Genomic DNA, 57,171 nt, shown 5'->3' on the forward strand with positions numbered 1-57,171 from the left:
CCGCCCAGCAGATGAGCCACGTGTACCACTTTCCTAAAAGGTGTTGCGAATGAATTATTGAATGATTGCTGCCCCGTGAACGGGGCCTTCCACGGCCCAGGCCTGGTGCCCGGCGTCCTCCAGTGCCGCGGCAAGCGCCCGCGCATGCCCGGCGTCCGCGGCCAGGAAGGCCAGTGTGGGCCCGGATCCTGAGACCAGCGACGCCAGCGCCCCCAGTCCCTCCCCTTCGGCCAGCACTGCCGCCAGCTCCGGGGCCAGTTCCAGGGCCGCCGGCTGCAGGTCGTTGTGGAGCCACGGCGCCAGCGACTGCGGATCGGCCGCGCGCAGCGCCGTCAGCACCCCGGCCGCCACCTGTTCCGGTTCCGGCGCCTCGTATCCGGCCGCTGCACGCAACCGGTCCAGCGTGCCGTACACCTGGGGCGTGGACAGGCCGAAGTTGGCCGGCACCAGGACCCAGTGCAGCGGGACGGGCGCCAGCGCCGCGGTGAGTTCGTCGCCAATGCCAAGTCCGACGGCGGCGCCCCCCAAAAGTGCGAACGGCACGTCCGCGCCGAGTTCCGCGCCGAGGTGGGAGAGCTCCTCCCGCGACAGGCCGGTGTGCCAGAGCGAGTCGGCGGCCACGAGCGCTGCCGCGGCATCGGCCGAGCCGCCGCCCATGCCACCGGCGATGGGGACGTGCTTGGTGATCTCGATGTGGACGCCGCACGGCTTCTCCGCCAGGTCCGCCACGAGCAGTGCCGCCTTGACGGCGAGGTTGCCGTCGTCGAGCGGGATGCCGGCGAGGGCCTCCGGCGGGAGCGTGCTGGCGGGGCTGATGGAGACTGTGATGTCCGTGGCCGGTGTGCCGGGCCGCGAGGTGACGGCGACCTCCTCATAGCGGGAAACCGCCAGGTAGGTACTGGCCACGGCGTGGTAGCCGTCCGGGCGCAGCGGCCCGGCCTGGAAGTAGGCGTTGATCTTGCCGGGGGCGCGCACCTTCACGGTGCGCGGCGAGGGCGCCCAGAGGGCATCGCTGTCCGGATTGTCCACGGCTGTCCTTTTGGTGTGGTCCATCTCAGGCCGTCATGGGAATCTTGGCTTCGGCGATCCTGGCAAAGGCGGCCACGTCGATGACCTCGCCGCGGGCGCTCGGGTCCACGCCGGCCTGTCGCAGGTACGTCTCGGCCTGGGCGGCGCCGCCGGCCCACCCGGCCAGGGCGGCGCGCAGGGTCTTGCGGCGCTGGGCGAACGCACCGTCGATGACGGCGAAAACCTCTTCCCGCGAGGCCCTCGTCGCCGGCGGTTCGTGGCGGGTGAAGCCCACCAGGCCCGAGTTGATCTTGGGCGCCGGCCAGAAGACGTTCATGCCGATCACGCCTGCCTTGCGCATGTGCGAATACCAGGCCCCCTTGACCGACGGCACGCCGTACGTCTTGGATCCGGGGCCGGCCACCATGCGGTCCGCCACCTCGTCCTGGACCATGACGAGCCCGTGCTGCAGGGACGGGAAGTGCTCCAGCAGGTGCAGGACCACCGGGACGGCCACGTTGTACGGCAGGTTTGCCACGAGCGCTGTGGGCTGTGCGGGCAGTTCCGTCACGCGCATCGCATCCGAGAGCACGACGTCGATGCTTCCCACCTTTTCGGGGCGGAAGGCCGCTATCGTCTCGGGGAGCTTGGCTGCCAGGACGGGGTCGATCTCCACTGCCACCACGTGCTTGGCTGCGTCCAGCAGGCCCAGCGTCAGTGAGCCCAATCCGGGGCCAACCTCCAGCACCGTTTCTTCGGGGTCAATGTTGGCGGCGGTGACAATGCGGCGGATGGTGTTGCCGTCGATGACAAAGTTCTGCCCCAGCGTCTTTGTGGGGCGGACACCGATTTCCTCCGCAAGCCGGCGGATTTCGGTGGCGCCCAGCAGGGGCTGGGTCGCGGGGCTCTGTTCGGGGCTAGTCACGGATCAATCGTATCTGCTGAACGGAAATCCATCGCCCACACCGCGGCCGGATCCCTGCGCGGCAGCAGGCAACACCGGCTTTTCCCGACGCCGCGGCACGTGATGTTGGCTATATCCAGATGCCCCGCACTTTCGCGGCCCTGCATTGAGTTGACGCCCGGGCGCTGCGCAGGCGTTGCGGGAAAGGCCGTCATCGCTGCGCTGGCGTTGGGGGAAAAGCCGCCATTGCTGCGCTGGCGTTGGTGGGAGGGCGGGAACGCAGAACGCCCCTGCTCCGTATGCATAACATACGGTGCAGGGGCGTTCATGCCGGAGGCGGGTGCTGCTAGCCGGCGGCGCCTGCGCAGCCCCACGGGCTCAGGCCGCGCTGGGCGTAGACGCGGTTCGCGATGTCGATCTGCTGTGCCTTCGTGGCGAGGCTGGCGTTGGGGGCGTAGTCGCCGCCGCCGGCACCGAGCCAGGTCTGCACATCAAACTGCAGGCCGCCGTAGTAGCCGTTGCCGGTGTTGATGGACCAGTTGCCGGTGGACTCGCACTGGGCGATGGCATCCCACATGGCTTCATTGCCCATGGCCGGGGCAGCTGCGCCGGTGTTCGCTGCAGCAGCGGCCGGGGCCGGCTCGGGTGCCGGGCGGTCCTTGCCGCCGACGGAAACCTTGGCGGCAACGGGGGCCTTGACGACGGCCGTGCCGGTTTCGGTGCGGCTCTCTTCCACGCCGTCGACCACCACGGTGCTGAAGGTGGTTTCAAGGGTGCCTGCCACACCTTCGCTGATGACCTTCTTTTCATCCTTGAAAAGGTTGGCATCGACGCTCTGCTCGGTCTCAAACGGGACAGCTGAGGTTTCGGTAGCGGTGCCGTTGACGACGCGGTTCACGGTGACAACCAGGTCGTCCTTGACCGCAGTGGTGACGGGGACGGAGACGCGGTCGGCAGCGGACAGCTTCACGCCGGCCTGGGCCAGGAGGTCCTTGACGGTCTCGGCGGTGGTGGTTTCCTGGTTCTTCTTGCCGTCGGCCACCACGGTCACCTTCTTGGGCGTGATGATGGTGATCTCGCTGGCGCTGCTCAGCAGGGAGCTGGCGGGAGCTGAAAGCTTGGCGTTCGCGGCGACACCCAGCTGGTTGACCAGGTCGCGGAGGTTGCTGGAGGTGGTGGTGACCGTGCGCTGTGCGCCATCCAGGCTGACTGTGATTTTCTTGGACTTGTTGACGGTGATGGTTTCGCCGTCCTTCACCGGGGTGTCCAGGGCCGGGCTGACGTGGTCTGCCGCGTTGACGGTGACTTCCTCATGCTTGAGGATGCTGGCCACATTCCCGCCGTACGTGGTGACGGTGCTGCTTTGGCCATCGACCACGAGGGTCAGGGATTTGCTTGAGGTGGCAAAGGCCATCAAGCCGGCAACGAGTGCCATGAGGACTGCAACCTGGCAGGCAAGCTTCAAATAGCTGAATTTGCCATTAATTGAGAGGAATGAAAACACGGGTTCCCGTAACTACTAGAGCACCCGGGCACGGAGAAGCAGGGAACGCCGCGCAGCCGATTTCGGCCACAGGAATACTGCGTCGAAATCAACCCACATTGTTCTTGCGAACGGTTGTGCCGGTGCAAAAGTGAACGGTGCATCCAGCAGCATTAAGTCCGTTGGCCTTCCCCGACCACGGCTAATAGTCACCCAGCGTAACCTAACCGTAACCTTGGGGACAAGGCATTATTTGTCCAAAGTGACGAGCCCAACACATTTAATCGTGCCAGGAACCGTAAACGGCGCGCGTGTTTTTCGACAATTGCAGGCACATTTCCGACAGTTCAATTTCCTTCATTTGTGCCATGTATTGCACCGTATACGGCAGCATATAGCTGGCATTCACGCGTCCCCGGAAGGGATGTGGCGTGAGGAACGGGGCGTCGGTCTCGGCGAGCACCAGGGCCGGGTCCGCGACGGCGAGCGCGTCGCGGAGATTCTGCGCATTTTTGAACGTCGTGGTGCCCGCAAAGGACATGTACCAGCCGTTTTCGTTACAGATTTGTGCCAATTCGGCGTCCCCGGAGAAGCAGTGGAACACGAGCCTCGACGGCGCCCCCACCTCTGCGAGAACCGCCAGCACGTCTTCGTGGGCGTCGCGGCAGTGGATCTGCAGCGCCAGGTCCCGGGCCTTGGCCATCTCAAGGTGGCTGCGGAAGGAATGGTGCTGGGCGGCGCGCCCTTCCTCCCCCGTCCGGAAGTAATCCAGCCCGGTCTCGCCAATGGCCCGGATCCGGGGGTGGGCGGCCATGGAATCAATCTCGGCCAGGGCGTCCTCGAGCGCACCGGCGGCGGCCAGTTCCGGGGCGTCGTTGGGGTGGATGGCGACGGCGCCCAGCACGCGCGGGTCGGCGTCGACGGCGGCCACCGTGAAGCGGGAGGACGGCAGGTCGCACCCCACCTGGACGGCCCCGGCCACGCCCACGGCCTCCGCCGCATCCAGCGCCGCCGCCAGGTCCACCGGGGAATCGCCAAAGTCAAAGTGCGTGTGGTTGTCGTACACCGGCACCGGCAGCGGCTCCGGTGCGGGGGCGAAGGCAACCGGGCGGCCGCCGCCGTCGTGCTTCAACGCCAGCGAATCGGGACGGTACGGGAACGGGACCTCGGGAGTGCTCATGGTTTTTTACCTTACCGTTTCCGCATTTTCCCCGCCCCGATGGCACAAAAAGGACGCAGGGATAGTAGCGTGGATCACAGGAGTCCGCGCCTGTCCGGGCCGGCGGTGAGTGGTGAAAGGTGGGGCATGCACCCCCGAGAGACATTGTTGGCCGGCAGCGCTGCACAACCGCAGGCTCCGAGCCACCGGCCCCGTTCGGCTCCGGAGGCACCTGCCGCCCCGGAGGGGTCCATGGCGCCGGAGGCATTTACCGCCCTGACCCAGCGGATCATGGCCGTCATGAACACCGTCATTGACGGCAAGGAGGAGTCGGTCCGGCTGGCGCTGACCGTGCTGCTGGCCGGTGGGCACCTGCTGCTGGAAGACGTGCCGGGCGTGGGCAAGACGCTGCTGGCCAAGACCCTCGCCCGCACCCTGGACTGCTCGGTCAACAGGATCCAGTTCACCCCGGACCTGCTGCCCAGCGACATCACGGGCGTGTCCATCTTCAACCAGTCCTCGCAGTCCTTCGAGTTCCGCCCGGGCGCCATTTTCGCCAACATCGTCATCGGCGACGAGATCAACCGCGCCTCTGCCAAGACCCAGTCGGCGCTGCTGGAGTCCATGGCCGAGCACCAGGTCAGCGTGGACGGCACCACCTACACGCTGCACGAGCCGTTCATGGTGGTGGCCACCCAGAACCCCATCGAGATGGCCGGCACCTACCCTCTCCCCGAGGCCCAGCGCGACCGCTTCATGGCCCGGATTTCCATGGGCTACCCGGACCCGGAGGCGGAGCTGGCCATGCTGGAGTCGCACCAGTCCGCCAGCCCGCTCGACGCCGTTTCCCCCGTTGCCTCTGTCGACCAGGTCAAGGCGATGGTCGCCACGGTCTCCGGCATTCACGTGGCCCCGGCCGTGCGTTCCTACATTGTGGCGCTGGGGCAGGCCACCCGGACCAGCCCCGAGCTGCGCCTGGGTGCCAGCCCCCGCGCCCTCCTGCAGCTCATGCGCGCCGCCAAGGCCGCTGCCGCCCTGGCGGGTCGCGGCTTTGTGCTGCCGGACGACATCCGCACCCTCGCCGAGCCGGTCCTCGCCCACCGGCTGCTGGTGGAGCGCAGCGCGGCCAGCCGCGGGGCGACACCTGCCTCCGTGGTGGAGGACATCCTGGCCGAGGTGGCCGTCCCCGGCCAGCCCGACCGCCGCGCGGGAGCCTTCGGCCTCGGAGGCCGCGGCGCCGGCGGCACAGGCAGCAACGCCGGAGCAGGCGCTGCGGGAATGGGCGCCAGCAGCAGCAACGGCGTCCCCGCCGGCACCCCAGGCAGCAACGGATCCCGCCGCCTGGGGCGGGACGGGCAGCCCGGGAAGGAAGCCCGGAGCGTCTAGCATGGCCACCCCACGACCCTTCCGGCCCCGGGGCTGGCTGCTGCTGGGCTGCGGGCTCGCGGCCTTCCTCCTCGCCTGGCTGCTGGGCCGGCGCGACCTCCTCACCGTCGCCATGTTCTGCTTCGCCCTGCTCGCCGCAGCCTACGGGGCCCTGCACCTGTTCAAGACCGGCTTCACGCTCAAGCGCACGGTCTCCCCGATGCTGGGCCAGGTGGGCCAACCGCTCGAGGTCACCCTCGAGGTCCACGGCCGCAACCCCGGCGGCACGCAGAGCCGGCTCGTGGAGACGCTGCCGTTCAGCTTCCGGGACATGCCGGCCTTCACCCATCCCAACCCGGTGGCGCCGCGGAGCCTGCGCAGCGACTACCACTACACCCTCCACCCGTCCCACCGCGGCGTCTTCACGATCGGACCGCTGCGGGGAAACTTCACCGATCCCTTCGACGTCGCCTTCCTCCACCGCCGCATTGACGACGGCGACCGGCTCACCATTGCCCCTGCCGCCGTTCCCCTGCCCGCCATCTCCCTGACCGAGGGCCGCGGCCCGGACGGCACCCACAGCACGCGCGAGCTGGCCCACGCCCGCCAGGACGACGTCATGACACGCGACTACCGGCACGGCGACCCCATGCGCCGCGTCCACTGGCCCGTTACCGCCCGCCAGGGCAAGCTCATGGTGCGCGCCGAGGAATCCGTCACCACCCCCGAGGCGCAGCTGCTCCTTGACCGCCGCCACCTGGCCTACGGTGAACCAGGCCGGTCCACCGAACGGTTCCAGGCGGCGGGACGCACCAACGCGGCCCTGCCGGACCTGGCCACCACGGCAGCCTTTGAAGCCGCCATCGTCGCCGCCGTCTCCATCGCCACCCACCTGATGGAACAGGGATACACGCTCGGCGTCGTGGACCACCGCGGCGAGCCGGCCTTTCTCACCTCCGCCTCCGCCCCGGACCCCTCCCGCGAGGAATTCTCCGGCCACCACGGCATCTTCGACGTCGCCGCCGGGCTCGCCGCCCTGGAACTCTCCGGCCCCGGCGAGACCGCCCTGCCCGCCGCACTGGCCCAAAAACTGCACGGCGGCACCAGCCTGGGCCCGCTCGTGGCCGTGACCGGGTTGCTCAGCGAACCAGAGGCCCAGCTGCTCGCCGGCAACTCCGAAACCATCCACAGCTCCTACGCGCTCCTGCTGTGCGAGGACCCGGCCCAGGCCGAACCCGCCGTGCGCATCCTGCACCGCGCCGGCTGGCATGCCGTCGCACTGACGCCGCGCACCCCGCTCCTGGCGGCCTGGCACGCCCTCGACGGGAGCACCCCATGACCGGCACACTGCACGCCCCTCCCGCGCACGACGGCGGCGCCCCGGCCCCGCACAAACCGGTCCGCAGGCTTTTGGGCACCCCGGCAACGGGCCCCGCCCGGTGGGTCATGGCCATGGCCATCTTTGCCGCGGTCATGGCCGCCTCGTTCGGGCTGGGCGGGGTGGTGCGCAACATGACCTGGCTGCCGCAGGCCGCCGTGGTGGTGGGCGGCACGCTGCTGGTACCGGCGCTGCTGCGGCGCTGGCCGGCACTTTCGCCGTTCGCCCCGGTGGGCGCCCTGGCCGGCTGGTTCATGTCGCTGACCCTGGTGTTCTTCCCCGGCACCGCCATCCTGGGCGTGATCCCCACCCCGGGCACGGTGTCGGCGGCCATGGACCTGGCCGCCAAGGCCTCCAGCGTGGTCATGTCCAATGTGGCGCCGGTGCCCGCCGATGTGTCCATGCACTTCATGTTCAGTGCCGGGCTGGGCTTTGCCGCCCTGCTGATCGACACCCTGGCCATCACCGTCTCCATGCCCGCGGCCAGTGCGCTGGGGCTGGTCCTGATCCTGCTGCCCGCCGCACTGACCACCAGCACGGGGGTTGGCACGGCCGCGTTTGTGGGCACTGCCGCCGGCTACCTGCTTATCCTCGGGTGCGCCCGCTGGTACGCGCCCAACGGCAAGCTGCGCACGGACACGCCCAAAGTGGCCAGCGGCATACTGGCCAAGGGCGCGGCGCTGGGGGCCGCCGTCGTGCTTCTCATGGCGCTGGCCACCCAGGCCGTGCCCGGCTTCACGGAGGGCCTCTACCCGCAAGGCTCGCAGCTGTCCGGCACGGGCGAGGGCGGGACGCTGGACCCGATGTTGTCGCTGGGCGATGACCTGCGGTCGCAGTCGAGCCGGGTGACCATGCGGTACCAGAGCACTGCCCGGGAGACCCCGTACATGCGCATGACCACGCTGGAAGACTTCACGGGGAAGGTGTGGGAGCCGTCGGAGCTGCCGAAGGGGCTCTCGCAGGACCTGACCTCGCTGTCGCCCGCCGCGGGGCCGGCGCCGGGCGTGCCGCTGGAGACGGTGCAGACCAAGGTCACGGTGCCCGGCGTGGGCGACCCATGGCTGGCGGCGCCGCTGTCCGCGACGTCGGTGGACCAGCTGCCGGGGCAGTGGTGGTGGAATCCGGTAACGCAGACCATCAAGAGCACCAACGCCACCTCGGCAGGGAAGAGCTACCTCGTCACGAGCGCGATGCCTGTGCTGACGCAGGAGGCGCTGAACGCGGCCACCGCACCGCCGCGCAGCGGGCTGGACCCCGTGTTCTCTGAACTGCCCAAGGATGTGCCGGCGGTGGTGGGCAAGACTGCCGGCACAGTCACGGCCGGCGCCGCCACACCGTACGAAAAGGCCATGGCCATCCAGGACTACCTGCGCTCGGACGAGTTCAGTTACAGCCTCAGCACGCCCGTGGTGGAAGGCTACGACGGCTCCGGGATGGCCGTGCTGGCCGACTTCCTGAAGCAGAAGAGCGGCTACTGCGTGCACTTCTCCGCCGCCATGGCCGTCATGGCGCGGGAGGTGGGGATCCCGTCGCGCATTGCCGTGGGGTACACGCAGGGCGTGCGGGAAGCCGGGGAGGATGTCCAGGGGGCCGACGGCGAACTGTGGCGCGGCTACGAGGTCACCGGCCGCGACGCGCACGCCTGGCCTGAACTGTACTTTGAGGGGCTTGGCTGGGTGCCGTTCGAGCCCACGCCGTCCCGCGGCGCCGTCCCCGACTATGCACTGGATGCCGGAGCCTCCGCCCCGATCCCGGAGCCGAACCCCACGGGAAACTCCGCAGCACCCACGGATTCGGCCACGAGCGCCGCTGCCACCACGGCGGCCGCCGCCGCAGCCGGGGAGGAACTGGGCATCGACATCGTGCTTGGGCTGCAGCGGGCCGGTCTGGTGCTGCTGGCCCTGTGCGTGCTGTTGATTCCGGCCCTTGTGCGGTGGATGGCCCGGCGGATGCGGCTGGCGGCCATCCGTGGCGTGTGGCGCCCCCTGGGCCGGCGGCAGCCCTCCACCACCCCCGCCTGGCAGGAGTTGACGGACACGGCCATCGACTACGGCGTGCCGTACAGCCCGGCCCTGACGCCTTCCATGCAGGCCGACGCGGTGGCCGCCCACCTGGGCAGCACCCGGCCTCCGGGGCTGGACGTGATCCTGCAGGCCACCGAGCGGACTCTGTACGGCGGGGAGCTGCTGGATCCGGGCGGCCGCGAGGACCTGGCCGAGGCCGTGGAGCAAATGGTGGCCCGTTTCCGCTCCTCCGCCACGCCCTGGCGCCGGTTCTGCGCGCGGTACGTTCCGGCGTCGCTGTTCACGTTCCTGCGCCGCTGAGGCCGCTGGAACGCAGGCCAAGTTCCACCCCCCTTGTGGTTCTGCCGTGGGTCCGGGCCGCCGACCCGGGGTCCAACCCGACGCACCTCCCCGCCGTGAACGCCGGACCACGAAACCTGCGCCACCGCTCCCGGAGAAAGGCCCCAGGAGCCTGAGATGCAGGACCAGCACGGCGGGACCCAAAGACAGGTCCGGCCCCGCACCTGAAGTGTGGGGCCGGGCTTGTTGCGGCGGGTGGGTGCCGTTACGGGGCGGGCATGCCGATGTACTGGGTGTACTGGTATTCCTCAATGCCCTCGACGCTGCCCTCGCGGCCCAGGCCGGACTGCTTGACCCCGCCGAAGGGTGCCGCGGCGTTGGAGATGACGCCGGCGTTCAGGCCCATCATGCCGGTTTCGATGCGGTTGGCCATGCGGATGCCGCGGTTGTGGTCCTTGGTGAAGACGTAGGCGACCAGGCCGTACTCGGTGTCGTTGGCCAGGGCGACGGCCTCGTCCTCGTTCTTGAACGTGACGATCGGGGCGACCGGGCCGAAGATTTCCTCGCTCAGGATGCGGGCACCGGGCTCAACGCCCTGCAGGACGGTGGGCTGGTAGAAGTAGCCGGCACCCTCGGCGGGTGCGCCGCCGGTGATGGCGGTGGCGCCGTCGGCCACGGCGTCGGAGACGAGTGAGTGGACCTTGTCGCGGCTCTTGGCGTCGATCAGCGGGCCCACCTTGGTGTCAGGGTCGGTGCCGCGGCCCAAGGTCATGGGGGCCATCTTCGCGGCGAACTTTTGGGCGAACTCTGCGGCGACGGATTCGTGCACCAGGAAGCGGTTGGCGGCCGTGCAGGCCTCGCCCATGTTGCGCAGCTTGGCGGCCATGGCGCCCTCGACGGCGGCGTCCAGGTCGGCATCCTCAAAGACCAGGAACGGGGCGTTGCCGCCGAGCTCCATGGAGGTGCGCAGGACATTGGTGGAGGCGTCGGCCAGCAGGCGCTTGCCCACCGGGGTGGATCCGGTGAAGGAGAGCTTGCGCAGGCGCGAGTCCTGGATCAGCGGGCCGGTGACGCCGCCGGCGTCGGTGGTGGCGACGACGTTCAGCACGCCTGCGGGCAGGCCGGCCTCGATGAGGACCTGGGCGAAGAGCTGGCTGGTGAGCGGGGTCAGGTTGGCGGGCTTGAGCACCATGGTGCAGCCGGCGGCGATGGCGGGCGCGATCTTGCGGGTGGCCATGGCGAGCGGGAAGTTCCAGGGGGTGATCAGCAGGCACGGGCCAACCGGCTTCTTCTGCACCAGGATCTGCTGGGTGCCCTCGGGGTTGGAGGAGTAGCGGCCGAAGGAGCGTGAGGCTTCCTCAGAGAACCAGCGCAGGAATTCGGCGCCGTACTTGACCTCGCCCATGGCCTCCGCGAGGGGCTTGCCCATTTCCAGGGTCATGAGGAGGGCAAAGTCGTCGGCGCGGGCCATGACCATGTCAAAGGCGCGGCGAAGGATCTCGGCGCGGAAGCGGGGCGCGGTTGCCCCCCATGATTCCTGGGCGGCAACGGCGGCGTCGAGGGCGTCGGCACCGTCCTTGGCTCCGGCATCGGCAATGGTGACAAGGACGGCTCCCGTGGCGGGATCCTCGACGGCGAACGTCTTGCCTGAGGCGGCGGGGCGCCATGCGCCGTTGATGAGCAGGCCCGTGGGCACACTGGCCAGCAGGGCGGTTTCGCGCTCGGTCAGTTCGGTGGGGAGTGCGGCGGCTGGGCTCGCTGTCATGATGACTCCTTTGTCTTGCGCCCCTGCCCGGGCGTGGGCGGCGGCAGCGTGGGCGGTGCATTGTGCGTCTAGTTCACGGTAGTTCCCGTGCTTCCGGGGTGTCTACACATGGGCGCACTGCTGTGGGCTGTTTCACTGTGCATTTGTCCAATGGCGTTGTGCCGGGTGGCTACGGGTGCCGGTGCCGCCGTGCCGGTGGCAGGATGGGGGCATGGACAGCGAAACAGACAGGCACCTCGACGCCGTGCTGATCGGCGGCCGGGAGCAGCGCCCCATCGTGATAGTGGATTACGACCCGGCCTGGCCCGGCATCTATGGTGCGCTGGCGCAGGCCGTCTCGGCGGCGTTGGGGCCGGCCGCCGTCTCGGTGGACCACATCGGCTCGACGTCGGTGCCCGGGCTGGCCGCCAAGGCCATCATCGACGTGCTGGTGACCGTCGCCGATGTTGGGGAGGAGGCCGCATACCTGAAGCAGCTGGAGTCGGCCGGATTTGTGCTGCGCGTCAGGGAGCCGGGGCACCGCATGTTCCGGACGCCGGCGCGGGACGTGCACATCCATGTGTTTTCCGCCGGCGACGCGGCCGTGCCCAACTACCTTGACCTGCGCGACTGGCTGCGTCTCGATGCCGGGGACCGGGCACTCTACGCCCGGACCAAGAGGGAGCTGGCGCGCCGCCAGTGGACCGACATGAACTACTACGCGGACGCCAAGTCGGACGTCATCGCCGCGGTCCTCTCCCGGGCCCGCGCCTGGCGTGCCGGGCAGCAGGTTGACCGGGACTGAGCCGGGCCCGGACCAGGCTGCACTCCGGGCCCTACCCCCGGGCGGCGGGCATGACTGGCCCTACCCCCGGGCGGCGAGGACGGCGCTGTAGAGTTCGCGCTTGCTGACGTGGACGTCGTGGGCAATGACGGCCACGGCCTCCTTCATGCGCATGCCCTGGGACATCAGCTCGTTGACGGCGGCCACATGGTCCTCGGGGGTGCCGGGGTCGGCCTCCGGGGCGCCGCCCACCACGATGGCGATCTCGCCGCGGATCTGCGCGGCCTCGGCCCATTCCAGCAGGCCGGACAACGGCTTGCGAATGACCTCTTCATACGTCTTGGTCAGCTCGCGGCAGACGGCGGCCGGCCGGGTGGGGCCAAATTCGTGGTGCAGTGCGCGCAGCATGGCTTCGAGCCGGTGCGGCGCCTCAAAAAACACCATGGTGCGCTTCTCCAGCGCCAGCTCGTGCAGCCGCGCCGCCCGCTCCCCCGACTTGCGCGGCAGGAACCCCTCAAAGCAGAAGCGGTCGGTGGGCAGACCGGACAGTGCCAGTGCGGTCAGCACGGCGGACGGGCCGGGGGCCGCCGTCACCACCACGCCGGCCTCGACGGCGGCGGTCACCAGCCGGAAGCCGGGGTCGGAGACGGACGGCATGCCGGCGTCGGTGACCATGACCAGCGTCTTGCCGGCCTGGACCTGTGCCAGCAGCTCGGCGGTCTTCACAGCCTCGTTGTGTTCGTGGTAGCTGATGACCTGCCCGCCCACCTTGATGCCCAGGCCCGTCACGAGCCGGTGCAGCCGGCGGGTGTCCTCGGCGGCCACGATGTCCGCAGCCTCCAGCCAGGCGATGAGCCGCGTGGTGGCGTCGCCCCTGTTGCCGATGGGCGTTGCGGCCAGCACAATCAGCCCCTCACCCGGCCGGGCAGCCGGCGCAAGGCTTGCATCCAGCGGTTCGCGGCCCTCGCCGTCGTCCATCAAAGCAGTGTCCGGTGCGGCGCCAAAGTCATCTTCCATGACACCAGCGTAGTGGGCCGCGGCCCGGGCGCCCCACTTGGGTAGCATGGACTCCGTGCAACCCACCGCAACGGATACCGTCCCGGCAGAGCCCGGCCCCTCCCCCGAGCCCCCCGCCGGCTTCAGCCTGAAACCACGCCGCACGCGGTGGGTGGCGGAACCTGCGAGGGTGTTTACGCGCAGCGCCCTGGAAGCGCGGCTGATCGGGGGCCCCGCACCGGCGAGCCTGCGCCTGTGGTTCTGGCTGGCGCCGTCCCTGACCGCGCTCATTGGCGGGCTGTTGCGGTTCGTGCGCCTCGGCCAGCCGCCGTCGCTGATATTCGACGAAACCTACTACGTCAAGGACGCCTACAGCTACCTGCAGAGCGGCTACGAGCGCAACTGGGCCGACAAGGCCAACGACCTCTTCAACCAGGGCGTCTTCACGAGCCTTGAAAACACGCCCGAATACGTGGTCCACCCGCCCATGGGCAAGTGGCTGATCGCGTTCGGCATGTGCCTCTTCGGCCCCGACAGCACGTTCGGCTGGCGCTTCTCCTCGGCCCTGCTGGGCACCATCGCAATCTTCGTGCTGGCCCTGGTCGCGCAAAAGTTGTTCCGCTCCACGATCCTAGGCGCCGCGGCCGGCCTGCTTTTCGCCGTGGACGGGCACGCCATTGTGCAGTCGCGGACCTCGCTGCTGGACAACTTTGTCATGTTCTTTGCGCTGCTGGCCTTTGGTGCGCTGCTCATGGACCGTGATGACGGCCGACGGCGGCTGGCGGCGAGGCTGTCATCGCTCGCCGGGGCGGATGGCCGGGTCCGCGCCAAGGACCTGCTGTACGGGCCGTGGCTGGGCATCCGGTGGTGGCGGCTGGCCGCGGGCGTGGCCCTGGGACTGTGCATCGGCACCAAGTGGTCGGGCCTGTTCTTCCTCGCCGCCTTCGGCGTGCTGAGCGTGCTGTGGGACATGAACGCCCGGCGCACCGCCGGCATCCGCTATTGGATGGCCGGCGCCGTCTGGAAGGACGGCCTGCTGGCATTTGCCAGCATGGTGCCGGTGGCCGCGGCCACCTACCTGGCCACCTGGACCGGCTGGTTCGCCGCCAAGGACTCCTACGACAGGCACTGGGCCGAATCGAACCCCTCCACTGCCTGGGGCTGGATCCCGGATTCCCTGCGCTCCCTCTGGCACTACCACTCCACGGCCTACAGCTTCCACACCGGGCTGGGCTCCGACCACCCGTACAAGGCCAACGCCTGGTCCTGGTTTGTCATGGGCCGGCCCACCTCCTTCTACGTGAAGAACTTTGAAAACGGCGACGCCGGATGCACCGCAGACAAGTGCATCTCCGCCATCACCAGCGTGGGCAACCCGCTCATCTGGTGGGGCGGCTCCCTGGCCGTGCTGTTCCTGGTCGGCGTGTGGATCGCCAAGCGCGACTGGCGGGCCGGCGCCATCCTGGCCGGCTGGGCCGCCGGTTTCGTGCCCTGGCTGTTCTACCCCGAGCGCACCATCTTCTTCTTCTACGCCATCGCCTACGAGCCCTTCATGATCCTGGCCATTGTCATGGTGCTGGGCATGGTCATGGGCAAGGTTGGCGACCCGCCGTGGCGGCGCCAGCAGGGTGCCGTGATCATTGGCCTCTTCCTCACCCTTGCCGTGGCACTGAGCGCCTACTTCTACCCGGTCTGGGCCGCCGAAATGATCTCCTACGACTATTGGCGCCTCCACATGTGGCTGCCGAGCTGGATCTAGCCCAACTTTTTACACCGATGAGGACTGTTCATGCCTGAGACTGCCCCCGCGCCCGCCGCACTGCCCGAACCCGCCCCTGCCGCCGGGGCCGCCGGCGTGCCCGTCACGGTGACCGCCCTGGGCGTGCCCATTGCGGTGGACGGCCTGAGCGCCGCCGAGGCCGGGCAGTTCCGCACCGCATGGAGCCGCTGCCTGCCCGCACAGCCGGGACCCGCCGTCGCGCGCGTCCAGCGCATCCCCGGCAGCTTCGACCGGGCCAGCGAGGCGCTGACCTCCCACATCACGCTCGCCGCGATCGACGAACTGGCCGGCCGGCTCATGATGTTCCACGCCTGTGGGCTGGCGGCCCCGGACGGCTCCGTGACGGCGTTCATTGCGCCGTCGGGCACGGGCAAGACCACCGTGGCGCGCACGCTGGGGCCTGCACTGGGCTACGTCAGCGACGAGACCATCGCCGTCGACGCGCAGCTGCGCATCACCCCCTACCCGAAGCCGCTGTCCGTCAAGCAGGCGGAGCCGGGCATGCCCAAGCAGCAGGAGGGGCCGGAACAGCACGGCCTCGGCCCCACCCCGGCCGCCCCGGTGCTGCGCAGCATCGCCCTGCTGAGCCGCTCCGATTCCGGGCCCGGCACCGCAGCCGCCTCCGTGGAGCCCGTTCCGCTGGGTGCGGCCCTGCTGGAACTGACCCCGCAGCTGTCGGCCCTGGCCCGGCTGGACCGCGGCCTGGTGCAGCTGTGCACCATGATCGATGCCTGTGGCGGCGTCAAGCGGATCCGCTACTCGGAGGCCCGGGACATCGCGGCCCTCCTGCCGCAGCTTGCCGCGCCCGACGCCGGGTCCCCGTCCGGGTGGGCACCGCTCGCCACCGGTCCTGCCGCGGACGGGGGCGGCGGCGGTGACGCCGCGGCTCCGTCGGGCGGCAGGCCCGCAGCCGGGAGCATCCGGCGCGCCACGGTGCAGGACGCCGTGGAGGTCGAAGGCACTGTATATGTGCTGGCGGATTCCCAGGTCCTGGAGCTGGGGCCGCTGGGCGGGATCGTCTGGGAGCTGGCGGGCGGCTGGACCGGCCGGGAGAAACTGCTGGCCGGGGTGGTTGCCGCGGTCGGGCCCCATCCCTCGGCCGGCGAGCTCCTCGAGGACGCGCTGGCGGAGCTCCTGGGGCGCGGGGTGCTGGAAGCGGCCTGAGTCCGCGGGGGCCTTACCTTACGGTGCCGATCCGGTTGAGCGGAAGCACCGTGGCAAAGGTGTGCCCAATGACGTTCTCCAGCGGCACGAACTTCAGGCAGGCAGCGTCGGCCTCCCCCGTGCCGCCACGGCACGCGTAGACGGAGTCGTTGGAGTTGCCCCGGTTGTCGCCCAGCACCAGCAGCTGGCCGTCGGGGACCGTGACCGGGCCAAAGCAGCGGCTGCTGCGCGGGGTGGCCGCACAGTCGGCCGCGCCTGCGCTGAAGGGCGGGTTGTTCTTGATGTAGGGCTCGTCCAGGGCCTCGCCGTTGACGGCCAGGGCGCCCCCGGCCGTGCAGCACTCCACCAGGTCCCCGGGGACGCCGATGACGCGCTTCACCAGGAACTTCTCGTGGGAGGGGCCGATTCCTGTGGCGTCGCCAAAGTAGCGGGCCAGCTCCTTGACCGGGCCGCCCTTGGCCTGCCCGCCCTCATTCCACGCCTCATTGGCCGAGAAGACCACCACGTCGCCGCGCGGCGGGACGCCGCCGGCGTAGGCGGTGCGGTTGACCAGGATCCTGTCCCCCACCGCCAGCGTGTCCTGCATGGACCCGGAGGGCACAACGTACATCTTGACCAGGAAGGCCTGGACCAGGGCAATGACCACCACGGCCGCCACGAGGTTGATCAGCAGGGTGCCTGCGGTGCTGCGGCGGAAGGCCTGCCACCGCCCCCCGGCTCCGGTGCGGGGGCGTGCCTGGGATTGTCCAGCCATGGGTGGGCGTTCCTTTGTGCAGAGGGGCCGGCCGCGGGCATGCAGGCCGCGGCGGAATTGCCATTCATTTGATCCACGTCACAATTACTTTCCATGACGAATTCACAACTCAATGATTATAGCCGTGGCGGCTATGATCAATTCATGATTCATTTGTTGACAGTTTGCACGGGAAATATCTGCCGCTCGCCGTTCGCCGAGCGGATGCTGCAGGGTGAGATGGAGGCCGTGCACCCGGGCCAGTTCGCGGTGTCCAGCGCCGGAACGGCCGCCCTGGCCGGCGACGGCATGGAAGAGGAATCGGCGGAGCTCCTGGCCTCCTTTGGCGGCAGCAGCTCGCAGTTCGTCTCCCGGCAGCTGAGCCCTGCGATGCTGGCCGAGACCAACCTGGTCCTGGCCATGACCGTTGAGCACCGCGACTCCGTCATCCGCATGAGCCCGCGCATGTTGAAGCGCGCCTTCACACTCGTCGAGTTTGCCCGGATCCTGCGCACCATCCGCAAGGACAACAGCCCGGAAGTCATCCGCGGCTCCGCCCCCGCCGCCGTGCAGGCGCGCTGGGAGGCCCTGCCGGCCCTGGCGGCCAGCTACCGTTCCGCCAGCCAGCCGTCGGAGGCGGGAGACGACGTCGTGGATCCCTACCGCCGCAGCCCTGAAACCCACCGCCGCATGGTGGAGGAAATCCTGCCGGCCGTGGAAGAGATCATGGCGTTCGAGACCTGGGGCGCCCGCCAGCCGTAGCGCGGCCCAAGCAGAAGGACCCGCCAGCCCCTGGGGCTGGCGGGTCCTTCTGGTTCAAGCATTGATGCGGTGCTGCAGGAGCCCCTACCGGCTGCGCGTTACGCGCCGGGTGGGTGCCTCGCCGGTGTTCGGGTTCAGCAGTTCGTCGAAGGCGGCCTCACGGTCCAGGCCCTCGTCGGTGTAGCTCTCCACGCGTTCCGCCGCCGCCCTGGCCGGACGCGCCGGCTTGGGCCGGGCAGCCTTCTTGCCCTTGGCGGCGTCCTGGTGGTAGTAGTAGCCCTTGCCGTAGTAGCCGTAGCCTGCGGCCTGGCTGCCGGTGGTGGGCACCCGGTTCAGCACGGCGCCCAGGAGGGGTGCGCTGACCTTTTCCAGTGACGCAACGGCCTTGACGAGTTCATCGATGGAGGTCTTGCCGGCACCTGCCACCACCAGTGCGCCGTCGGTGGAGCGGGCCAGGATGGCGGCATCCGTGACGGGCAGCAGCGGTGGGGCGTCAATCAGCACCACGGCATCCTCGGACAAACGCTCCAGCAGCCGCTTCATGGCCATGGAGCCAAGCAGTTCGCTGGGGTTCGGCGGGATGCGCCCGGCACCGAGCACGGCCAGCGTGGGCACGGGACGGTACACCTGCAGGACGTCGTTCAGGGTGGCCTGGCCGCTGAGGATGTCGGTGAGCCCGCCTCCCCCGGCCAGGCCGAAGAATTCCGCCACAACGGGGCGGCGCAGGTCGCCGTCGATCAGGATGACGCGCTGGCCGGTGGCCGCGATGGTGACGGCGAGGTTGGCTGCAATGGTGGACTTGCCCTCACCCGGCACCGAACTGGTGATGACGATGACGCGCGGGGGGTTGTCCACATTCATGTAGTGCAGGTTGGTGCGCAGTTCACGCAGGGCCTCGCTCATGGCGTAGCCCTCCGTGGAGGAGTGGTCAATGACACCGCTTTCCACCACGTGGCGGCTGCCGCGGAGGCGCTCATCCACTGGGATGGTGCCCACCACGGAGGCTCCGGTGGCCTTTTCAACCATCTCAACCGAGCGGATCCGCCGGTCCAGGTGGTTGCGGATCAGGGCGTAGGCGACGCCGGCAATCAGGCCGGCAAGTGCACCAATGACCAGCGTCATCTTCTTGTTCGGCGAGGACGGCGCGGACGGCAGCGGGGCGTCGCCCAGCGGCACCACCTTGATGATGGAATCCAGGGGAACCGCGTTGGGGTCCGCCGGGTTCGGCGCCGATTCAAGGATCTTGACCTGTTCGGCGAGCGAGACCACCCAGGCGTTGGCCAGTGCCTGCGCCTGCTGGGCCGTGTCTGCGGAGGCCTCAATCTTGATTTGTGCGGTGTCCTTGGCCGCGGTGACCGTGACCTGGGTCAGCAGTTCGTCCGGGGCAATGTCCAGTTTCAGGGCGCCGATCACGGATTCCGCCACGGGCCTGGAGCTGGCGAAGCTGGCGTAGCTCGTGGCCTTCGACTTTGCCAGGTTGTCACCTGCCAGGGCCGAACCCATGTTGTCGCCGCCGGGGACGGAAACGTACCCCACGGACGTCGCGGAGTAGACAGGTTGCTGGAACAGCAGCCACCCCGCACTGCACAATATGCCGATGAGCGTTAGCGCAACAACCCCCAACCAATGCTGCCGGAAAACCCGTACATAGTCCCTCATGTCGAGGGACTTTTCCGGGCCACCTAGTTGCTCGTCTTCCAAGTCAATCCAAACTTTCGGCAATAGAATACTAAAAAAGTCTAACAGAAACAGCCATTCACGCTGCCGTCAAATTTTAATGAAGTGTGCGTCACATTACTTTTATTCCCGGAACTACGCGGCGCGGCGGCCGCTCGGTGCGCCGATTCCGGCCGATTTCCCGGTTTTTCCGGCGGCGTGGCGGCGCTCCTTTGTGGGCCAGGTAAAGGCCAGTGTCAGTGAGGAAACCACCAGCACAAACACCCCGATAAAGATCCCCGCGTCCATCCAGAACTGGCTCGGAAACAGCCGGATCAAGGTGTCGTCAGTGTAGAAAGTCCAGGTGCCGTCGGCAAAAAAGATCTTGTGGAATTCAGTGAAGAACGCCTCCCACCCGGTCACGGCAAAGACGCCCAGCCCGACAATCACGGCCAGGGTGGCGATGGATCCGGCGAACAGTCCGCGGCGGATGCCGCCGCGGGTCCGGCGGGCCAGGTAGACCATGGCCACCACCATGACCGCGGCCAGCACCAGGCCCACAATGAACGCCATGACAATGACCGATTTCACGTCCGCCATGTGCCCCACCTCGCGGTCCAGGAACAGCGGGTTGCCGATCTTGTCCACCAGGCCGCCCAGGAAGCGCGGAGGGGCGAAGTTCAGCAGGTAGTCCACGGTGTAGGAGCCGTAGGTGACCCGGTCCTCGGTGCTGAAGCCGAAGGAGTCGGCAGGGAAGCCGGGGCGGTGGTATTCCACCCACAGGAACACGTTGGAGGTGACGACCCTGATGGCCAGCACCAGCAGCACCACGGGGTAGAACACGGCGAGCAGCACCTGGAACACCCGCGTCAGCACGGGCTTGGTGTTGGCGGCCTTCTCCATCGCCGCCTGGCGCCTGGCGACCTCCTCGGCGGGCGGGCGCATGGAGAGCATCGACGTGTCGGCCGGCTTCTCCGGGGCCGTTGCGGGGGCCGGCTGCTGCTGCGGGGCCACGCCGGCAAGCGGCTGCGTCCACTTGTCGCCCGGCCCGGCCGGTGCGGGGATGGCAGTGGTGGGCGCCTCGTCATCCCCGGGCAGCTTCGGCAGCCTGGCTGCGGGGCGCATCGGCTGGGAGGCGGAGGCGCCGTCGAGCTTGATCTTTGGCGCTGCAGGCGCCGGGGCCGCATCCTTTCCGGGCACGACGGCGGCACCGGCCACCGTGGGCGTCTCGCTGTCGGCGTTCCGGGCTGGGTCCTGGGGCATTGAATTCTCGCTCACAAGTCGAAACGATACCGCCAGCGCGCCGTGCGCGGACACTGCCACCCCGTGGGGATGCCAAACTGTCACCACATGACGGGTCCTGTCTGTCCCGTCAACCGCCTGTTGCCTCCCCCGGCGCGCCACTGTCCGGTGCCGGTGCCTGGCCGTCGCTTGCCGGTGCCTGGCCGCTGGCGGGCAGCGGGACGGGCGAGGCGACGGGGCGTTTGGGGCCGAAGCCGCCGGTGGGAGATTCCCGGCGGATTCCACGCAGCACCCAGGGCATGAAGTAGTCGCGGGCCCAGACGAGGTCGCCCACCCGTGCCTGCCGCCAGCTGCGCCCGGGCAGTTCTTTCGGGGCCAGCGGCAGCAGCGAGTGCGGCACGTTGAGCGTCTCCAGGAACATGGCGGCGATGGCGTGGTGGCCCAGCGGGGAGGGGTGGAGGCGGTCGGGGCCCCACATGCGCCGGTCGTGCAGCTCCGTCATGGCCCAGAGGTCCGCGACAACGGCGTCGTGGTGCTCGGCGATGCTGCGCATGTTCTCGTTGAACACGGCAATCTTGCTGCGGAACTGTCCCATGATGGTTGACCGCCCGGCATCTGGGCCCACAAACACCACCACCGTGATGTCCTGCAGGCGCAGGCGCACGACGGCCTCCTCCAGGATCCCGGCCAGCTTGTCGGGGTCCGCACCGGGATGCAGGAGGTCGTTGCCGCCGGCCTGGACGGACACCAGGTCCGGTTTCAGCGCCAGGGCAGGGCCCATCTGGGTTTCCACCACCTCGTGCAGCAGCAGGCCCCGGACGGCGAGATTCGCATAGGAGAACTCGGGCACGCCCACACTCAGTTCCTCCGCCGCGCGGTCGGCCCAGCCGCGGTATCCGCCGGGGTTGCGCGGCTCGGGGTCGTCCAGGCCTTCGGTGAAGGAATCGCCCAGCGCCACAAAGCGCCGCCACGGATGGGGCGGGCGGGGCAACTGCCCGCTGTCCGCTCCCGTGCCCGCGTCGAATCCCATAACCCCATGGTGCACCCAATCCGGGGCTTTGTCAGGGCTTGGGCGGTCCGGGACCGGCTTCGCCAGTTGAAACAGCAGCACCCGCGATCCCCGGCGCTGCTGTCTCACTCCCGGGCGGATCATGAAATTGGCATCTGCTGCTGTTTCGAAGCACCCAGACGGCACGATGGCCTGATGAGAAACAACCGGTACGGCATCCCACGCCCCTGGCGGCCGGGGCGAAGCCCCAGGGAAGAATCACGGCAGCGGGCTCTCCTCGACGGGCTGCCATGGCGACAGCCTGACCTCGCTGCCGTCAATGATGTTCGTCGTGATGAACAGCTCCGAAGCCGCCGTGAACCCCGTGCCGGACACCGCCTCCACCGCCATCGAGGACGGCAGCCGCGAATAGCCGTCCACCTGGTTGGTCCGCCACTGGACAGGTGCCAGCGCCTGCCCGCCGGGACCGATCACAACCGGCGACGGCACAACGTTCCCCCCTGCCTCAAGAAAGCCGTGGGCCAGGTCCACGGGAATGGCATCACCGTCGGCATCGGCAAACGCCAGCGCCGGGTATCCATTCACCGAGCAGGGGTGCGTTCCGACATTGGAGAGAAACAGGGACATTCCCATGAATCCCATGCTGGGTGCCGGCATCTGCTGGGCCGTCCACTCAAGCTGGCCCGGCCCACACAGGGGGTCATCCACCGCTGCGGCCGGTTTCCGTTCCGGGGCCGGGGGCACGTCGTCCGTCGCAGGAAGCGGCGTTGCGTAGCGCAGTTCTCCGGAGAGGGAGTCCCTGCGCGGTTCGCCATACTCGCTGTCCACCGGTTCACCATAGGGAATTCGGTAGTGGCGCACTGCCGCATCCCCCGCCGCGTATTCCAGGTCCGCGGCCAGGATTGCCCGCTCCAGGTCCTGCGCCTCCTCCATGGTGCCGGCGGAGACTTCAAGAAGAAAGTTCGACGGCGCACGGCCGCCACCGGATTCCGGGCCCGAATTCCCGACGGGCAGCACGGCCATGGATTCCAGGGGGAGGTTGGTGCCCAGCCGTTCCATGAGCCCCAGCACTCCGGCACCTGCACTGTAGCTGCCGGTCTTGAGTTCGACCGTCTGGAATTTCGCGCTGCCGTCCGGCAGCTTCAACACAGGATTGGCGAAGCCGCCCTCATGCAACGCCGTGGCCACGGACGGCACATGTGCATAGCCGTCGACCCCCGCCGCCACCTGTCCGGCGGTGCCCACGGAGACGCCGGCCACCCCGTCAACTGCGGCCAGCAACCGCGCATCCGCGAAGGTCCGGACCGTTCCTGCCCGGAGAATCCCGGCTTCCTCGGATGGCCGGGACTCGTACACTCTCGCAGAGACGGCCTTCGTGCAGCATTCCTGCAGTTCGACGGCCCAGCCGAATCCTGTTTCCCACTGGGAGACGTGATTGGCCACCCGGCGCGCCGCGACCATGGCCGTTGCCGTATCGGTCCCCGGCTTCACGGTCAGGCGCAGGGTGGCGGCCCAGCGCGGGGTCCCGTATGGCATGGCGTCAACTGGACGTTGGCCGCCGGCCGGTGCGGCGTACAGGACGTCAATAGCGGCGACGCCGTCAACGGTGAGGGCAAATGCGGAGGCCGAGCGGCCGGCCTCGGAGAGCGTGGGCGGCACCTTGCCTTCCGCCCCCGGCTGCGCGGCGGTGCACGCGGACAGCACAACTGCCAGCAGCAGGGCCAGGCACGCCGCCGTGCATGTCCGCCAGCGCGCCACAGCGCCAGTCTCAGGCAGAGCGGACGGAGGAACCGGCGTCGTCCTCGCCGAGGTCACCGCCCTCGCCGGCAAGAACGGCACGGCGGCCCAGGACCAGCGTGTACGTCCAGTAGCCGGCCAGGACCAGGGCACCAATGGTGATCTTGGCCCACACGGGCAGCGCGCTGGGCGTGACGTAGGCCTCGACCAGGCCGGAGACGAACAGGACCAGGACCAGCCCGGCGGCGACCGTGATGAGCGAGCGGCCCTCGCGCGCCAGGGAGTCGAGGCGGGTGCGCGGGCCCGGGCTCACCCACGACCAGAAGATGCGCAGGCCGGCCGCGGCGGCGATGAAGATGGCCGTCAGTTCCATGAGCCCGTGCGGGAGGATGTAGCTGAAGAAGACGTCGCCACGGTCGTGGGCGAACATGACGCCGGCGGTCATGCCGATGCCCTGGGCGTTGGAGAACACCGCGTACGGGACGAAGACGCCGGTGATGCCGAATGCCACGCACTGGGCGGCGATCCAGGCGTTGTTGGTCCAGACCGCGCCGGCGAAGGAGGCGGCAGGGTTCTCGGAGTAATAGTTGACGAAGTCGTGCTCCACGAGCTGCTGCAGCTCGGCGTCACTGCCCATGGCCGCCAGCACTTGCGGGTTCCCTGCGGTCCACACGGCAAACAGGGTGCCAAGGACCACGAAAACGGCGCCCACGATGACTGTCAGCCAGCGGATCCGGTAGAACGCGGCCGGGAGCGAAATCGTAAAGAAGCGTGCCACGTCCACAAAGAAGTTGGACCTTGCGCCTGTGAACCGGGTCCGGGCATTGGCCAGCGTGGCCGACAGCGACGCCGAAAGCGTGCTCTCGCCCTCGACCGAACGGATCAGGGACAGCTGCGCCGAGACGCGCTGGTACAGGTCCAGAAGTTCGTCGGATTCCCTGCCGGTCAGGCGGCGACGGCGGGCCAGGACGGCCAGCCGCGACCACTCGGGGGCGTGCACTGAGGTAAAGGCGTCCATGTCCATCGCCACTTAGCATAGCCGTCCGCGCACGCCGGCGTGGATAGACTGAAACAATGTCCGCGATCATTACCGGCGAAGCCGTCGTCCTGGAGCTCCGCCCCGCCTCTTTTGCCGCCCGCTCGCTCGGCACGGCCATCGACGTGTTCGCCACCGTGGCCGTGGCCATTGGCCTGCTGTTCCTGCTGGGCGCCGCACCCCTGGCGCTGGATTCGGCCGCCATGGGTGCCATCATGATCGCCGCACTGGTGGTGCTGCTGGTGGTGGTGCCCATCACGGTGGAGACGCTCAGCCGAGGCAAGTCCCTGGGCAAGCTGGTCATGGGCCTGCGGGTTGTGAGGGACGACGGCGGTTCCATCCGCTTCCGGCACGCAACAGTCCGCGCGCTGCTGGGTGTGCTGGAGATTTACATGACGCTGGGTTCGCTGGCCTGCCTGGTGTCGCTGTTCAATGAGAAGTCCAAGCGGCTTGGCGACATGATGGCCGGCACCTATGCCATCCGCGAGCGGGCGCCGAAGATCGCACCGCTGCAGGTGGCGGTCGCACCGCAGCTGGCGGCGTGGGCTGCCCTGGCCGACATCGGCCGGCTGCCCGACGGCCTGGCCCGCCGCATTTCCATGCTGCTGCGCCAAGGCCACGCGATGGCTCCGGCGTCCCGGCATGCGCTCGGGGTGGAGCTGGCGAACGAGGCCAGCCGTTACGTTGCTCCCCTGCCGCCGGCCGGCACCGATCCGGCCGTGTTCCTGTCCTCGCTGATTGCCGGGCGCAGGCAGCGCGAGTTCAACCGGATGCACCGTTCGCAGGAACAGGCCGCACGTCTCCGTGACCGGCTCGAAAGCCACGGCGTCACGGGCATGTAGCACGCCCCGCCCAGCCCAAAGAACCGCTGCCCGCCGGGCCCACCGCAGCGGCAGGCATGGAGCGCAAGGAGGCTCCGCCGTCGTGCATCAGAAAAGCGGGGGTCTGCGGCCGGAATGCAGCCGGCTGCGGCCCGCAGGTCCCGGGCAGGGCGGCATGCGCCGGCGGCTGCCCCGGCATGGAGGAGCCGCCCGCGGCAGTGGTGCGGCAGGTTACCGCGAGGCGTATTCCTCGAAGGTGAAGTTCCAGTCGCCGAAGCCGTCCGTGGGGGCGATGGTCTCGTTGGGCGTGCCAACCGTGTGGACGATGTCGCCCGGGCCCATGTTGGAGAACACCCAGGAGGCGGCGTCGGGGCCAAGGCCGATGCAGCCGTGGGACAGGTTGGCGACGCCGAGGTACGGCTGGGCCGACTCGGTGGCCTGGTGGATGAAGATGCCGCTGTTGGAGAGGCGGATGGCGTACTCGACGTCGACGGAGCCGTAGTCGCCGGGATCGCCCGGGTTCAGGCCAATGCTGGAGGCCTTGAACGTGGCGTGGCGCTGGAAGTCGCTGGTGAGCACCATGTAGCCGGAGGCCGACGGGAAGTTCTCGTCGCCCAGGGTGGCCGGGTAGCTCTGCACCACCTGGTCGTTGACCAGGATGTTGACGGTGTGGGCGGCGGCGTCGGCTTCCATGACCACCTTGTTGCCGATGTTTACGTTGTAGTTCTTGTTGAAGTTGCCGATCATGCCGTTGCCGAAGTCGAGGCCGAACAGCTGCATGTCCACGTTGACCTGCGTGTTGGCGGGCCAGTAGTCGGCGGCGCGGTAGCGCAGGAGGGTGTCCGAGTACCAGCGGAAGGCGCCGACCTGGCCGGTGGCGGTGGTGACCTTTATGGCGTTCTCCACAGCTTCCTTATTAAGGACCGGTTCGCTGAACGACCACTGCAGCGGCTGCGCCACGCCGACCTGGGCGTCGGCGTTGGGGTACAGCACGGCGTTGGCCTCGTGCGAGGGCGGCACCGTGGTGAAGGTGGTGACCTTGCTGCTCTCGGTTCCGCCGGCATCGACGGCCGTGACCTTGAAGGTGTACTTCATGTCGAACTTCAGCGGCGAGCCGGCAACCCACTTGGTGTCGCTGACGGACAGTTCGCCGTCGGTGACGACTCCGCTGTCGGTTTCGGACAGGATCGCGGAGACGACGGTGCCGTCGGTGACCTCGGCTGAAATCTCGCTGACGGGGTTGACGAAGTCGGCACCGTCTTCCGGGCTGACACTGACGGAGGCCGGCTTGGCGGCGGGCTTGGTGGTGGCGGGGGCCTGGGAGGGCGCGTCCGCCGAGGCTGCAGGATCACCGGGGCCGGCGGGTGCCTGGCCGACGACGGAACACGCGGCGATCGTGGCCGCCATGCCGATGGTGAGCAACGACATCAAGGTGTTCCGCCAGCCCTTGCGGGCCCCGCCGGTCACATTACCCACAGCCATGCAATCTCCCCATTCGGTGGATTTTCTCCACAAAGCTCAACAGTGGCGAATGTTACGCCAACTAGACATTTTACGCCATGATTGTTGTGCCATGTCCCGGTGTGAGTTATTGCAGCGTCACGTTTCCGTAACCAAAATGCGCCTCGCCGGGCCGCGCGGTGGGCGCCGCCCAGGGCCCTAACGCTGTGCGTACTGCTCGAAGGGAATGTTCCAGTCGCCGAAGCCGTCCGTGGGTGCGATGGTCTCGTTGGGGCTGCCCACCACGCGGACGAGGTCGCCGGTGTTCATGTTGGCGAACACCCAGCTTGCCCCTTCGGCCGACATGCCGATGCAGCCGTGCGACAGGTTGACCTGGCCCAGGTACGGGGCGGCGCTGTCTGTGGCCTGGTGGATGAACTCGCCGCTGGGTGTGAGCCGGGTGGCGTATTCGACGTCGACCTCGCCGTAGTTGGCCGGGTCGCCGGGCTTGAGGCCGATGGTGGAGGCAACGAAGTGGGCGTATCGCTGCTTGTCCGACAGCACCACGAGGTAGCCGGAGGCGGAGGGGAAGCGCTCATCACCCATGGTCACCGGGTACTGCTTCACGAGCGCGCCGTTGATGTAGATGCTGGCCTGCAGGTTGGCGGCGTCGGCCACCATCTCCACACGGTTTCCAATCTGGACGACGTTCGTCTTGTTGAAGTTGCCGATCATGCCGTTGCCGAAGTCGACGCCGAAGAGCTTCATGTCCACGGTCAGCTTGGTGTTTGCCGCCCAGAAATCCTCCGCCCGGTAGCGCAGCAGCGTGTCCGAGTACCAGCGGAAGGCGCCCTTCTGCCCGGAGGAGGCCGTGATGGAGATGGCCTTCTCCACGGCTTCCTTGTTGGCCACCGGCTCGCTGAACGTGAACTGCAGCGGCTGCGCCACCCCAACTGTGGAGTCGGCGGCCGGGAACATGGCCAGGTCGGCCTCATTCGACGCCGGCACCGTGCTGAAGGTGCTGACAGTGGTGTCGAGTTTTCCGGCCTCGTCCTGGGTGGTGACGGAGAAGGTGTAGTCGGTGGCGAACTTGAGGGGCCCGCCGCTGACCCATTTGCGTCCGCTGACGAACAGCTCGCCGTCGGTGGACTCCCCCGAGGCAGTCTCCTTCAGCACGGCGCTGTAGACGGTGGCGTTTTCAGCGAGGGCAGTCACCTCGGCCGCCGGATTGACGAAGGTGGCCCCGGTTTCCGGGACCATGGCCAGCGTCACCGGCTTCGCCGCAGGGGTGGTTGGCGGGGCCGACGCGGGTTGTGCAGCCGTGGATGAAGCCGGAGGCAGCCAGGAGTGTGCAGTTGCCGCGCCGACGCCGCCGGTGGCAATTGCCACGGCAACGACCGCGAACAACGCGATCTTCAGGCCCCGGCGGGGCTTCCTGTTCTGGTCGGGCTGGGTCATCAATTACTCCCGTAAGGTGCACTGGTCTACAAGATCGGCACGTGCGCCAAGCTGCGTTAACGTACAAATCCTACGCCCGTGACAGCCTCCGCCAGCGCATTTTTTCAGCCTCGCAGATATTGCAACTGTGCTGTTACCGAGGGTTGCGCCGCGGCCTGCTGCTTCGCAGGGACATCGCCCACGGTGCTGGAACCCAGCCTGGTCCTGCTCCTGACCGGAGACGTACTGGCCGGCGTTGTGGAACGGCGCCGAAACTGTGCACGGCAAACCGCACCCGGCAACGACCGCCGTAATCCAGCAAGAATGCCCACCATCCCCGGGGCTCACAGCCGAGCTGCTTCAGACTGCCACCATCAACCAGACTGCAAGCCCGGTTCTCCGGACTGGGGATGCGCCCCAAACTCTCGTGCCAACGGGTTCCACGCGTTCTTCTGTCCGTGGGTGACCTTCCGCATCCCAAGTCCCGAATCCCGGCTGGGCGCATCAGTGCGAAAGCATTGCCAGCGAAGGTTCAAAGAAATGTCAGTCTGACTGGATGCGGCAGGTCACTGGGTAGTCTGCAATGCGGTGCCGGCCGCCGCCCACGTGCGCCTGGTTCTGGCCAGGTGCCTGGCCACGAGCCCGTGTCGCGGACTGAGCAGATACACCACAGCGAAGGCACTGCCCTGGGCAAGCACCACCATGCCGCCCGACGCTGCATCAAGGTAGTAGCTGGCGTAGAGCCCGGCGACGGCGCACGCAGCGGAAATCGCCGGAGCAAGCAGGAGCATCATGCCAAAGCGGTCCGTGAGCAGATACGCCGTCGCCCCGGGAATGATGAGCATCGCAACCACAAGAACCACACCCACGGCCTGCAGCGCCACCACCGAAGTCAGCGCCAGCAGGCCCAGCAGGACCGCGCCAAGCAGGCGTGGGTTCAGGCCGATTGCATGGGCGTGGGTGGGGTCGAAGGCAACCAGGGTGAAGTCACGGCGCTTGAGAAGCAGGATTCCCAGCGTGAAGGCGCCAAGCACCAGGACCTGGACAAGATCTGGATCGCTGAGCCCCAGCAGGTTCCCGAAGATGATGTGGGACAGGTCTGTCTGACTGGGTGTGACCGAGATCAGGACCAGGCCCAGCGCAAAAAGGGTTGTGAACACAATGCCGATTGCTGCGTCCTCCTTGACTCGGCTTGTGTCCCGCACTGCCCCTATCAAGCCCACCGCAAGGAAGCCGAACAGCACAGCGCCGACGGCGAAGGGGATGCCCACGATGTAGGCCAGGACCACGCCCGGCAGCACGGCGTGCGAGACGGCGTCGCCCATGAGCGACCAGCCGATCAGGACGAGCCAGCAGGACAGCACCGCGCATACAACGGAGGCGACCACAGTGACGGCAAGGGCTCGCTGCATGAACACAAAGCCGAAGGGCTCCAGCAGGAATTCGAAGATGCTCACAACTGGGATCCTTTTCGGTTCATGACGTCGAGGCCGAAGGCCAGGGCAAGGTTTTCCGGCTGCAATACCTCGGCCGGCACTCCATGCATGAGGACCCGGCGCATGAGCAGCACTGCTTCGTCGGCCAGATCAGGCAGGGCATGCAGGTCGTGCGTGGAGACGAGTATGGTCGCCCCGTCCCCCGCCAATTCACTCAGTAAAGTACAAATGGTGGCTTCGGACCGTTTGTCGACGCCGGCAAATGGCTCATCCAGCAGCAGTGTGGTTGCATTCTGGGCGATGCCGCGAGCCACGAAGGCCCGCTTTCGCTGGCCTCCTGAGAGCTGGCCGATCTGCCGCTGGGCGAAGTTCGCCAGCCCCACTCGTTCCAGGGCATCGGCTACTGCTGCCCGGTCAACCCGGCGGGGACGGCGGGTAAGTCCCATATGGCCGTAGCGGCCCATCATGACAACGTCGTGGACGGAGACCGGGAACTGCCAATCCACGTCTTCACTTTGCGGGACATAGCTCACGACGCCGGACTTCCGGGCCTTGGCTGGCGACCCGCCCGCTATGGTGACCGTGCCAGTGTCCGGCTTCACCAAGCCCATGATCACCTTGAACAGTGTGGACTTCCCCGAGCCGTTCATGCCCACCAGGCCACAGATCCTGCCCTTTTCAAGCCGCAGCGTGGCTTGGTCAAGGGCCAAGACGTCTCCGTAGTGGACGCTGACGGAGTCAACCTCGATGGCTGCGGTCATGGTTTCACTTCCTTGCTCGTGCCGGTCAGGCCCTCGGCAATGACCTTGGCGTCGTGACGGATCAAATCCAGGTAGGTGGGTACGGGACCGCCGGGTTCCGACAGGGAGTCCACGTAGAGAGTCCCTCCGAATACGGCATCGGTGGCCTCGACGACGCGCTCCATGGGCGCGGCAGAGACGGTGGACTCACAGAAAACGGCCGGAACATCATTGGCGCGGACAAAGTCAATAGCCCCGGCGATCTGCTGCGGAGTGGCCTGCTGCTCAGCATTGACGGCCCAAATGTACTTCTCGGTCAGCCCGGCGTCCCGGGCCAGGTAGGAGAACGCACCCTCACAGCTCACCAAGGCACGCTGGTTGGAGGGAAGCACGGACAAGTCATTCACGAGCTCATCCTGCACAGCCTGCAGCTTTCCCTTGTAGGCGGCACCGTTGGCCTCGAAATGGGCAGCATTGGCGGGGTCTAGCTCCTTGAAGGCGTCCACCATGTTGTCAACGTAGATGTGAACGTTGGACGGTGACATCCATGCGTGCGGATTGGGCAGGTCCTTGTACTTGTCCTCTGCAATGTCAACCACCTCGATGCCGTCGGATACCACTACGTGTGGTGCGTCGAGGTCCTGCACGAATTTCTCAAACCAGGCCTCCAGCCCCAGGCCGTTGTCAAGGATCAAGTCAGCCTTGCCGGCCCGCCGGATATCCCCCGGTGTGGGCTCATAGCCGTGGATCTCAGCCCCCGCCTTGGTGACGGATTCGACCACCAACCTGTCCCCGGCCACATTTTGGGCGATATCAGCCAACACCGTGAAGGTTGTCAGCACCACCGGACGGTCTTCACCCACGGCCTTCATGGTGTCGCTGGCAGGGCTGCACGCCGGTATAACCAAAGCGATCGCGGCAATCCCGGCTGCCAGGGATGACCGAAGGAGAAACGCAGGACGGAGACGGTGAATGAACATGCCCCCCAGCGTAATTGAGGCATACCGAAATATCAAAATACGGCGGCCCTAAACCGCATATGGTGGGGGTATGGCTTTGTGAGGCTTGGGGCTGGATGAAGAACTTGAGGCCCCCTTGCCCCGTAGAGCTGTGGGTGCCGGGCCTTGAACGGGCCAAGGATGGGTGGGTTTGGATTCTGACTCGCAGAAAGATGGCGGCTTCATCAAGGATTGCTTTTCATCCTTCGAACAAGCCGGTCGGTTTCCCTTGCCGCGGTGACGGGCACCGGTTGCATGAGCGGATATCTCAGGACGTCGCGCACTCTGCCGCTTACGTCCAGCAGTGCGATTGATATTGGCCTGGTGGGCTCGGGCTGTGCGTGGGCGACCGTAGTATTTCGATACTTGCGGATCGTGTCATGAATCGACTGCAATTCGGCTGGGTTGCCTTGAAACTCGGGCGTCTTGTCCTGCCCCTGCCACGCGATTGCCAGTGCAGTGCGAACAGCGGATCCTTCGACCAATTGCCCGCCAGACGTGGCAGAATCCAGGGACGTCAGCATTCGATTCAAGTGGCTAATCTCGGAATCGCGTCTTCCTTTGGACGCCGCACCAGCCCAACCTCCACGTTGGTGCGTCGAAGGCCAACTTTTGGGCTGTGTCAGCCCCGCAGGTAGTCCAGCTGTGCCTGGACGGAAAGCCGCGCCGCGCCCTGCAAGTTTGCTGGCACGTCGCCGTAAACAACGGCGGTGACCGCCTCCACCGTGGGGAACTCCGTGGCATCCCCCTGGAGTTGTTCGACGGCGGCCTTCACCTGGGCGATCCGCTCGGCCCTGTGGGCCTGGTAGCCTTCCGCCGCCGCGGCCAGGTCTGCGAGCACGGGGCCGTGACCGGGCAGTGCCGAGGTCGGGGCCGCGCTCCCCCGCCGGCGCAACAGTTCAAGGGAATCCAGATAATCGCCAAGGGTTCCGTCCGGGTAGTCGAGCACAGTGCTGCCTGCGCCAAGTATGGTGTCGCCGGTAAGGACGATCTGTTTCGCGCCGGGGCCCGCCACCGCAAAGCACAGGGAGTCGGACGTGTGTCCCGGTGTGGCGAGCACCTCGACGGCGAGCCCGCCCGCATGGATGAGTTCGCCGTCGTGCAGGGAATTTCCGGCGTGGCAGAACTCCGGCAGCGCGGCACGCACGGGGGCGCCGGTGAGCTCGTGCAGGCGGGCGCTGCCGTCGGTGTGGTCGCCGTGCCGGTGGGTGACGAGGATGAGCTCCACTGTTCCGGCTGCGGCCAGTTCGGCGAGGTGGTCCTCCAGGAGCGGGCCGGGGTCAACCACCACCACGCCGGCGGCGCCCGGGGCGGAGAGGACGTAGCTGTTGGTGCCGTCGAGCGTCATGGGGCCGGGGTTGTCCGCCCGCCGCCGACGCACCAGGGTGCCGATGTTTTCCCATGCCGTGTTCACTGTGTTCCCCTTTGCGGACGTCTAGTAGCGGTAGTGGCCGGGCTTGTAGGGCCCGGCAGTGTCGAGTCCGAGGTATGCGGCCTGCTGTGCGCTCAGCTCGGTGAGTTCGACGCCGAGGGCGGGCAGGTGGAGCCGCGCCACCTTCTCGTCGAGGATCTTGGGCAGCACGTGCACACCGGTGCCGTACTCCCCCGTGCCTGCCTTGGCGAAGAGCTCCATCTGGGCGATGACCTGGTTGGTGAAGGAGTTGGACATGACAAATGAAGGGTGGCCGGTGGCGTTGCCCAGGTTCAGCAGGCGGCCCTCCGACAGGACGATGACGGAGCGCTCCTGGGCGGTGCCGCGGTCAAACACCCATTCGTGGACCTGCGGCTTGATCTCCACCTGGGTGGCGTTGCCCAGACGGGAGAGCCCGGCCATGTCGATCTCGTTGTCGAAGTGGCCGATGTTGCCCACGATCGCCTTGTCCTTCATCGCCAGCATGTTGGCGGCGGTGATGATGCCCGTGCCGCCGGTGGCGGTGATGAAGATGTCGCCCTGGCCGATGATCGATTCCAGCCGCGCCACCTGGTGGCCGTCCATGGCGGCCTGCAGCGCGCAGATGGGGTCGATTTCGGTGACGATGACGCGGGCGCCCTGGCCGCGCAGCGCCTCGGCCGCACCCTTGCCGACGTCGCCGTAGCCGCAGACGACGGCGACCTTCCCGCCGATGAGCACGTCCGTGGCCCGCATGATGCCGTCCGGGAGGGAGTGGCGGATGCCGTACCTGTTGTCGAACTTGGACTTCGTGACGGAGTCGTTGACGTTGATGGCCGGGAACAGCAGCCTGCCCCCGGCGGCCAGCTGGTACAGGCGGTGGACGCCGGTGGTGGTTTCCTCCGTGACGCCGCGTATCTGGGCGGCGGTGCGCGTCCACTTCCGGGGGTCCTGGTTGAGGGAGTCGCGCAGGGCTGCGAGGAACACGGCGCCCTCCGCGGAGTCCTGCTCCGTGGTGTCGGGAACGCGTCCGGCAGCCTCAAACTCGGCGCCCCTGTGGACCAGCATGGTGGCGTCGCCGCCGTCGTCCAGGATCATGTTGGCCCCCTTGGCCGGGTCCCTTGCCGAGCCGGGCCAGGAGAAGATCTGTTGCGCCGTCCACCAGTATTCCTCCAGGGTCTCGCCCTTCCACGCGAACACCGGGACGCCGGAGGGGTGTTCGGGGGTGCCGTCGCCGACCACGACGGCGGCCGCGGCTTCGTCCTGTGTGGAGAAGATGTTGCAGGAGGCCCAGCGGACCTCGGCGCCCAGCGCGGTGAGCGTTTCAATAAGCACTGCCGTCTGGACCGTCATGTGGAGCGAGCCGGCAATGCGGGCGCCCTTCAGCGGCAGGCTGTCCCCGAATTCGGCGCGCAGGCTCATGAGCCCGGGCATTTCAAACTCTGCCAGGCGGATCTGGTGCCGGCCCGCCTCAGCCAGGCCGATGTCGGCCACCTTGTATCCTGCCGGGACCTGGGGTGCTGCTGCGTGGCTCATGAAACGTCCTTCGAATGCGAATAAGAGGAGGTTGCGTATTGAGTTGTGCGGCGGGGCCCGGCGGGTGGGGCCGGGTTCGGCCGGGTGCAGCCGGCTCAGGCCGTGATTTGCTCCGGGCGCAGCAAAAGGGCGATGCCCTCATCAATGGTGTAGCGCAATGGCGTGCCTTCAGGCCCGTTGGCGGTGCTCAGCAGGCTTTGTCCGTCCTGGACCAGTGTGGATCCGGTGACGGGGCACCGCAGGATTGCCAGCAATTCTTCGCTGATGTTCGCCATGGTCTTCTTCCTTCAGGGATGTCCCGCCGCAGTCCGGTGGCGCGGGGCTTTTCAGTCTAGTCGCGCAGGACCCTTTTGTTCAGGACCGCACGTTGTGGTGGATGCCGGGCCGCACGGCGGCCGGCCATTCCTAGTCACGCAAAATGCGAAGGTGGCCACGCCGCCCGGGTTCGCCCGCCGCAGCGCCTTCGGGCGGCTCCAGGGTGGTGCGGGGCTGGCGCATGGCGGCGGGAGCACCGGCGTCGCCCGGGGAGGCATTGGCGGCTTCGCGCACCGCGTCCGCCAGTGCCAAAAGGTCGTCGGGGCCGGGTGCCGGGGGCTTGTCCGACCGCGCCAGGTGGATGACTTCCCAGCCCAGCGGGGCGGTCAGCCGGGCCGAATGCTTGGCACAAAGGTCGTAACAATGCGGCTCGGCAAAGGTGGCCAGGGGGCCAAGCACCGCCGTAGAATCCGCATACACGTACGTCAAAGTTGCCACGGCCGGTTCACGGCAGGCGGATCTGGTGCATTGACGAAGGGTTCCCACGGTTCCCCACACTACCCTTACCGCGCCAATATTTCCCCCTTGTGCCGCCATTTCCCCTTAGCTGGCGAGGGGGCCTAGAGTGAATTGATGGAGTCCACGGAGATTTGATGCAGTTCAACACCAGCCGCGGCGATGATTCGCTGCGCATATCGCTTGTTCCGGACGCTCCCGACGGCGGGCCGGCCGCCTCTGCTGCGCCCCGGCCGTTCGCCAGGCGCCGCCGCGACCGCCACGGCCGTGGGCTGCGCGGACCGCTGCTGCCGCAGGACCTGCCGGGCGCGCGCACCCGGGCCGAAAAGTTTGAGGACCTGGTGGTGGACTCCGCCGAGAGGCTGCGTGAGCTGTGGCCTGCGGCCCTGGGGAACGTGGGCTGGCTCGTGGAAGAGATTCCAAGCGACCTGGAGTCGCTCGTGGCATCCGGGGAATCGGCGCCGCTGGGCAAGTACACCCGGGAGATGCCTGCCGCGGCAGGCCAGCCCGAGCAGCTGGCGGTCATTGCCATCTACCGCCACCCGGTGGAGGCCCTCTGCGACACCCCCGGACAGGTCCGGGAGCTGATCCACGAGGTCATGATTGAGCAGGTGGCCGGGCTGCTCAACATTGATCCGGACACCGTGGACCCGTTGTTCCGCCGATACCGGGGGCACTGACCCGCCGGGCCCTTGGACCATGATCCGCGCGCCAGCACCCCAGGCAGGCGCATGCGCCAGTCCGGGAGGGCTACCAGCCGGTGATGATCTTGATGGCTCCGCCGCCGGAGGTGGCGCCCGGAATGGGAAGCACGGCGATGTCGGCCGAATCCTCCGTGGACAGCAACTGCGAACCAAACGTTGGTGCACCCGCCACGGACACCAGCACGGCCGCTGTCTGCCCGCCCAGGGTTTCCCGCGGATCCACGGACAGTGTGGTGCCGGCCTTCAGGTCAAGGTCCTTGGCCTTGCCCAGCGTCCCGTCTTCGGCAATGGGCACCAGCCGCAGTGTCGCGGCGCCGGAGGGCGCAGTGAACACCAGCGACGACGCAACATCCGCCGGCACGGCCATCAGCTGGGAGCTTCCCAGCCGGTCGGTCGAGGGCGCGAAGGCCACGTCCACGGCATCGCCGGGCTTCGTGGAGTTGACCATGCGCACCGTGGCCGCCACGGACTCGTCCGAGGAGATGCTGACTGAGTAGTCGCCCTCGGGAAGGCCCTTCAGCTCCAGCGGGGTGACGGAACCGGCAAGGGCAGTGAACACGCCGCCGTCCGGCAGCGCAACCTGGCCCTTGGGGCCGTACGCCTTGACCTCCACGACGGCGTCGCGGGCGCCGGGGACGGTGACCAGCAGGGCCGTGGACGCGTCGGCGTAGCCGTCCTGCTCGTAAATCTTGGTTGCCGCGGCCGGGTCCTGCACCCGCACGCCGGCAATGCCCAGCTCAGTGGCAGGCGCCTGCACGGGGGCGATGTAGTCCACGCCGCCGGGCGTGAGCCCGCGCAGGACCGACTGCTGGATGGCGGCACCCACGGCGCCGCCGGTGCTCTTGACCTGCACGCTCAGCAGGTCCTGGTCGGGCGCCAGCCCGGCAAGGACCACCTGCCGCACAGTGCCCGGCGCCACGACAAGCCCCTTGCCGCCCGCCGTCTGCACCGGGCCCTGGCTGGAGAACAGCTCCAGGGAAACCGTGGCGGGGCTCGGGGAGGAGTTGGACAGCGACAGCACGGCCGTGCGGCCGATCGCCGTGCTGGCGCCCGTGAGCCACAACTCGTTGGACGGGGTCTGGCAGGTGGCGGCGGCAAGCCCGGTAAGGTCGCCGTCGCCGGCCTGGACCACCACGGCGCCGGCGCCCTGCGGCACCTCGCCGCCCAGCGGTGTGATGCGCAGCGCGGACGGCGCCCCGGCGTCCTGCCCGCGCAGCACCTTGGCGCGCATCTTCGGCTCGCCCGTCACCGTCTTCGCACCGGCATCGGCCACAGCCTCCTCCGACAGCGTGAACAGCGGTGAGAATGCCCCGTCGAGCGACTGCACGCTCGCTGCGGGGAGCCCGCCGTCGGCCTTGCTCAGGACCACTGTGCTCAGTTTCGTGGTGGTGGTGGAGGAGCCGGCGGCAAATTCCGGGTCAGCGCCTTCGGCCGCACCGGCCAGCAGCTGCGTGGGACCCAGGCAGTTGGAGGTGGCGTCACCCACCGGCAGCTGGTGGGGCAGGATTTCCGTCTGCGCCGTGGCGTTGACGCCCGGATACAGCGTCCCGGCCGCCACCGCCGCGGCCACCACGGCGAGGGTTGTGGTTCCAGCCACTACTGCAGGCCACCGACGGCGAATCTTGGTTTTGCTCCCGTCCCGCCTTTTCCCCTGCCCGGCCAGGGCAGGCTCGGGCGCCGCCGGGCGGGCCCTGCGCCGCCGGGACTGGGGCTGCACGGGTTCTCCTGCCGTGGCCGCAGCGTCCGGTGTGGCATCCGGCTTGGTGCCCGATTTGGTGCCAGGTGTGGCCTTGTCGGCGCCAGGCTTGGCGTTCTCGGCGGCAGCCTTCGGTGTGGCGTTGTCAGGCACGGTGTCGGGTGCGTGCTTTCCGGCCGGGGATTGACCTGCCGTGGCGCCCAGCATGGCGTACGCGGCGTCGGCGGTGGTGGCGCCGCCGGATGCGGTGGGCGGCACCACGGTGGCGGGCGCGGCATCACCGGGTGCAGGCGCGGCGGCGGGTGTGGCGCTGCCGGTTGCAGGGTCGGCTGCGGGAGCCTCCTTCGCGGCGGGCCGTTCAGGGAGCCTTTGCACTTCGCCGGGAACGCTCGGCTTGCGGATGTTGTCCATGTCAGGCACCTCGACCAACCCTTTGCAATGATGCTTCATCCCGGTACGCACCGGTGCGGCCGCGGCGTGCCCGGACGGGCAGCGCCAACAGCAGTGTCAGGCCAAACAGCACCAGCTGCACGGCGCGGATCGCCAGGTTCATGGGCTCGACGTAGCGGATCTCCAGCTGCCCGGCGCCGGCCGGCAGTTCAAAGGCCTGCGCCCAGCCGGCCGCGACCGCCTTCAGGGGTGCACCGTCCAGCGTGGCTTCCCAGCCGGCGTCGAAACGCTCAGCCATGACCACCCGGCGTGCGCCGTCGGCGGCCGGGATTGCAGCGACCACCGACTGGCCGAGGGATGCCACGGGTGCCACCACTGCCCCGTCGGCATCGACCAGCCGGACCCGGTTGATGACATCGCTGCTGCCGGGGTCCTTGTAGTTGGGCTTGACCCGCCAGAGCCAGCCGGATTCCGTGGGGCCCACGGTGTCCAGGCCGGGCACGGCCTCCAACTCGCCGGCCAGCAGTTCGGCAGCGGTGTCGCCGGGGCGGAGCACCACAAAGCCCACGCCGAGTTCAATGAGGCCGGGCCGCGGGTCGATCCCGGACTTGGAGAGAATCGTGGCAACGCTGCCCTCAAGGACGGCGGTGGCCGCATCAACGGGGGCCAGCTGTTCCTCGCCGGGCGGTCCGGAAATCCTGGCTGCACCCGCCACCACATTGGTGGCGTCAAGCGTGGTGCCTTCGCCCTGCATGAGTGAGGCGTGCACGCCGCCGCCGGACAGCACGGTCAGCACAAGGGTGCGGCTGGCTTCGGGGCCGGTGCCACGATCCGCGGCCGTGGCGGGGATGATGCCCACTGTGGCGGCCTGCGGCAGGAACGGCCCCGTCAAGGAGGCTGCGGACAGCTGCCCCGTGAACTGCTGGGTGCTCCAGAGCCCCAGGCTGGCCACGGGCGCTGCCACCAGCAGCACGGAGAGCACGGCGGCCATGGTCCTGGCCATTCGGTGCCGGCCGGTGTCTGCACCGGCGTCCCAGGCGCGGCGGGCCAGCGCGTCAAAACCAAGGAGGGCCGCACCCAGCAGCGCAAACAAGGCGAGAGAGATGGCGGGCCCGTTGAACGGCGTCACCAGATTGACGCCGTCGAACGCGACGGCGATGAACTTGCCGGCATAGGCGGCAGCCAGGCCCAGCATCGCCACGAGCCAGAGCACGCGGACCAGTCGGGTGCGGCGCAGGGGCAGCACCAGCGCCACTGCCGCCGCGAGCACCAGCGGTGCCCCAATGACGGCGACGGCCACCCAGCCGAGCCATGGTGCCGTGGCGAAATCGCCCAGGCCGGGGAGCCCCAGGCCCGGGTCCACCTGGTCGGGGAAGCCGAGCAGCTGCTGCCAGGCCGGTCCGGGGAAGGACACCAGCGGCATGCCGGGGTCGGCGAGCAGCGCCCGGGGGTTCTCCCATGCGGACCAGCCCAGCGGCAGGAACAGTGCGGCCGGCGGGATGAGCGCCCACCAAATGGTCTTGCCGCGGCGGCCCGTGAACACGGCGGCCAGCACAATGCCCACCACGGCCACGGGGAACAGGCTCGGGGCGGCGGCGGTGGCCGCGGCGAGGGCCAGGCCGGCAGCGGCGGCGGCGGTCCACGAGGGGTTCCCGCCCACGCCGGGACGGCCCAGCTTGGTGATGACCACGGTGTCGGAACCGGCTAGAGCGCCGGGAATGAGCACCGTCCTGGGTTCCGGCGCGGCGGCGGCACCCACGGCACGGATGAGCCCCAGCATGACGAGGGGGATGAGAATGTGCGCCACGACGGCGCCAAGCCGTCCCTGCCCAACGCCCACCAGCAGCACTGGCACGCCGGCCCAGAGCAGTCCGGCAACCACGCGTGGCCAGCGCCGCAGGGTCAGGGCTCCGGCGCCCAGCCAGGCGGTAAAGGCGGACAGCGGCAGCGCCAACACCACCAGCCAGACCACGGCAGAGGAGCCGTCGCCGCCCAGGGCGGACAACACCAGGAGCACAAAGTTGAAGGGGTTGGCGGCGCCGGGCAGGCCGGAACCGAGCGATGCCCACCAGCTGGTGGCATGCGCCCAGACCTGGCCAATCTGTGCGGAGACGGGCAGCAGCGCCCCTCCGGTGAGGGCGGGCGCCCCCAGGAAGCGGGACAGCGCCAGAACGGAAAGGATGGCCAGCAGCACGGTGAGCGCGAGGGCGCTGACGATCGGCGAGGTCTTGACGGGGGCCAGCGGTGCCACGGCCTGATGGTGCGTCTCGCCGGTTGGTTCAAGGATGGTGGGGCCGGTGCCCGGATCCTGCGAGGGGTCCTCGTCGGGATCCAGGGTCTCGCGCAGCATCTTCAGGTGGGCCCTGGCAACGCGGCCGTTCACCATCAGTCCGCGGAGGCTGGACCGCGGCTTGGTCCGTTGGGCGGCCAGCGCCCGCCGGCTGCGTAACAGTGTGACGGGGCGCAGCAGCCCGGAGCAGGTGGCGGCAAACATGCGCACGGCATGGCCGGGTGCCTTCAGGACGAAACCGGCCACCAGCCAGTACAGCGCGGCAAGAAAGGTGCCGGCGGCCAGGAACGGCACCGCCGCGGCGGGAGCGTGCTTGAGCCGCAGGAAAATACCGGCCTTCCGGGCGGCGACGGCCGACCCCGCCCCCTCCGGCCGGTGGGCCACGTGGTACATGTGGGCGTCCGGGACCACAAGGACACGGTCCCCCTGCAGCCGGACGCGGGCGCAAAAGTCCAGGTCATCCCCGGTCCCGGGAAGGGCTGGGTCGAAGCCGCCCAATTTTTCAAAGACGTCGCGGCGCACCAGCATGCCGGCGGTGTTGACGGCGAACATGTCTGCGTGGTCGTCGTACTGGCCCTGGTCCTGCTCGTCGATGCCCACCAGCGTGAACCGGTCAAACCACTTGTCGGCCCACAGTCCCACGTCAACGAGCCGCCGGTGGTTGTCCCAGTCCAGCTGCTTGCAGCCAACAACAGTGGCGGTGGTGGCGCGTTCGGTTGCCTCGAGCAGCAGCCGGAGCGCGTCCGGGGCCGGCTCGGCATCGTCCTGCAGCAGCCAGATCCATTCATTGCTGCCCGCTGCGGCCGGTTCCAGCACGGCAACGCCGCCGTTGCCGCTGCGGGCAGGGGCAACGGCCCCCGCGCGCAGGCGCACCTGGTGTGCCAGGACGGCGTCGACGGCGCTTCCGTAACCTTTGCGCCCGTCAAGCGATATCACCTGGCGTTCGCCAAGCTCCTTGCGCAGCAACTCCCCCGAGTTGTCTGTGGACGCCGTGTCGGCGGCCAGCACCTGGTCCGCAGGACGGGTTTGGGCAGCAAGCGCGGCCAAAACTTTCGGGAGGTAAGCACCGCCGTTGTGGGCAACCACCACGGCGGTGACTTTTACTGCATCAAGAATTAGACCGCTCGTTTCCGCAGCCGCCGGCGCTCACGCTCCGACAGGCCACCCCAGATTCCAAACCGCTCGTCATTGGCCAGAGCGTATTCAAGGCACTGTGCCTTAACGTTGCACGCGCCGCAAACCTTCTTGGCATCCCGGGTGGAACCGCCCTTTTCAGGGAAGAACGCCTCCGGGTCGGTCTGTGCGCACAAGGCATCAGTCTGCCAGCCTAGTTCACCTTCATCCCCGAAGTCGTCAAGGCCTGGCGCCAGTCCCAGCCACATGGCGTCGTCATCGACGCCCGGTGCCGCCACGGGATGGGCCACGGCTGGTTCGCCGGCCTCATGCGTGGAAAGGAACAGCGAGGCCGCATCTTCCAGCGCGGCACGGTTTGCTTGCTCATGGAATGCCGCCGCACCTGGGTCGGCCGGATCGACATACCAGTCGCTCGGCACTCCCCGTGTGCCGTAGTTGACGGCAGCCTGCGCCGCCGTTGCATCATTATGAAAATTTGTCACACTCAGCTGAGCTTGCCCCACAGTCGTCCTCCTGAATGTTGCTGCCGAAACCACTATCCGGATTACCGGATCCCACAGTGTGCGGGTTTAGTGCCACTTACAGCGGATCGTGCGTCTAATTACATCCGTGTAAGTCCCATTCGTCAAGCGGCAGTGATGATAACCACCAATGCGTAAGAAGTTCCTCCACGCCACGCCCATGCCCACATATCACCACAGGCGCATGTAATCACCTGAACCGGGTGAACATCGGATGAATTACCGAGCATCCCGTGGTTTTTGTGATCTCTTCCTCAAGTATGCCCGTGCTGCTATGTGACTCAGATCATGAAGCGGCCTTTAATTCATCCAATCGATGGTCTCCATCCGCCGGTCCGCGCGGCAAACGCCTTCCGCATGAAAAGATTGCAAGCATGAGCCCTCTTCCGCACACGCCAGCTGCCCTCCTCGACGCCTTTCGTACCCTGAACGCCACATCCCCGCGCCTGTCCTGGTACGGCGCAGAGGGCGAGCGGGTGGAATTTTCCGGCCGGGTGCTGGACAACTGGGTGGCGAAGACCGCCAACTACCTGGTTGATGAGCTCGACGCCGAACCCGGCCAGGTCGTTGCGCTGGACCTCCCGCTGCACTGGCGTTCCATGGTGTGGCTGCTGGCAGGCTGGGCAGTTGGCGCCACGGTTGCCACGGGCGAGGTGGCGGGCGGGGCGGAGATCGTGGCCACCACGGACCCGGCTGCGGCCCACGTGCGCCTGGCCGGCGCCTCACCGGCCCCGTTGGTCGTGGCGGTTGCGCTGCCCGCCCTGGCCATGCGCTGGATGGGCGAGCTCCCTCCGCGCACCCTGGACTACTGCGGAGATGTGCGCTCCCACGGGGATCAGTTTTTCCCCGACGCCGAGCCTGGCGGCAGTGACGCCGCCTGGCGAAACGGCGACGGCGGCGCTGTGGCGGAAACCAACTATGCGCAGCTGCTGCCGGCTGCGGAGCCCGCCGAAGCACCCCGGCGGGTGCTGCTGCAGGCTCGGGACGGTTGGGGCGCCGTCGTTCCCCAGGCACTGAAGGCCTGGGCCGCGGGCGGATCGGTGGTGCTGCTGGGCGACGGCGTGGAGGCCACGGACGCGCTGCGAAGCAGCGAGAACGTCACCGAAGGCTGAGCCCTGCGGGAACCGCGCGCCAGGTGTCAGTGCCGGGCGGGCGGTGCCTCAGGTTCGATGAGCGCGCGGTCCCCGGCAAAGGCCGGGTCCGTGTCGAGCTCGTCGGTGAAGACCCAAAAGCGGTAGGCGAAGAAGCGGAAGATCGTGCCCAGGACCAGGCCCACCACGGAGCCGGCAACGAAGTCGGCCGTGGCCGATTCAAAGCCGAGCACCCAGTGCGAGATGTACACGCATGCGGCAGCGATGCCCAGACCGATCGCGTTCATGATGATGAACATGGTCACTTCGCGCAGCATGTTGGCCTGGCGGCGGTTGCGGAAGGTCCAGTAGCGGTTGGCCAGCCAGGAAAACACCGTGGCCACGGCTGCTGCAATGATCTTGGCGCGCGTGGGGTGGGCGCCCATGGGCCCGTTGAGCAGCCAGATGAAAATGCCGGAGTCAATGACAAAGGCCACCCCGCCCACAACACCGAATTTGGCGACCTCGCGCCAAAACAGGCCCACCAGCCCCTTGAAGCGGGTCACGAGCGATTGAAACAATGGTCCTCCGTTTGGCTTTGGGGCTGAACGGTGAATCACGCTGGCGCCTCCTGTCAAAAATTCTAGTCCCCAAACAGTGTCAGCCTTCATTGTTGCGTCCGCCGGGGGCTGGGAACTTCCCAACACTTCACTGACAATCGGCTCCGAATTTGCCCGTTGTGGGCCTGCCTGCCGCCGAAAAGCCAAGAAGCGGGCCGTCATTCGGTACGCTGGGGACTGTGACTTTTCCTGTAATCGGTGTGGTGGGCGGCGGGCAGCTGGCCCGCATGATGGCCCCCGCAGCCGTAGCCCTTGGTTTTGAATTGCGTGTCCTGGCTGAATCGCCCGACGTGTGTGCCGTGCCCGTTGTGCGGCACGCCCCCGTGGGCGACTACCTGGACCTTGACACTTTGCGTGCCTTTGCCCGCGGCGTGGACGTGCTCACCTTCGACCACGAACACGTCCCGAATGGGCACCTGCAGGCCCTGATCGCCGAAGGCGTCAACGTCCAGCCGCGCCCCGACGCCCTGGTCAACGCCCAGGACAAGCTCGTGATGCGCGCCGCGATCGAGCGCCTCGGCCTGCCCAACCCGGCCTGGGCCGCCGTCGCCTCCGTGGCGGACATCACCGCGTTCGGTGCCGCCAACGGCTGGCCCGTGGTGCTGAAGATGCCCCGCGGCGGCTACGACGGCAAGGGCGTGAAGGTGCTGCGCTCCGCCGCCGATGCCGCGGACGCCGCCGACTGGTTCGAGGCCATGAGCCCGCTGCTGGTGGAGGAGATGGTGGACTTCTCCCGCGAGCTCTCCGCCCTGGTGGCCCGCACGCCGTCGGGCGAATCCCGCGCCTGGCCCGTGGCCGAGTCCATCCAGGTGGACGGCGTCTGCGACGAGGTCATCGCCCCCGCCCCGGGCATCCCGCCCGAGGTTGAGGCCGCCGCCGAAGCCGCCGCCCTGCGGATCGCCGACGAGCTCGGCGTCACCGGCGTCATGGCCGCGGAACTGTTCGAGACCCCCGGCCGCGCCCCCGGCTTCCTTGTCAACGAGCTGGCGATGCGCCCGCACAACACCGGGCATTGGACCATGGACGGTGCCGTGACCGGCCAGTTCGAGCAGCACCTGCGTGCCGTGCTGGACCTGCCGCTCGGCGCCACCGACGCCCTCGGCGACATCGTGGTCATGAAGAACTTCCTTGGCGGCGCCAACCAGGACCCGTTCAGTGCCTACCCCGCCGCCCTGGCAGCCGAGCCCGCCGTGAAGGTGCACAGCTACGGCAAGTCGGTGCGCCCCGGCCGCAAGATCGGCCACGTCAACCTGGTCGCTTCCCAGGCCGACGGAGTTGCCTCCGCCCGCTCCCGCGCCACCACCGTGGCCAACATCATCCGTGACGGAAAGTAGGAACCAGCTGTGAGCACCAACACCACCCCCCTGGTGGGCATTGTCATGGGGTCCGACTCCGACTGGCCTGTCATGGAAGCCGCCGCTGCGGCCCTGTCCGAGTTTGGCATCCCGTTTGAGACCGACGTGGTCTCCGCGCACCGCATGCCCACAGAGATGATCGCCTACGGCACCGAAGCCGCCGCGCGCGGCATCCGCGTCATCATCGCCGGGGCCGGCGGCGCCGCGCACCTGCCGGGCATGCTGGCCTCCGTCACCACCCTGCCCGTGGTGGGCGTCCCCGTGCCGCTGAAAACCCTGGACGGCATGGACTCGCTGCTCTCCATCGTGCAGATGCCCGCGGGCGTGCCCGTGGCCACCGTCTCCATTGGCGGGGCCCGCAATGCCGGCCTGCTGGCCGTGCGCATGCTCGCCTCCGGCACGGACGAGCTCGCAGCCTCGCTGGCCGTGCAGCTGGCGGACTTTGCCCAGTCCCTGAACGACCAGGCCTCCGCCAAGGGCGCCGCACTGCGCGCAGCCGCGGGCGCCAACTACCCCCTGGCCGTGCCGCGGCCCGCCCCGGCCGGAGCGTGATCGCAGCAGCATGAGTTTCAGCAGCCCCAAGGTGAGCCGGGCGTCCAACCGCCCGCCCGTGTTGACGAACCCGGTCCGGTACCCGGAATCGGCGTCGGCACCCGTGCGTTCCAAGCGCGCCTGGTTCCTGCTGCTGTTGACCCTCGTGCTGCCGGGCTCGGCGCAGGTCGTGGCGGGCAACAAGCGCGTTGGCCGGCTGGCCCTGCGCTTTACCTTCGCGGCCTGGGCCTTGGTGATTGGCGCCGTCGTGCTTGCCGTGGTGAACCGGGAGGCGCTGCTGAACCTGTTCACCAACCCCTGGACGTCCCTGCCCATCATCGTGGCCATGGCCGCGGCTGCGGTGGGCTGGGCCGCGATGTTCCTGAACACGCTGAAGATCATCCGCCCCGCGCTGCTGGCACCGGGGATGCGCGCGCTGGTGGGCGGGGCGCTCGTGGTGCTCATGGTCATCACCAGCGGCACCCTGGGCTACGGCGCGTTCATGATCAATTCGGGCCGCAACGCCATCAACTCCATCTTCGCGTCCGGTCCCGACATGGAGCCGGTGGACGGGCGCTACAACTTTCTGGTCATGGGCGGCGACGCCGGGGCGGACCGCACGGGGCGGCGGCCGGACTCGATCATCGTGGTCAGCGTGGATGCCAAGACCGGCCAGGCGGCCACCATCAGCATCCCCCGCAACTTGCAGAATGCCCAGTTCTCCCCCAATTCTCCCCTGTGGGGCGTGTACCCCGAGGGATTCAACTGCGGCGACAGCTGCATCATCAACGCCCTGTACACGGACGTGACCAACAACCACCCCGCGCTCTACCCCAACGACGCCGACCCGGGCGCGGCAGCCATGATGGATGCCGCGGGAGGCGTGCTCGGACTGACCATCCAGGGCTACGTGCTCGTCGACATGGCAGGCTTCTCCTCCCTGATTGACGCCCTCGGCGGGGTCAAGGTCAACGTGGGCGGCTGGGTGCCCATCAGCGGCGACGACGTCTACGGCAACGGCCAGCACCTGCCGCCGACGGGGTGGATTTCCCCCGGCGAACAGACCCTGAACGGATACCATGCCCTCTGGTACGCCCGCTCGCGACAGTGGGTCAACGACTACGCCCGCAGCCAGCGCCAGCAATGCATCCAGGCCGCCATCATGGCCCAGATGGACCCTGCCACCGTGCTGACGAAGTTCAACGGGATCGTGGCCGCCGGCTCCCAGGTCATGGAATCGGACCTGCCCGCGGGGCAGCTGGGCAGCTTCGCCTCCCTGGCATTGAAGGCCAAGTCCCACGACCTGGCCCGGTTGACCATTGGGCCGCCTGACTTCCCGCAGGACATGCCCACCTACCCCGACTTTGCCGTGATCCACCAGCGCGTGCAGGAACTGCTGAACCCTGCCCCGCCGGCCGATCCCGCGCCGGCCCCCGAGCCGGGGTCCGGATCTGCGGAAGCTCCGGCCGACACCCCGGCACCCGAGGCACCGGCGCCGGAAGCGCCAGCCGCGCCAGCCGCGCCGTCGGCCGACATCACGGCGGAATACCTGCAACAATTGGCCATCAACGGTGACGACGCGACGCTGTCCGCACTGCTTGCCAACAACGGCACCTGCTCACCCGGCTAGAAGCATCCGGCCGGGGCCACGGCTGAGGGATGCCGGAGCAGAATTGTCCGGCTGGTGCGCTCCGGCGTCCGCCGCCTGCCCGCTCCAGCCGTTTCACGTGAACCAGTAAGGAACTTTTTCAATGTTTGCACTGAGCAATGTCACCCGCGACTACGCGTGGGGGTCCGCCACGGCCATAGCGGACCTGCTGGGCACCACCCCCAGCGGCGGGCCCGAGGCCGAGCTGTGGATGGGCGGGCACCCGGACTCACCGTCCGTCGCAGCCACCCCGGACGGCCCCGTCCCCCTGGACCGGCTGATTGCCGAGCACCCGGACGCGACGCTCGGCACCGAGGTGCACACCGCCTTCGGGCCGCGGCTGCCCTTCCTGGCGAAGCTGCTGGCCGCCGAGACCGCATTGTCGCTCCAGGTCCACCCCACGCAGGAACGCGCCCGGGAACGCTTCGCCGACGAAGAGGCAGCCGGGGTCCCGCGCACGGCGGCGGACCGCAACTACAAGGACGAGAACCACAAGCCGGAAATGATCCTGGCCCTGACCCCGTTCGAGGCGTTGTGCGGTTTCCGCCCCTGCGCCGAGGCCGCGGAACTGTTCCGCGCCGTGGGGTCCGCCATTGCTGAGTCGGGGGCCGGGGTTCCGCAGCTGCTGGGCACGGTGGAGATGGCCCTGAACTCCCGCATGGCCGCACCCATGGTGGTCCGCCGGGCCTTTGAAACCCTGCTGGGCGGCGGGGCGGAAACCACCGCACTGGTGGAGCTGGCCGCGCCCGCCCTTGAGGCGCAGGCCGCCGCCGGCACGGAGCTGCCGCCCGCCCTGCTCACCGTCATTGAACTGGCCAGGCAGTATCCCGGCGACCCCGGCGTGCTGGTTTCCCTGCTGCTGAACCGGGTGTCGCTGTCCCCCGGCGACGCCATCTACCTGCCCGCCGGCAACATCCACGCCTACCTGCACGGGCTGGGCCTTGAGGTCATGGCGTCCTCGGACAACGTGATGCGCGGCGGGCTCACGGGCAAGCACGTGGACATCCCGGAGCTGCTGGAGACCGTCGACTTTGCGCCGACCGAGGTGCCGGTCGTTCCCACCCGCGTCACCGAACTGGGCCAGAAGGTGTGGGAGCCGCCGTTTGCCGAGTTCGCCCTGCAGCGTATCGAGCTCCCCGCCGACGGCGAACCTGTCCCGCTGGTGCAGAACGGCCCCCTGGTGGTGCTGGCCGTCTCCGGTTCCGTGCTGCTCGACTCGCCCCGCGGCGACCTGCAGCTGGGCCGCGGCGGATCGGCGTTTGTCCCGGCCGCCGAAAACCCCGTCATGGTCCACCCGCACGCCGATGCCGCCGGTGAAACCTCCGTGGTGTTCGCCATCACCTGTGGAGCCTTTGAGCAGTGAGCACCATTTTGCAGACACCCGTCTGGGCCCGCTTCCAGCGGCGGCTGGGCAAGATCGTCCACGAGCAGTCCGGCCCCGGCTGGAATTTTGTGGCCATCGAGGAAAAGACGCCCCTGGGCCGGTACCTGTACACGCCGTATGGTCCTGTTGCCGCCAGTGAATCTGCGCTGGTCGAGGCCCTTGCCGCACTGACCGCGCTGGCCCGGGCAAAGAAGGCCGCCTACGTGCGCGTGGAACCAGTCTCCGCGGGGCTCGGCGCCGACGCGGCACGCGTGCTCTCCGCCCGGGGCCTGGTCAGGGCGCCCAAGGACATCCAGCCGCATCTGAGCTGGAAGGTCGACCTGACACAGGACGAGGCGTCGCTGTTGAAGGGCATGCGCAGCACCAGCCGGAACCTGTTCCGGAACATCCATAAAAAGGGTGTCACCTTTGACATCTCCACCGACCCGGCGGACCTGCCCGTCCTGCTGGGCTTCCTGGAAAAGGTGGCCGGGCGTGCCGAGTTCACGGCCCAGTCCAACAACTACCTGACCCGGGCCGCCGAGGTCCTCATGCCCGAGGGAGCCGCCAAGCTGTTCATCGCCCGCCTGGACGGGGAACCCATTGCCGCCGCCCTGTCGTACGACACTGCGGACACCCGCGTCTACGCCCATGCCGCCGCCGACGACGCCCACCGCAAGCTAAGCGCCGGCATCCCGCTGCTGGTGACCATGATGCTGGATGCCAAGGCCGCAGGAATCGCCGAGTTCGACATGTGGGGCGTCAGCCCCGAGGACGAGCCCGAGCATCCCTGGGCCGGCTTCTCCCGCTTCAAACGCTCCTTCGGGGGCTTTGAGGTGGAGTACCCGGGCACCTGGGACCTGCCGGTCAACACGCTCATGTACAACGCCTACGGTGCCAGCAGGAAGGCCCGGACCCTGCTCCGCGGCACACTGAAAACGGCCCGCACCGCTGCCGCCGGTGTCCGCGGGAAGCTGGCCAGGCCGTAGCTTCCGGCACCGCGCTTCTGCGTGGCACCTTCCTCTCCGCTTCAACCCCAAACGCCATCGCAGCAATGGCGGCTTTTCGGCCAACGCCATCGCACCGAGTGCGATGGCGTTGCGAATAAACCAGCCATTGCTGCGATGGCGTCGGGTGGGGCGGGAGGCTGCGGGCCGGGGTCAGGAGCGCCGGGCGTAGGTCTCCCACTTGTGGGCCTGGTGCTCGCCCTCGACGAAGCGGATGGTGCCGGACTTGGAGCGCATGACGATGGACTGCGTCAGGACGCGGCCCTTGTCGTAGCGCACGCCCTTGAGGAGGTCGCCGTCGGTGATGCCGGTGGCGGCGAAGTAGCAGTTGTCGCTCGTGACGAGGTCGTTGGTGGAGAGCACCCGGCTGAGGTCGTGCCCGGCATCGATGGCCTTCTGCTTTTCGTCGTCGTCCGTGGGCCAGAGTCGGCCCTGGATGACGCCGCCGAGGGTCTTGATGGCGCAGGCCGCCACGATTCCCTCCGGCGTGCCGCCCACGCCCATGAGCGCGTCGACGCCGGTGCCGGGGCGGACGGCCGCAATGGCTCCGGCCACGTCGCCGTCGAGGATGATCTTGGTGCGGGCGCCGGCGTCGCGGATTTCCTGGATCAGCGGCTGGTGGCGGTCGCGGTCCAGGACCATGACGGTGAGCTGGTTGATCTTTACGCCCTTGGCCTTGGCGATCAGGTGCAGGTTCTGCTTCACGGGCAGGCGCAGGTCCACCATGTCGGCGGCTTCGGGACCTGTGACCAGCTTCTCCATGTAGAACACGGCGGAGGGGTCGAACATGGTGCCGCGTTCGGCCACGGCCAGCACGGCCAGGGCGTTGTTGATGCCCATCGCGGTCAGGCGGGTGCCGTCAATCGGGTCCACGGCCACATCGCATTCAGGGCCGGAGCCGTCGCCCACCACCTCGCCGTTGAACAGCATCGGGGCTTCATCCTTCTCCCCTTCGCCAATGACCACGACACCGTTGAAGTGGACCGTGGAAAGGAGGGAGCGCATGGCATCCACGGCGGCGCCGTCGGCCAGGTTCTTCTCGCCAAAGCCCACCCAGTGCCCGCCGGCAATGGCGGCAGCCTCGGTGACCCGCACCAGTTCAAGGGCCAGGTTGCGGTCCGGCTCGTCGTCTCCAACGGCCAGCGACCGGGACAATTGCGAGTAGTCAAGTTGTGCTTTTTCAGCCACGTGTAAACCCCATTGTTCAGGTAGGCGCAGTTTTACGGCACGCTCCGGTGCGCACCACTGACGTATTTTTGCCTACCTCCCAATGATAGGCGACAGCCGCCCAACCTTCGGGGTGAGCTGCGCCACCATCGCCGCCAGGCGGAAAGACGGGGCCGGCAAATCTGGGAAGATGGAGGGGTGAGTGACTCTAACCCCACCCCTGCTGTCAAGCCCGTCATTGCCGCCGGCGCGGCCAAGCGAGCCAATGCGTCGGTCATCGGCATGCTGCTGGCCATGTTCTCCACCGTGGCCATTGTGCTGACCATTGTGTGGCTTAACCCGGAGCCCAAGGCCGGCGCCTACCGCACCGAGGTGGACGTGGCGACGGTTGCCGGGCACGCCGCCGACACGGCCGGCTTCCTCCCGGTGGCCCCCGTGCTGCCCGAAGGCTGGAGCGCCAACTATGCGCGTTGGAACCCGCCCGGCACCGACGGCGTGGCGTACTGGGATGTGGGTTATGTGACGGCAGATGACACGTTCATTGCGCTGCGCGAATCCGTCACGGCGAACCCCACCTGGATTGCGGCACAAGCCCAGCAGGCGCCCGTGACGGGCACGCGCACCATCGACGGACACGACTGGGAGCTGCGCGACAACCCCAAGGGCGAACGGTCGCTGGTGTTCACCAGCGCCGAGACGACTATTGTTTTGACTGGTGCGGCCGACTTCAAGGACTTTGACATCCTGGCCGCCGGAGCAACCGCGCTGCTCGATGAATACGCGGCAACAGCCAACCCGACAAGCAAGGAGAGCAAATAATGAGCGGTGGAGGAGAAGACGGCAACATCAATGCCGTCACGGAGCACCCGCAGACGCCTGCGGAAGCTTGGGCCACGTTGATGGCCGGCAACGCCAGGTTTGTGGCAGGCACGTCCAACCACCCGAACCAGGACGCCGCCCGCCGCGCCTCCCTGCTGTCCACCCAGCACCCGTTCGTGCAGATCTTCGGCTGCTCCGACTCACGGCTGGCCGCGGAAATCATCTTCGACCTGGGCCTGGGCGACGCCTTCGTGGTCCGCACCGCCGGACACGTCGTGGACAACACGGCCCTCGGCTCCCTCGAATACGGCGTGGAGTACCTGGACGTGCCGCTCATCGTGGTCCTGGGCCACGACTCCTGCGGCGCCGTCACGGCCACCAAGGGCGCCGTCGACACCGGCAAAATGCCCGCCGGCTTCGTCCGCGACCTCGTCGAACGCATCACCCCTTCGGTCCTCGCCTCCCTCCGCAAGGACAAGAAGAGCACCGTCAACGAAATGGTGGAGGAGCACGTCAAGCAGACGGCCGCCCGCCTCGTGGAAAACTCCCCCATCATCGCCAGCGCCGTGGCCCGCCAGCGCACCGCCGTGGTGGGCCTGACCTACCGCCTCACGGACGGCACCGCCGACCTCGTCTACAGCAACGGCCACATCGGCGCCTGAACCACCCCGCGTGCCCTGCCCAAGGCGGGCAGCAGCGTTTCCGGGCACGACGGCGGAACCCAGGTTCCGCCGTCGTGCCCGGCTTTTTAAGGTGGCCGGCCGCGCAAAAGCGCTCCGCATGGTTTTCGGCTCGGGGCGCGGCGGCGATATGGTGGAAGCATGACTGATACTGCCGCGGGCACCGCACAAGAATTCCGTATTGAACATGACACGATGGGCGAGGTCCGGGTTCCGGCCAACGCCCTGTACAGCGCACAGACCCAGCGCGCCGTGGAGAACTTCCCGATTTCCGGCATGACCCTGGAGACGGCCCACATCGCAGCACTGGCGCGCATCAAGAAGGCCGCCGCCACCACGAACGCCGAACTGGGTGTGCTCGACGCTGAGCTGGCCCGCGCGATCGAGGGCGCCGCCGACCAGGTCGCCGCAGGCAACTTTGACGGCGACTTCCCGATCGACGTGTTCCAGACCGGTTCCGGCACGTCGTCGAACATGAACATGAACGAGGTCCTGGCGACGCTGGCGAACCGCGCGCTCGTTGCCGCCGGCTCCGACAAGGTGGTCCACCCGAACGACCACGTCAACGCCTCGCAGTCCTCCAACGACGTCTTCCCCACGTCCGTCCACGTGGCCGCCACCTCCGCCCTGATCAACGACCTGATCCCGGCACTGGCGCACCTGGCCGAGTCGCTGGAGCGCAAGGAAGCCGAATTCGCCACCGTCGTGAAGTCCGGCCGCACCCACCTGATGGATGCCACCCCGGTCACGCTCGGCCAGGAATTCGGCGGCTACGCAGCCCAGATCCGCTACGGCATCGAGCGCGTCGAATCCTCCATTGCCCGCGTGGCAGAGGTCCCCCTGGGCGGCACCGCCGTCGGCACCGGCATCAACACTCCGGCCGGCTTCCCGCAGCGCGTCATCGCCCTGCTCGCCGAGGACACCGGCCTGCCCCTGACCGAGGCCCGCAACCACTTCGAGGCCCAGGCCAACCGCGACGGCCTCATCGAAGCCTCCGGCCAGCTGCGCACCATCGCGTACTCGATCATGAAGATCAACAACGACCTGCGCTGGCTCGGCTCCGGCCCCAACACCGGCCTGGGCGAGATCAACATCCCCGACCTGCAGCCCGGCTCCTCGATCATGCCCGGCAAGGTCAACCCGGTCATCTCCGAGGCCGCCATCATGGTTGCCGCACAGGTCATCGGCAACGACACCACGATCGCACTGTCCTCCACCAACGGCGCATTTGAGCTGAACGTGGGCATCCCGGTCATGGCCTCGAACCTGCTGCAGTCCATCCGCCTGCTGACCAACACCTCGCGTGTCATGGCCGACAAGATGATCGACGGCCTCACCGCCAACGTGGAGCGCGCCCGCTTCCTGGCCGAGGCATCGCCGTCCATTGTGACGCCGCTGAACAAGTACATCGGCTACGAGAACGGCTCCAAGATCGCCAAGCACGCCATCGCCGAGGGCTTGACCATCCGTGAAGCCGTCCTCGCGCTGGGCTTCGTGGACCGCGGCGAAATCACGCTGGAGCAGCTGGACAAGGGCTTGGACGTGCTGGCCATGACGGTCGCACCCAAGTAGGGACCAACTCCTCCGCCGAGGACGTGGCAAGCGTGCGAGGGCGTAGTAAATTTACTATGCTCTCGCACGCTTGCCACGTCGTCAGCGGGTAGCTCCAAGCTGCCCTCAGCGGGCTGCCAAGCGACCCTCTGTGGGGAACTGGCAGTGGAAGGCAGCGAACTGGCGGGAAGCCACCTTTTTCACGAGAGGCGGACTCCCGCCATCGTGCTTTAACGGGCTCCGGCCATCGTGCTTCAGGGCCGAGGGGTCGTCGTACTTTAACGGGCTCCGGCCATCGTGCTTCATGGGGCCGAGGGGTCGTCGTACTTTAACGGGCTCCCGCGCTCCTGCATATGGGGCCGGGCCGCCGTCCGCCCAGGCTCGCCAAGCTGCACGTCCGCCCGGTCGCGCCAAGCTGCATGTCCGCCCGGGCCCGCCGGGCACCTGGTTTGCGCCTTTCGCCGAGAGCCAGCAGCCCGGAGAGCGTCCGGAGGTGGTTGTCGGGAATCGCCGCCGGTGGACCGGCATCCGATCCTAACCACTACCTCGGCGGCACCCAAGGACTGGCGTGGGCAACGTCACCAATCGTGGATTTTGCACTTTTTGATTAATAGTGCAAACTTTTACTTTGTGACTGAAAGTGCAAAATCCTGCCAGGCCCCCAGCCTGCGCGCCCGCAAGCGTGAGGCCACCCGCTCCGCCATCACGGCTGCCGCGAGGGCCTTCACCGCCCAACACGGCCTGAGCGGGTTCACGGTCGAGCAGCTTTGTGAACACGTCGGCATCTCCCGCCGGACGTTCTTCAACTACTTCCCATCCAAGGAAGACGCCATCATCGGCCACCTTCTGGATGAGTTCCCGGCTGAGGCAACCGCGGCGTTCCTCGACGGCGGCCCGCAGAAACCCGGCGTCGAACGCGGACCCCACGGCCTGAGCACCACGCTGCTGCAGGATCTGTTCCGCCTCACCTGCGCCATGCTGGATGAGCTCAACCTCACCCGCGCCCACATCAACCAGCTCATGGCCGCCATGAAAAAAGAACCGCAGCTCATGATGAAGGTGATCGGCAGCGCCCATGTCCGCGAGCTGGAGTTCACGGAGCTGATCGCCCAGCGCGAGCAGCTCCCGCCGGACGATCCCCTGGCGATCATGGCCGCCGCCGCGTTCGGCATGTGCTCCCACCGCGCCAGCCAGGTGTTCTTCTCCGACGGGAACACCAAGCCCTACGAAGAACTGCTGGCAGCCAACCTGCTCAACACCCAAAAACTTTTCAACTTTTCCCACTTGACCTTTGAAGGGACTCCATGAGTACTGCACTCAAGGCAGGCGAACCGCTCCTGCTGACCCAAAAGAGGATCTGGATCATCTTCTCCGCGCTGATCGCCGGAATGATGCTCTCGAGCCTCGACCAGACCATTGTCTCCACCGCCATGCCCACCATCGTGGGCAAGCTCGGCGGCGTGGAGCACCAGACCTGGATCACCACCGCCTACCTGCTGGCCGTGACCATCGTGATGCCCGTCTACGGCAAGTTTGGTGACATCCTGGGCCGCCGGAACCTGTTCCTGGCCGCCATTGCCATCTTCACGCTCGCCTCCATCGGCTGCGCCTTTGCCACCGACTTCTGGGGCTTCGTGATCTTCCGCGCCATCCAGGGCCTGGGTGGCGGCGGCTTGATGATCCTTTCGCAGGCCATCATCGCCGACATCGTCCCCGCCAACGAGCGCGGCAAGTACATGGGCCCGCTGGGCGCCATCTTTGGCCTCTCCGCCGTTGCCGGCCCGCTGCTGGGCGGCTACTTCGTGGACCACCTGACGTGGGAATGGGCCTTCTACATCAACATCCCGATCGGCATCATTGCGTTCGTGATCGCGTTCTTCACCCTGACCCTGCCGACCAAGAAAGTCGAACAGAAGATCGACATCATGGGTGTGGTGTTCCTGTCCATCGCCACCACCTGCCTGATCTTCTTCACCGACTTCGGCGGCAAGACCGACGGTTGGACCTCCCTGACCACCTGGGCCTGGGGCGCGGGCATGATCGCCGCCATCGCGCTGTTCATCTTCACCGAGGCACGCGCCGAGGACCCGATCATCCCGCTGTCCCTGTTCAAGAACCCGATCTTCCTGAACTCCACCGCCATTGGCTTCGTCCTGGGCATGGGCATGTTCGCCGCCCTGGCGTTCGTCCCCACGTTCCTGCAGATGTCCTCCGGCACCTCCGCCGCCGAGTCCGGCCTGCTCATGCTGCCCATGATGGTGGGCCTGATGGGCACCTCCATCTGGTCAGGCATCCGCATGACCAAGACCGGCAAGTACAAGGCGTTCCCGATCGCCGGTTCCGTGCTGACCATCATCGCCATGTTGTGGATGACCACCCTGTCCGCCGAAACCCCCATCTGGGTCATCTGCGCCCAGCTGTTCGTGTTCGGCGCCGGCCTGGGCCTGATCATGCAGATCGTGGTCATCGTGGTGCAGAACTCCGTCCCCGCGAACCAGCTCGGCACCGCGACCAGCACGAACAACTACTTCCGCGAGGTCGGTTCAGCCCTGGGCGTGGCCGTGTTCGGCGCCATGTTCACCACCCGCCTGGCCGAGTCGCTGACCAAGGTCTTCACGGAGGCCGGAGCCAGCCCCGAGCAGGCCGGCAGCTCCATGGCCACGCTCGACCCGCAGGCCATGGCCCAGCTGCCCCCGGCCATCAAGGACGGCATCATCAACGCCTACGCCGACTCCCTGGCCCCCGTGTTCTGGTACCTGATCCCGTTCATGGCCATCGCCTTGGTGCTGGCCATCTTCATGAAGGTCATCCCGCTCTCGGACACCGCCGGCATGGTCGCCCGTGGCGAGGCCATCGGCGGAGAGGAGGCCCTGCGCCTCGAAGCGGAGCGCACGGCCGCCAAGTCGGGTGCGTCCGGCGATGCAAAGGCCGAGTCCGCCACCGGCAATGACAGCGAAGGCACGGACACGCTCCTGCTGACCAAGGATGAGCCCGGGGACACCCTGGACAAACCGTAAGGTCCGCTGAAAAGGCGCGTGCCGCCGCCGTACTTCTCCAAGTACGACGGCGGCACGCGCCTTTTGTGCATGTCCCGCCTCGTGCCGGGGTGCTGCAAACCGGTCCCGCGTGAGCATCCGGCCGATGGGTGCGGTAGCGTCGGGGAACATGGATTATGACACAACCGAAATACTGGTGGGCTCGGTGCTGGTGCTGCTGCCCATTGCGGGGGTGTCGGTGGCTGGAGGGTGGTGCCTGCGGAGACCGGAACGACGGATGCCGTGGTTCTTCTTTCTCGGACCGGTGGCAGCGGTTGCCTTGGGCTGGGCGGCCGGCGCCGCGGCGATGACGCTGTTTCCGCCGCCTTATGACGCGTATTTCGCCGGCGGCAGCGGCCTGGACCTGCGGGGACTGATCATTGTTGGCGGCGCCATGCTGGGCAGTTTCGCCGGAACCCTCACGTCGGTGGTGATTTGCGCCGGCAACCTTGTGCTCAGCCGGGTGCAGCAGCGCAGGCAGGCACGGCCACTGGTGCAGGGCCCGGTCCAGCCAAGCGCACGCCTCGGCTAGCCCGGCCCGTCAGCCCTGCTTCAGGCCCGCGGCTCCACCGGGCGCAGTCGGCGCAGGGCCGTGACGGAGATCCAGCCCATGCCGGCCGTGATGGCCGCACGCTGCAGCAGCCCACCGCGGGCCTTGGGATTGTCCTGCCTGCCAATCGCGGCGCCGGCAGCCACCACCGAGGCAACCGTGCCGAGTGCTGAGGCCACATCGTAAAGCGCCCAGCCCCGTCGCCCGCTGCGGACGTCCGTGACCGCG

Annotated in this window: 50 protein-coding genes (2 of these 50 running past the window's edge); 21 read left to right on the forward strand and 29 right to left on the reverse strand. The window is 68.0% G+C overall.

Annotated elements, in window-relative coordinates; translation table 11 throughout:
- From JOF48_RS01860 to JOF48_RS01885, 6 genes are all read right to left on the reverse strand, one after another.
- Window positions 1-20, reverse strand: the 5' end (the start) of a protein-coding gene (locus tag JOF48_RS01860; protein WP_209676776.1) for an ABC-F family ATP-binding cassette domain-containing protein. The gene continues 1,780 nt to the left of window position 1, outside the view; only the first 20 of its 1,800 coding nucleotides appear in the window; its start codon is at window positions 18-20; the stop codon falls past the left edge of the window.
- A 34-nt stretch (window positions 21-54) separates the two neighbouring features.
- A complete protein-coding gene (locus JOF48_RS01865) occupies window positions 55-1,029 on the reverse strand; it encodes a 4-(cytidine 5'-diphospho)-2-C-methyl-D-erythritol kinase (protein ID WP_342591123.1) in 975 nt (324 codons plus the stop codon).
- A 25-nt stretch (window positions 1,030-1,054) separates the two neighbouring features.
- Window positions 1,055-1,933: a 16S rRNA (adenine(1518)-N(6)/adenine(1519)-N(6))-dimethyltransferase RsmA gene (rsmA, locus tag JOF48_RS01870; RefSeq protein WP_209676780.1), complete on the reverse strand. Its 879-nt coding sequence runs from the start codon at window positions 1,931-1,933 to the stop codon at window positions 1,055-1,057.
- Complete coding sequence (locus tag JOF48_RS01875; protein WP_209676782.1) at window positions 1,930-2,241, reverse strand: hypothetical protein; 312 nt, start codon at window positions 2,239-2,241, stop codon at window positions 1,930-1,932. The genes rsmA and JOF48_RS01875 overlap by 4 nt, the downstream gene beginning before the upstream one ends.
- A gap of 17 nt (window positions 2,242-2,258) precedes the next feature.
- A complete protein-coding gene (locus JOF48_RS01880) occupies window positions 2,259-3,347 on the reverse strand; it encodes a resuscitation-promoting factor (protein WP_209676784.1) in 1,089 nt (362 codons plus the stop codon).
- Window positions 3,348-3,675: 328 nt separating this feature from the next.
- Window positions 3,676-4,575: a TatD family hydrolase gene (locus JOF48_RS01885; RefSeq protein ID WP_209676786.1), complete on the reverse strand. Its 900-nt coding sequence runs from the start codon at window positions 4,573-4,575 to the stop codon at window positions 3,676-3,678.
- Window positions 4,576-4,701: 126 nt separating this feature from the next.
- Here JOF48_RS01885 and JOF48_RS01890 point away from each other — a divergent pair, with 126 nt between their 5' ends.
- From JOF48_RS01890 to JOF48_RS01900, 3 genes are read left to right on the forward strand one after another with little or no spacing between them, the layout of a single operon-like run.
- Complete coding sequence (locus JOF48_RS01890) at window positions 4,702-5,940, forward strand: AAA family ATPase (RefSeq protein ID WP_209676788.1); 1,239 nt, start codon at window positions 4,702-4,704, stop codon at window positions 5,938-5,940.
- A gap of 1 nt (window position 5,941) precedes the next feature.
- Window positions 5,942-7,258, forward strand: coding sequence for a DUF58 domain-containing protein (locus tag JOF48_RS01895; RefSeq protein WP_209676790.1), 1,317 nt, complete (start codon window positions 5,942-5,944; stop codon window positions 7,256-7,258).
- Entirely contained in the window at window positions 7,255-9,621 is a 2,367-nt protein-coding gene (locus JOF48_RS01900; RefSeq protein ID WP_209676792.1) for a transglutaminase TgpA family protein, read from the forward strand. Before JOF48_RS01895 ends, JOF48_RS01900 begins: the two co-directional genes overlap by 4 nt.
- Window positions 9,622-9,865: 244 nt before the next feature.
- On the opposite strand, the gene JOF48_RS01905 is transcribed toward JOF48_RS01900, so the two are convergent.
- Window positions 9,866-11,365 (reverse strand): NAD-dependent succinate-semialdehyde dehydrogenase, encoded by a 1,500-nt coding sequence (locus tag JOF48_RS01905; protein WP_209676794.1) that lies wholly within the window; start codon window positions 11,363-11,365, stop codon window positions 9,866-9,868.
- A gap of 211 nt (window positions 11,366-11,576) precedes the next feature.
- Between JOF48_RS01905 and JOF48_RS01910 the strand changes: the two genes are divergently transcribed.
- The gene (locus tag JOF48_RS01910; RefSeq protein ID WP_209676796.1) at window positions 11,577-12,149 is read left to right on the forward strand and encodes a GrpB family protein; all 573 of its coding nucleotides are present in this window, start codon (window positions 11,577-11,579) and stop codon (window positions 12,147-12,149) included.
- A 60-nt stretch (window positions 12,150-12,209) separates the two neighbouring features.
- Here JOF48_RS01910 and rsmI read toward each other — a convergent pair whose 3' ends face one another.
- A complete protein-coding gene (rsmI, locus tag JOF48_RS01915; protein WP_245346673.1) occupies window positions 12,210-13,106 on the reverse strand; it encodes a 16S rRNA (cytidine(1402)-2'-O)-methyltransferase in 897 nt (298 codons plus the stop codon).
- An 85-nt stretch (window positions 13,107-13,191) separates the two neighbouring features.
- Between rsmI and JOF48_RS01920 the strand changes: the two genes are divergently transcribed.
- Window positions 13,192-14,883, forward strand: a complete 1,692-nt coding sequence (locus JOF48_RS01920; protein ID WP_209676803.1) for a dolichyl-phosphate-mannose--protein mannosyltransferase — start codon at window positions 13,192-13,194, stop codon at window positions 14,881-14,883.
- A 30-nt stretch (window positions 14,884-14,913) separates the two neighbouring features.
- The gene (locus tag JOF48_RS01925) at window positions 14,914-16,068 is read left to right on the forward strand and encodes a hypothetical protein (protein WP_209676804.1); all 1,155 of its coding nucleotides are present in this window, start codon (window positions 14,914-14,916) and stop codon (window positions 16,066-16,068) included.
- 13 nt (window positions 16,069-16,081) lie between these two features.
- On the opposite strand, the gene lepB is transcribed toward JOF48_RS01925, so the two are convergent.
- Entirely contained in the window at window positions 16,082-16,822 is a 741-nt protein-coding gene (gene lepB / locus JOF48_RS01930) for a signal peptidase I (RefSeq protein ID WP_245346365.1), read from the reverse strand.
- Between the two features lie 144 nt (window positions 16,823-16,966).
- Here lepB and JOF48_RS01935 point away from each other — a divergent pair, with 144 nt between their 5' ends.
- Window positions 16,967-17,563, forward strand: coding sequence for an arsenate reductase/protein-tyrosine-phosphatase family protein (locus JOF48_RS01935; protein ID WP_209676805.1), 597 nt, complete (start codon window positions 16,967-16,969; stop codon window positions 17,561-17,563).
- Between the two features lie 84 nt (window positions 17,564-17,647).
- Here JOF48_RS01935 and JOF48_RS01940 read toward each other — a convergent pair whose 3' ends face one another.
- From JOF48_RS01940 to JOF48_RS01960, 5 genes are all read right to left on the reverse strand, one after another.
- A complete protein-coding gene (locus JOF48_RS01940) occupies window positions 17,648-19,222 on the reverse strand; it encodes a tyrosine-protein kinase domain-containing protein (RefSeq protein ID WP_209676807.1) in 1,575 nt (524 codons plus the stop codon).
- 153 nt (window positions 19,223-19,375) lie between these two features.
- Entirely contained in the window at window positions 19,376-20,497 is a 1,122-nt protein-coding gene (locus tag JOF48_RS01945; RefSeq protein ID WP_342591124.1) for a TIGR01906 family membrane protein, read from the reverse strand.
- A 94-nt stretch (window positions 20,498-20,591) separates the two neighbouring features.
- The gene (locus tag JOF48_RS01950; protein WP_209676809.1) at window positions 20,592-21,491 is read right to left on the reverse strand and encodes an SGNH/GDSL hydrolase family protein; all 900 of its coding nucleotides are present in this window, start codon (window positions 21,489-21,491) and stop codon (window positions 20,592-20,594) included.
- A 237-nt stretch (window positions 21,492-21,728) separates the two neighbouring features.
- Window positions 21,729-23,228, reverse strand: a complete 1,500-nt coding sequence (locus JOF48_RS19970; RefSeq protein ID WP_209676811.1) for a DUF4232 domain-containing protein — start codon at window positions 23,226-23,228, stop codon at window positions 21,729-21,731.
- A gap of 10 nt (window positions 23,229-23,238) precedes the next feature.
- Window positions 23,239-24,231, reverse strand: coding sequence for a stage II sporulation protein M (locus tag JOF48_RS01960; RefSeq protein ID WP_209684016.1), 993 nt, complete (start codon window positions 24,229-24,231; stop codon window positions 23,239-23,241).
- Between the two features lie 50 nt (window positions 24,232-24,281).
- On the opposite strand from JOF48_RS01960, the gene JOF48_RS01965 reads away from it, so the two are divergent.
- The gene (locus JOF48_RS01965; RefSeq protein ID WP_209676813.1) at window positions 24,282-25,085 is read left to right on the forward strand and encodes an RDD family protein; all 804 of its coding nucleotides are present in this window, start codon (window positions 24,282-24,284) and stop codon (window positions 25,083-25,085) included.
- Window positions 25,086-25,295: 210 nt separating this feature from the next.
- On the opposite strand, the gene JOF48_RS01970 is transcribed toward JOF48_RS01965, so the two are convergent.
- The 9 genes from JOF48_RS01970 to JOF48_RS02010 all read right to left on the reverse strand — a co-directional run bounded on the left by JOF48_RS01970 (window position 25,296) and on the right by JOF48_RS02010 (window position 34,842).
- Window positions 25,296-26,546 carry a L,D-transpeptidase gene (locus JOF48_RS01970; protein ID WP_209676815.1) on the reverse strand — a complete coding sequence of 417 codons (1,251 nt, stop codon included), beginning with the start codon at window positions 26,544-26,546 and terminating at the stop codon, window positions 25,296-25,298.
- A gap of 177 nt (window positions 26,547-26,723) precedes the next feature.
- A complete protein-coding gene (locus JOF48_RS01975; protein ID WP_209676817.1) occupies window positions 26,724-27,962 on the reverse strand; it encodes a L,D-transpeptidase in 1,239 nt (412 codons plus the stop codon).
- A gap of 545 nt (window positions 27,963-28,507) precedes the next feature.
- Window positions 28,508-29,353, reverse strand: a complete 846-nt coding sequence (locus tag JOF48_RS01980; protein WP_245346677.1) for a metal ABC transporter permease — start codon at window positions 29,351-29,353, stop codon at window positions 28,508-28,510.
- A 41-nt stretch (window positions 29,354-29,394) separates the two neighbouring features.
- On the reverse strand, window positions 29,395-30,138 hold the full coding sequence (locus JOF48_RS01985; RefSeq protein WP_209676829.1) for a metal ABC transporter ATP-binding protein: 744 nt from the start codon (window positions 30,136-30,138) through the stop codon (window positions 29,395-29,397).
- Entirely contained in the window at window positions 30,135-31,097 is a 963-nt protein-coding gene (locus JOF48_RS01990; RefSeq protein WP_209676831.1) for a metal ABC transporter substrate-binding protein, read from the reverse strand. The genes JOF48_RS01985 and JOF48_RS01990 overlap by 4 nt, the downstream gene beginning before the upstream one ends.
- A gap of 640 nt (window positions 31,098-31,737) precedes the next feature.
- Window positions 31,738-32,529: an MBL fold metallo-hydrolase gene (locus JOF48_RS01995; protein WP_425353697.1), complete on the reverse strand. Its 792-nt coding sequence runs from the start codon at window positions 32,527-32,529 to the stop codon at window positions 31,738-31,740.
- A 21-nt stretch (window positions 32,530-32,550) separates the two neighbouring features.
- The gene (gene ahcY, locus JOF48_RS02000; protein ID WP_209676834.1) at window positions 32,551-34,041 is read right to left on the reverse strand and encodes an adenosylhomocysteinase; all 1,491 of its coding nucleotides are present in this window, start codon (window positions 34,039-34,041) and stop codon (window positions 32,551-32,553) included.
- Window positions 34,042-34,136: 95 nt separating this feature from the next.
- The gene (locus JOF48_RS02005) at window positions 34,137-34,316 is read right to left on the reverse strand and encodes a hypothetical protein (RefSeq protein WP_209676836.1); all 180 of its coding nucleotides are present in this window, start codon (window positions 34,314-34,316) and stop codon (window positions 34,137-34,139) included.
- Between the two features lie 130 nt (window positions 34,317-34,446).
- Complete coding sequence (locus JOF48_RS02010) at window positions 34,447-34,842, reverse strand: DUF3499 domain-containing protein (protein WP_342591125.1); 396 nt, start codon at window positions 34,840-34,842, stop codon at window positions 34,447-34,449.
- Between the two features lie 107 nt (window positions 34,843-34,949).
- Here JOF48_RS02010 and JOF48_RS02015 point away from each other — a divergent pair, with 107 nt between their 5' ends.
- A complete protein-coding gene (locus JOF48_RS02015) occupies window positions 34,950-35,492 on the forward strand; it encodes a metallopeptidase family protein (RefSeq protein WP_209676839.1) in 543 nt (180 codons plus the stop codon).
- A gap of 70 nt (window positions 35,493-35,562) precedes the next feature.
- On the opposite strand, the gene JOF48_RS02020 is transcribed toward JOF48_RS02015, so the two are convergent.
- The 3 genes from JOF48_RS02020 to JOF48_RS19825 are packed head-to-tail and all read right to left on the reverse strand — an operon-like array spanning window position 35,563 to window position 41,529.
- Window positions 35,563-37,623, reverse strand: coding sequence for a DUF5719 family protein (locus JOF48_RS02020; RefSeq protein WP_209676841.1), 2,061 nt, complete (start codon window positions 37,621-37,623; stop codon window positions 35,563-35,565).
- Between the two features lies 1 nt (window position 37,624).
- Entirely contained in the window at window positions 37,625-40,981 is a 3,357-nt protein-coding gene (locus tag JOF48_RS02025; protein ID WP_342591126.1) for a glycosyltransferase, read from the reverse strand.
- Window positions 40,982-41,007: 26 nt separating this feature from the next.
- Window positions 41,008-41,529, reverse strand: coding sequence for a WhiB family transcriptional regulator (locus JOF48_RS19825; RefSeq protein WP_425353732.1), 522 nt, complete (start codon window positions 41,527-41,529; stop codon window positions 41,008-41,010).
- Between the two features lie 392 nt (window positions 41,530-41,921).
- Between JOF48_RS19825 and JOF48_RS02035 the strand changes: the two genes are divergently transcribed.
- Window positions 41,922-42,659, forward strand: a complete 738-nt coding sequence (locus tag JOF48_RS02035; protein ID WP_209676843.1) for a TIGR03089 family protein — start codon at window positions 41,922-41,924, stop codon at window positions 42,657-42,659.
- Window positions 42,660-42,685: 26 nt separating this feature from the next.
- Here JOF48_RS02035 and JOF48_RS02040 read toward each other — a convergent pair whose 3' ends face one another.
- Entirely contained in the window at window positions 42,686-43,198 is a 513-nt protein-coding gene (locus JOF48_RS02040) for a GtrA family protein (RefSeq protein ID WP_245346367.1), read from the reverse strand.
- A gap of 218 nt (window positions 43,199-43,416) precedes the next feature.
- Here JOF48_RS02040 and JOF48_RS02045 point away from each other — a divergent pair, with 218 nt between their 5' ends.
- From JOF48_RS02045 to JOF48_RS02065, 5 genes are all read left to right on the forward strand, one after another.
- Window positions 43,417-44,571: a 5-(carboxyamino)imidazole ribonucleotide synthase gene (locus JOF48_RS02045; RefSeq protein WP_209676846.1), complete on the forward strand. Its 1,155-nt coding sequence runs from the start codon at window positions 43,417-43,419 to the stop codon at window positions 44,569-44,571.
- Between the two features lie 45 nt (window positions 44,572-44,616).
- On the forward strand, window positions 44,617-45,144 hold the full coding sequence (gene purE, locus JOF48_RS02050; RefSeq protein WP_209684024.1) for a 5-(carboxyamino)imidazole ribonucleotide mutase: 528 nt from the start codon (window positions 44,617-44,619) through the stop codon (window positions 45,142-45,144).
- A gap of 10 nt (window positions 45,145-45,154) precedes the next feature.
- Entirely contained in the window at window positions 45,155-46,753 is a 1,599-nt protein-coding gene (locus JOF48_RS02055; RefSeq protein ID WP_209676848.1) for an LCP family protein, read from the forward strand.
- A gap of 121 nt (window positions 46,754-46,874) precedes the next feature.
- Window positions 46,875-48,134, forward strand: a complete 1,260-nt coding sequence (gene manA, locus JOF48_RS02060; protein WP_209676850.1) for a mannose-6-phosphate isomerase, class I — start codon at window positions 46,875-46,877, stop codon at window positions 48,132-48,134.
- The gene (locus JOF48_RS02065; protein WP_209676852.1) at window positions 48,131-49,123 is read left to right on the forward strand and encodes a lipid II:glycine glycyltransferase FemX; all 993 of its coding nucleotides are present in this window, start codon (window positions 48,131-48,133) and stop codon (window positions 49,121-49,123) included. Before manA ends, JOF48_RS02065 begins: the two co-directional genes overlap by 4 nt.
- A gap of 171 nt (window positions 49,124-49,294) precedes the next feature.
- On the opposite strand, the gene glpX is transcribed toward JOF48_RS02065, so the two are convergent.
- On the reverse strand, window positions 49,295-50,329 hold the full coding sequence (gene glpX, locus JOF48_RS02070) for a class II fructose-bisphosphatase (RefSeq protein WP_209676854.1): 1,035 nt from the start codon (window positions 50,327-50,329) through the stop codon (window positions 49,295-49,297).
- A gap of 177 nt (window positions 50,330-50,506) precedes the next feature.
- Here glpX and JOF48_RS02075 point away from each other — a divergent pair, with 177 nt between their 5' ends.
- The 6 genes from JOF48_RS02075 to JOF48_RS02100 all read left to right on the forward strand — a co-directional run bounded on the left by JOF48_RS02075 (window position 50,507) and on the right by JOF48_RS02100 (window position 56,925).
- Complete coding sequence (locus JOF48_RS02075) at window positions 50,507-51,127, forward strand: DUF4245 domain-containing protein (RefSeq protein ID WP_209676856.1); 621 nt, start codon at window positions 50,507-50,509, stop codon at window positions 51,125-51,127.
- Window positions 51,127-51,789, forward strand: a complete 663-nt coding sequence (locus JOF48_RS02080) for a carbonic anhydrase (protein WP_281067952.1) — start codon at window positions 51,127-51,129, stop codon at window positions 51,787-51,789. Before JOF48_RS02075 ends, JOF48_RS02080 begins: the two co-directional genes overlap by 1 nt.
- Window positions 51,790-51,948: 159 nt before the next feature.
- Window positions 51,949-53,379 carry a class II fumarate hydratase gene (locus JOF48_RS02085; RefSeq protein ID WP_209676858.1) on the forward strand — a complete coding sequence of 477 codons (1,431 nt, stop codon included), beginning with the start codon at window positions 51,949-51,951 and terminating at the stop codon, window positions 53,377-53,379.
- Window positions 53,380-53,988: 609 nt separating this feature from the next.
- The gene (locus JOF48_RS02090; protein WP_342591128.1) at window positions 53,989-54,666 is read left to right on the forward strand and encodes a TetR/AcrR family transcriptional regulator; all 678 of its coding nucleotides are present in this window, start codon (window positions 53,989-53,991) and stop codon (window positions 54,664-54,666) included.
- A complete protein-coding gene (locus JOF48_RS02095; RefSeq protein ID WP_209676860.1) occupies window positions 54,663-56,375 on the forward strand; it encodes an MDR family MFS transporter in 1,713 nt (570 codons plus the stop codon). The genes JOF48_RS02090 and JOF48_RS02095 overlap by 4 nt, the downstream gene beginning before the upstream one ends.
- Window positions 56,376-56,523: 148 nt before the next feature.
- A complete protein-coding gene (locus JOF48_RS02100; protein WP_209676862.1) occupies window positions 56,524-56,925 on the forward strand; it encodes a hypothetical protein in 402 nt (133 codons plus the stop codon).
- 20 nt (window positions 56,926-56,945) lie between these two features.
- Here JOF48_RS02100 and JOF48_RS02105 read toward each other — a convergent pair whose 3' ends face one another.
- Window positions 56,946-57,171, reverse strand: the 3' portion of a protein-coding gene (locus JOF48_RS02105; RefSeq protein WP_209676863.1) for a DUF998 domain-containing protein. Its footprint extends 422 nt past the window's final position; 226 of the gene's 648 nt are visible here — the last part of the coding sequence; the start codon falls outside the window, past its right edge — the gene reads right to left on this strand; it ends in the stop codon at window positions 56,946-56,948.

It is taken from the genome of Arthrobacter stackebrandtii, assembly GCF_017876675.1.
Classification (GTDB): domain Bacteria; phylum Actinomycetota; class Actinomycetes; order Actinomycetales; family Micrococcaceae; genus Specibacter; species Specibacter stackebrandtii.

What these genes read in the sequence shown, in the direction of transcription:
- JOF48_RS01875 (WP_209676782.1), bottom strand. Translation starts at nt 2,241, where the DNA reads ATGAACGCCCCTGCACCGTATGTTATGCATACGGAGCAGGGGCGTTCT.
- JOF48_RS01880 (WP_209676784.1), bottom strand. Translation starts at nt 3,347, where the DNA reads ATGGCACTCGTTGCCGGCTTGATGGCCTTTGCCACCTCAAGCAAATCC.
- JOF48_RS01885 (WP_209676786.1), bottom strand. Translation starts at nt 4,575, where the DNA reads ATGAGCACTCCCGAGGTCCCGTTCCCGTACCGTCCCGATTCGCTGGCG.
- JOF48_RS01890 (WP_209676788.1), top strand. Translation starts at nt 4,702, where the DNA reads ATGCACCCCCGAGAGACATTGTTGGCCGGCAGCGCTGCACAACCGCAG.
- JOF48_RS01895 (WP_209676790.1), top strand. Translation starts at nt 5,942, where the DNA reads ATGGCCACCCCACGACCCTTCCGGCCCCGGGGCTGGCTGCTGCTGGGC.
- JOF48_RS01900 (WP_209676792.1), top strand. Translation starts at nt 7,255, where the DNA reads ATGACCGGCACACTGCACGCCCCTCCCGCGCACGACGGCGGCGCCCCG.
- JOF48_RS01905 (WP_209676794.1), bottom strand. Translation starts at nt 11,365, where the DNA reads ATGACAGCGAGCCCAGCCGCCGCACTCCCCACCGAACTGACCGAGCGC.
- JOF48_RS01910 (WP_209676796.1), top strand. Translation starts at nt 11,577, where the DNA reads ATGGACAGCGAAACAGACAGGCACCTCGACGCCGTGCTGATCGGCGGC.
- rsmI (WP_245346673.1), bottom strand. Translation starts at nt 13,106, where the DNA reads ATGGACGACGGCGAGGGCCGCGAACCGCTGGATGCAAGCCTTGCGCCG.
- JOF48_RS01920 (WP_209676803.1), top strand. Translation starts at nt 13,192, where the DNA reads ATGGACTCCGTGCAACCCACCGCAACGGATACCGTCCCGGCAGAGCCC.
- JOF48_RS01925 (WP_209676804.1), top strand. Translation starts at nt 14,914, where the DNA reads ATGCCTGAGACTGCCCCCGCGCCCGCCGCACTGCCCGAACCCGCCCCT.
- lepB (WP_245346365.1), bottom strand. Translation starts at nt 16,822, where the DNA reads ATGGCTGGACAATCCCAGGCACGCCCCCGCACCGGAGCCGGGGGGCGG.
- JOF48_RS01935 (WP_209676805.1), top strand. Translation starts at nt 16,967, where the DNA reads ATGATTCATTTGTTGACAGTTTGCACGGGAAATATCTGCCGCTCGCCG.
- JOF48_RS01940 (WP_209676807.1), bottom strand. Translation starts at nt 19,222, where the DNA reads ATGAGGGACTATGTACGGGTTTTCCGGCAGCATTGGTTGGGGGTTGTT.
- JOF48_RS01950 (WP_209676809.1), bottom strand. Translation starts at nt 21,491, where the DNA reads ATGGGATTCGACGCGGGCACGGGAGCGGACAGCGGGCAGTTGCCCCGC.
- JOF48_RS01960 (WP_209684016.1), bottom strand. Translation starts at nt 24,231, where the DNA reads ATGGACATGGACGCCTTTACCTCAGTGCACGCCCCCGAGTGGTCGCGG.
- JOF48_RS01965 (WP_209676813.1), top strand. Translation starts at nt 24,282, where the DNA reads ATGTCCGCGATCATTACCGGCGAAGCCGTCGTCCTGGAGCTCCGCCCC.
- JOF48_RS01970 (WP_209676815.1), bottom strand. Translation starts at nt 26,546, where the DNA reads ATGGCTGTGGGTAATGTGACCGGCGGGGCCCGCAAGGGCTGGCGGAAC.
- JOF48_RS01975 (WP_209676817.1), bottom strand. Translation starts at nt 27,962, where the DNA reads ATGACCCAGCCCGACCAGAACAGGAAGCCCCGCCGGGGCCTGAAGATC.
- JOF48_RS01980 (WP_245346677.1), bottom strand. Translation starts at nt 29,353, where the DNA reads ATGCAGCGAGCCCTTGCCGTCACTGTGGTCGCCTCCGTTGTATGCGCG.
- JOF48_RS01985 (WP_209676829.1), bottom strand. Translation starts at nt 30,138, where the DNA reads ATGACCGCAGCCATCGAGGTTGACTCCGTCAGCGTCCACTACGGAGAC.
- JOF48_RS01990 (WP_209676831.1), bottom strand. Translation starts at nt 31,097, where the DNA reads ATGTTCATTCACCGTCTCCGTCCTGCGTTTCTCCTTCGGTCATCCCTG.
- ahcY (WP_209676834.1), bottom strand. Translation starts at nt 34,041, where the DNA reads ATGAGCCACGCAGCAGCACCCCAGGTCCCGGCAGGATACAAGGTGGCC.
- JOF48_RS02005 (WP_209676836.1), bottom strand. Translation starts at nt 34,316, where the DNA reads ATGGCGAACATCAGCGAAGAATTGCTGGCAATCCTGCGGTGCCCCGTC.
- JOF48_RS02015 (WP_209676839.1), top strand. Translation starts at nt 34,950, where the DNA reads ATGCAGTTCAACACCAGCCGCGGCGATGATTCGCTGCGCATATCGCTT.
- JOF48_RS02020 (WP_209676841.1), bottom strand. Translation starts at nt 37,623, where the DNA reads ATGGACAACATCCGCAAGCCGAGCGTTCCCGGCGAAGTGCAAAGGCTC.
- JOF48_RS02035 (WP_209676843.1), top strand. Translation starts at nt 41,922, where the DNA reads ATGAGCCCTCTTCCGCACACGCCAGCTGCCCTCCTCGACGCCTTTCGT.
- purE (WP_209684024.1), top strand. Translation starts at nt 44,617, where the DNA reads ATGGGGTCCGACTCCGACTGGCCTGTCATGGAAGCCGCCGCTGCGGCC.
- JOF48_RS02055 (WP_209676848.1), top strand. Translation starts at nt 45,155, where the DNA reads ATGAGTTTCAGCAGCCCCAAGGTGAGCCGGGCGTCCAACCGCCCGCCC.
- manA (WP_209676850.1), top strand. Translation starts at nt 46,875, where the DNA reads ATGTTTGCACTGAGCAATGTCACCCGCGACTACGCGTGGGGGTCCGCC.
- JOF48_RS02080 (WP_281067952.1), top strand. Translation starts at nt 51,127, where the DNA reads ATGAGCGGTGGAGGAGAAGACGGCAACATCAATGCCGTCACGGAGCAC.
- JOF48_RS02085 (WP_209676858.1), top strand. Translation starts at nt 51,949, where the DNA reads ATGACTGATACTGCCGCGGGCACCGCACAAGAATTCCGTATTGAACAT.
- JOF48_RS02095 (WP_209676860.1), top strand. Translation starts at nt 54,663, where the DNA reads ATGAGTACTGCACTCAAGGCAGGCGAACCGCTCCTGCTGACCCAAAAG.
- JOF48_RS02100 (WP_209676862.1), top strand. Translation starts at nt 56,524, where the DNA reads ATGGATTATGACACAACCGAAATACTGGTGGGCTCGGTGCTGGTGCTG.